The following is a 57,671-nucleotide window of genomic DNA, read 5'->3' as shown; positions in this document are numbered from 1 at the left end:
ACAAAGTATTTAGTCATCTGTAAACATCCAATACGTTCCCAGCGGCTTATCAGTTCTATAAGCAAAAGTATTAAAATGCGCCAATGCTTTTGGATTACCAGTTTCTAATTTTGCATGAATAGCTCCAGCGGTCATATCCGCCAATTGAATCATTGGATTTGTTTTTGAATCAACAAAATTAACCTTGCTTAATGTTCCTGGACATATTTTATTAACTATATTCATCAGGTAATCTGTATCAGGAATAGAAAAAGCGCGAGTATCCTGCCCATCAATATACAAAACACATTCCTTGACCGCCCCAAATGTGTGCGTAAAAAGCTGACGTATCATATAACTTTTTAGTAGCCTAGGATTACTTAATAAATTTTTACTACGAATTTTAGTTTTATCTGCAATAATTACTCGTACGTGATAATTAGCTGATTTCATGCGATCAAAAAACACGTCTTTAAGCTTAGGGTGCGTTTTATTATATTTAAATTCGCGATCATACCTATGAAAGAATTCTCCATTTTGTTCCTCACATCTTGCTGTTTCAATCAACTGCCAAGTATGAGTAATATCTTCACTGGTATCGAAAATACATGCTGCTATCACGACATATCTCGTTGAGCCTCTGTCGTATTTAAACCCAGAGTCACCAGAATCATCTATATAAGCAAACATAAATTAAACTATACAAAATGTACGTGAATTGTAAATTATAAACTTATTAATTAAAAATACCATGCGTAGTTTTAATCGGGTTATCGAACACTTTCATGCTGGTTTTTACGCTCACTGACACTGCTTTTGTGTGTTACGCAAACGCTGCGTAACACTATCTCTAATTGCAATACTTTTATTACTACTGTTATTCATCGAGAATCTCCAAAATATCGTCAACTTGCCGAAGAATACCAAATTTTTTGGCATATTCGCGCAATCTATGTACATTTTTCTTAGGGTTTCTCACATACGCACGCAAAGCCTTACCAAATATCTCTGAATCCTGACGCCTACGATTCCTAACCAAATCGCAGATAGTGCGCTCCATATCATAAACCATCACATAATTACCAATAACCGTACGCACCTGAGTGATACCAATTTTATACCATTCTTTTTTAATTTGATGCACTTCAACATCATTTTTTATGCGCCACGTGTTATATCCCTGACATACCGTAACTTCGTTTATAAACGGCATGCGATCTGTAAGATTATGCAAATACAAGGCAGTTTGGTAAGAACATATGCAAGCTTTATTACGAAGCTGGAAAAAATAAAGTTCATCATAATTATTTGAATTGCTATCGAAATACACGCCGCGCGCAACTCTTTCCAAATCATTATTTTTGACCATGCTAGTTAGATACCAAGAGTCAATTCCTGCGGAAGAAACTTCTTTTGCCGTGATAATACCGTTATTTTTCTTAACAATTCTTTTAATTTCACTAATATTTGTTCTCTTTTTATCCGACTTTACTTTCACCGTCACATACCAACCTATTAAAGAATTATCATTTTAGAGATAATAAACGCTTATAAAAAACTTGCTTTTGTGCTTTATTATTATACAAATAACGCACAATTGCAAGTAAAAAATTGTATACAAAAATTGTATCTAGAGAATTGCAACTGAAGACTTACTAAAGACTTACTAAGACTTACTAAAATCTGCAAATCATATAAGACTTGCATAAAAGCGCTTATAAATCGGCTTCAGAACCAGTCAATTTACTTATTTGCAATACTAGTTAATTAACAAAATATGTAGATTAATTTTTTACACATAGTTCTAAAATACTTACGCTTTGCTGTTATTAGGCAGAGATTTGAGATTTTTCGCAGTGAACGAGATCTTTAGTGCCACTTTTCATCGCGCACGCAGTAACAGCTCAACACTTCGCTGGCGGCGGAAGTCCACTGGACTTCCACTCTGTGCCAGCTCACTCATCGAAGGAGCTTAAAGCGCACTATGCTGCTTTAAGCTCGGTCGATTCGCAGCCCGAATGGTGACTCGTCGAGAGAGCAAGAAAAATTGAAAAATCTCGGTGATTAACCGAAGATTAAAAGACTAAACATGCCAAGAGCTGTCGGAGTTTCTCTTAGAGCAATGTAAAAATCTTGCGATGAGAGATCTTTAGTACCACTTTTCATCGCGTTCGCAGTAACAGCTCAACGCTTCGCTGGCGAGGAAGTCCACTGGACTTCCTCTCTGTGCCAGCTCACTCATCGAAGGAGCTTAAAGTGCACTATGCTGCTTTAAGCTCGGTCGATTCGCAACTCAGCCCCATTGCATAGGAAAATTATGACCTTGTATAAAAATCTTGTACCCCGTAAAAGCGCAATGCACAGGAATTAAAACTATTATTCCGCACCAAAAATTGTCTTAGCAAATCAATACAAACTTAGTACTCAATTTGCCAAAACCATTAAGGATGCTTACTAGTCGTTATTAGTCGCGCGAAATTCTACTTTCAACCCAATCGACTATGTACGGCGCGCATTCCTCAATCTGATTCATGGCAATTTCGAACTCTCGCGGCCCACCATACCACGGATCCGCCAAATCTAAAGTGGACTCGCACCCAGCAGAAGGCTTTGGTAACGAAGGATCAAACGAGCGATACATATGAACGAACGCGCGCTTTTGTACAGGAAGAAGACGCACGAGCGAACGCATATGCGATGCCGTCATTGGCAAAAACAGGTTCGTTTCCGCAATCTCGTCCGCTTCAATTCGATGCGCAAAATGCGATACTGGAAGGTGGTATCCGCGTTTAGTTAATTCCCTTTGCGCGCGGCGATCGATCGGATTCCCATACTCCTCATCGCTGACTCCGCTGGAACGCACGGCAACGACGTCGCTTAATCCCCTAAGCGCAAACTCATTACGTAGCACGATTTCCGCCATTGGAGAGCGGCAAATATTCCCCGTGCAAACGGTCATAACAGTGTATGGATGACGCGCATCTACCTTGATTTTGCTTGATTCTTCAGTCATATTTCCTCGTTTACTTTTGGATTTTTCGTTTACTTTGCGATTCTTGTTTACTGCGCAGGACTATATACCATGAACCGGTATCGTGCAGGATTGCTTTCGCTACCAACTTTCAACGGCGCTTCCTGCCACTCACCTTCGCGCGCAACGCACCATTTTCCAGCATCAACAAGATTCTGAATATCGGGAGCAAACGTATCTGCATCAACTTTTGCGTCGATTTGCGTTACGTAAGCTGCGTCCGCGTGATAATTTGCAAGCATTTCGTGCAAAATTGCAGCCCCGCCAATAACCCAGATTGCACGTCCGTCTTTAGGCGAATCTTGATGAGAATCTAAAGGCGATTCTTTAGTTACATTCTCCTGATTTTCCAGCGCTTCCCTATTTTCCAACCATTCTCGCGCATAATCCAAAGCTGCGTCAATGCTAGTAAAACTGCACGCACCATCCGCCACAAAATCCGGATTTCGCGTAACAACAATATTTTCGCGCCCAGGCAGCGGACGGAATTTCGGCGGCATCGCATCCCACGTGCCTCGACCCATAATCACAGGGCAGCCGATTGTCATCGCCTTAAAATAGCGCAAATCCGGGGAAAGTCGCCACGGCATGCCACCGTTCACACCCATCGCGCCGGACCTTCCGTCAGTTCCGTACGCTTGTCCCCAAATCAGACGCACAGGAAAATTATTCGACATACTAACGCCACTTTCTACTAACGCTATTTTCCACTAATGCATATAAAATCACGCGCAATTCTCGCACAACGCCTCTCGCACAACGACTAACGCAAAACTAAGCAGCGCAAATCACGCAAATCTCACACCGCAACCGGCGCTTTAATCGTCGGATGATGCTTATAATCAACCACTTCAAAATCGCTGTAATCGTAGTCAAAAATCGAATCTGCCTTACGAATCTTAAGCTGCGGATACGGGTATGGTTCGCGCGAAAGCTGCTCGAGCACCTGCTCAACGTGATTGTCGTAAATATGGCAATCGCCGCCCGTCCACACAAACTCGCCCGGCTCAAGACCTGCCTGCTGAGCCATCATCATCGTCAAAAGCGAGTAAGACGCAATGTTAAACGGCACGCCGAGGAACATATCGCAAGAACGCTGGTAAAGCTGGCACGAAAGCTTGCCGTCAGCCACATAGAATTGGAAAAGCGAGTGGCAAGGCGGCAAGGCCATGTTTTCAACTTCCGCAGGATTCCAAGCGCTAACAATCATTCGACGAGAATCTGGATGATTCTTCATAAGGTCCAGCACGTTCGCGATTTGATCGATTGTGCGATTTGGATTTTCAGCGGTAGGCGCCGGCCAACTCCTCCATTGCACGCCGTAAACAGGGCCTAAATCGCCGTTCTCATCCGCCCACTCGTCCCAGATGTGAACGCCATTTTCTTGCAACCAGCGCACATTGCTTGATCCTTTAAGGAACCAAAGCAACTCGTACGCGAGTCCTTTGAAAAACACGGTTTTCGTGGTGATAAGCGGGAAGTATTTGCTAATATCGAAGCGGATTTGCTGACCGAAAAGCGAAATCGTACCTGTGCCTGTGCGATCTGATTTTAGAGTGCCTTCCGTAAGGATTTTTCGCACTAAATCCTCGTAAGGAGTAGGAATATTAGACGCTGGTTTTTGTGGTACGCGCGCGCGAATTGCCGCAAGTTCTTCTTCTGTTAAAGCCATACTGCCATGTTAACAAAGCGATAATAAATTTAAAGAATCGCGCTCGTAAAACTTATGCCTACCGCGCAAAACGCTATCTTCACTTCGACAATCTAGCGTTACGCATCGTAACAGCTCCCCCAACTTTGTTTACTTATCAATCCCATAAGTCCACAAAACCAAGAGCCCTTCCCCGACTTTGTTTACCAACACGCACTCGAAGTAAACAAAACCAAGAACCCTCCCCCAACTTTGTTTACCAACACACCACATAAGTAAACAAAAGTAAGCGCGACGACCTGCTTGAGCGCTGCGATATAGCGCGCGAAGGCAACTCGGAGCGCCGAGCTTGCTCAAAGTTGAAAGTCCAGTGGACTTTCAACGCAAGCGAGGTCTGCCTTCGTCAACAAAAACGAAGGCAGGGTGATTTATTTGATATCACATTGCGAGTTTCGTAAGCGAGCGCGTAATCCGCGCAGAACGCCAACTGCACCAGCGTCCCAAAACAAGCAAAATCAGACACTCGCGCAGAACGACGACTGCATTATCACGACAACCGAAAGCATAGTTACGATCCTTACGATAACATGAAAAATACGATTACAGCAAAGGAGCAAAGCAAAATGTCTAGAAGATTATGCGTGGAGCGCAAAGATGATGGCACATGGGAGGCTTCAAGCGACGACGGCGCGCGATTGTCTTTCGGAAAAGGCGAAGGAATGTTCACGCCCGTTGAACTAATGCAAATAGCGTTAGCAGGATGCACAGCCCTAAGTAGCCAGTACGCAATAGAGCATTCTCTTGGCGAATCCGCCAGCGCACGCGTCGTTGTAAGCGGAAGATACGACCCAGAAGAAGGAACTTACACGCAGTTTAACGAAGATGTTACCGTTGACGCGACTTCTGCCAATCCCCCTCTTAGCGATGAAGCTACTTCTGAACTGAAAGCACGTATGGAACGCCATATAAGCAAAGGTTGCACTGTGAAGCACACTCTTGAATCAGCCGCGCCGGTTCGAGTTATGGTGACTATTCGCAGATAAAGCGTAAAAGCGCCAACCCTAAACCAACAACCCCAAGCCAACAACACCCTAACGCAAACACCACAACAGCCCCAAAACAAACCAACAACACCCAACACATCGCGTGGACTATTCCAAAAAACATAATATACTGTATATGTTGTTTATGTACTGGGAGGAAATTTTGAAAATAGCTATTTTTACGGAAACTTATCCACCATACATAAATGGCGTCGCAACCCAATCGTACATGCTGAAAAAAATGTACGAGGAAATGGGTCACGAAGTATTAGTAGTGACAGTTGGATCCGAAAAGCAGTACAAAACGAAGCTCGTTGATGGAGTTGTTTACGTACCTGGGTTCATGCTTAAAAAGCTTTACAAGTATCGCGTGGCAATACCTATCGGCTATATGCGTAAGAAATTCCCTATTAATTTCAAGCCGGATGTGATTCATATTCAAAACGAGTTTGGCATTGGCGAAATCGGCTTGGAGGTTGCCAAAAAAGAGCATATTCCTGTTATTTATACTCTTCACACGGAATACGATAAGTTCTTGTTCTACATCGGACTTAAGCATTTTACAGAATTCTCTCGCAATATTTCTTCCAAATATTTTATGCGTTTTTCGAAAAATGCCACAATTATTACGAGTATGTCTGCTAAGGCTCAAGCGTATATCGATCGCCAAAAGGTGAATAAAAAGGTTATCGTTTTAAGCAATGCCGTGGAATATAAGAAGTTCTTGCCAACTCCTGAGCGACTTGCTTTTAGAGAAGAGTTCCGTAAAAAATACGAAATTTCAGATTCAACTAAATCTTTTGTGTTTGTTGGCAGAATAGGCGCGGAGAAGAATATTCGCGAGCTTATAGATAACTTTATTTATTGCGATTTTCCTCGGGAAAAAGCACGCTTGTTTGTGATTGGCGGCGGACCGGATTTGGAAGATTTACGCAAACACGTTTCCGAAGAAGGATTTGACGATAGAATTTATCTTCTAGGACCTATTTCGCACACTGAAATTCCGAAGTATTTGCATGCGATGGACTACTACACTACTGCGTCTCTTTCTGAAATGCATTCGCTTTCTATGCTTGAGGCGATGGCTTCTGGATTATTTGCTCTAGTTAAGCACGATAAGCCTAATGAGGATCAAATTATTAGCGGACAGAACGGCTATCAGTGGGATACTCGCGAAGATTTCAAGGCTGTTTTTAGCAAAGTTTTAAATATGAGCGATTCCGAGCAGGCGCAGCTTAAAGCTAATGTTCTTGAGTATTCGAAGAATAATGACTTTAAGACGCAAGCTCAAGAATTAATTAAGATTTATAAGCGCGCGATTGAGATGAATAAAGAACAGCTTGCTGAAAAGAAAGCTAAGCGTGATGCTAGACGAGCACGTTTTATGCTAAAAAAGAGCGACAATAACGAGTAGCGATAGTAACGAGTAGAATTCGAGTAAAAACAAATAAAAGTATCGCGAATATAAAAGAAAATAGCGCTATATAGCTTTATAAATAGCCATAATAGCGCTAAATAGCTTTTAATACATTCGCATCAGCGAGTGCCGTTCACCAATAAGCAAAACTCACTGATAAACAGCACTCACGCGCTTAGAGTAACGCCTAGTGCAGCGGATCGATTGTCTTCTCAATCTCCTTGGCAGCTTCTGCACCAGCTTTCGGCACTTCCACCTCGTGAACTCCGTTAATATCGTCTACAGGAATCGACTTAGTGTTGATAGCAGATTCTTTCGCCGCATCCGATTCGACGTATTTGCGTGGAACAACGTACACAGGCCTGGAGGAATGCTGAAGCAATCCTTGGCTTATAGAACCAAGCAATAGTCCTGTAAATCCGCCACGACCGCGAGATCCCACTACAACAAGGTCATGAGTCAAACTCGCTTGTGTTAAAGCCGTAACTGCAGATCCTGGAACAACGGAGCAATTAATACGCAAATCAGGATTTTTATCCAAAATCGGCTTCACGCGAGACTGCAAATCGTCCATATACGATCCCATAACTGCAGTATCCCCTTCCGCGCCTTGCACGCTAGGAACCGCAGAAATGACGTCTAACTCAGCATTCCAGCTGTACGCCAAATCGGAAGCAATCTCCAAAGCTTTCAAGCCCCACTTAGATTCATCCGACCCGACCGCAATCTTTTCAATCGTATTATTCAAATGAATACGCTGGCCGTCATCGTCAGTATACGGAACTACGACTATTGGGCAATACGCGTATGCAGGAAGCGAAGAGCTAGTAGTGCCGAGCAATCTTTCAGCAAGACCGCCTTTGCCGCGATTTCCAATCACGATAAGCTTATAATTCCTGGAAAGCTCAATAAATACCGAAGAAGGATCGCCTGTAACTATAAGAGTTGTGGCATCCACGCCTTGTTCTTTAGCAACTGCTTTTGCTTTCGAAAGTATTTCTTGAGCATCGCGATGAGCTAAATTGTCGTCTCCTATAGCGGAATATGTTGCGTCAAATGAAACCGCGGCATAGCTTGGCAAGGAGTATGCGCATACGATTTGCAATTGCAATCCAGCGTGTTTAGCGTAATTCGCCGCCCACCAAGCGGCCTTATAGCTTGCATGAGAACCATCGACACCAACAAGAACAGCTTTATCGTTCATAATTCACCCTCCAAACTTCATAGCACAACAGCACCGTTTTGCTTAATTTTATTACTTAGAATAAGAATAGCGCGTTTCTATCTAAGCCGCCATCTCGACACAAAAATATTGGATGCGCGACGACCTGCCTGAGCGCAGCATTGCGCGCGTAAGTAAACAAATTAGGGAAAGGTTCTTTGTTTTGTTTACTTATGTGGTGTGTAAGTAAACAAATTAGGGGCGCGACGACCTGCCTGAGCACTGCGATATAGCGTGCGAAGGCAACTCGGAGCGCCGAGCTTGCTCAGGGTTGAAAGTCCAGTGGACTTTCAACGCAAGCGAGGTCTGCCTGAGTCAGTAAAGACGAAGGCAGGGTGATTTATTTGGTATTGCATTGGGAGTTTCGTAAGCGAGCTAACTAGCGAGCTTCTTCTTGATTTCGTGGACTTAGAGGGTAAATAAGTAAACAAAATCGGGGTAGGGTTCTTGGTTTTGTTTACTTATGGGGCGTGTTGGTAAACAAATTAGGGGAAGGGTTCTTGGTTTTGTTTACTTATGGGGTGTGTAAGTAAACAAATTCGGGGAAAGGTTCTTGGTTTTGTTTACTTAGAGTATACAAAGTCTAGAAAATACGGCGAATAGAATAAGGCGCCGTAAAAACATACCTGATTGGGCTATATTGCGTACCGCCGTTTTGAGCATTAACAACCATTCCATTGCCGACGTAAATCGCCGCATGCTGGCCGTTTGCAATAATATCCCCCGGATGAGCTTCTGCAAGACTTGGAACAGCCCTTCCAACTCCGGCTTGCGCGCCTGAAGTACGCGGAAGACTCACGCCCATCTGACCATAAACATATCCAACGAATCCAGAGCAATCCCAACCAGCAGGAGTGGTTCCTCCCCAAACGTATGGCACTTTGCCAACGAATTGAGCCGCAAAGTTCAACAATCCATCGACTGAATTCTCATTTGGAGGCGTAACTGTAAAGGTTTGATTTGCATCGAAACCTCCACGAGAAGCATCACGGCTAACAGTGGCATTGTAACCATTTTGAGCATCTCTTAAATGCCTGCGAATAAGCTCTTGACGGCGTTCAGCGGCGCTTTTAGTCTGAGGCACATTTAAAGTCTCGATGCCGCCCCATTTTGAGTTAGCGTCCACGTCTGTGTAAACAGCTTCTGTAAACAAATCACGCTTTACGCTTGTAACCTTTGGGAATGAGCGCGTAGCTGTAATAGCAGAATTGTTATTATTTGCAGCAATAGCGGTGATTGGAATCATGGCAAGAGAAAGCGCGCCAGCAACAACCGCGGCGAAAATACGTGAATAGAAGCTATTTTTTACCATCAAACGAAGGATACCACACGCTTTATACATGTTATACATGATTTTTTATAAAGATATTTGGCACGACAAAATACAAAACGAATACACAAAAATCAGGTTATTTCGCAAAAACCAGCAACAGTCAAACTTACCAGCAACGAATAAGCAACAGATAAATTTATCAGCAACAGCTAAACTTATCAGTAATGAATAAACTTAAAATTCTTAAGATCCTTAGCTGCAAACTTGCGCGAAATAGTACGCCCGTTTAATTCAACACTGCATTCGGAAGTCTCAATAGAACCATCAGGGTTAATTTTTTCAACAATCGCCACGTGACCATACACAATATTGGAGCCGGCCTGGCCAGGGGCAAATACCATAATATCGCCCTTATGACGAGCGGAATTATCAACCCAATACCCAAGTCGACTTGCCGAATAAGCCCACATAGCACCATCGCCCATGCGCGAGCCAACCGGCAAACCTAATTGGTGACGACGGATATAAACCCACCACGTGCATTGACTGAACTCATAAGCATTTCCAACGTCTCCGCTTTCATGATTAGGATTAAAACCTTTAGGCAATTTGCCTGCATCATCATCCATAAACAAAGCGACTTGCGGATTACGCGCAATAGAGCGAGACAACTCAGAAACATCAAAATCGTCTGTAGAATCAAGATTCCACTTGGATTGGTGTGAGGATGCCGTAGAAAGACTTTCGACGGCGACTGCATGCTTGTCGGCATTAGAATTCGGATTTTGATAATTATTATTCAACGCCGAACGATCATAAGAACGCGAAACTGCAACAGGATCCGAATATTTACTCGCATTTGCATTCGAAGCATTCGAAGCATTTTCAGCGTTGTTCTCATATGTCGAATTTAAAGCTTGCGATTTTGCGAAAGAGCTATATGACGAATCGTTGGCGTACATAATAGCAACAACAGAAGCAAACATCGCGGCTACGGTCGCAGAAACCACTAGTCTTTTATGACGAACAGAAGCAAGATGAGCTAAACGAATTTCTCGACGAGTAAGCGGAAAAGCGCCCTGAATTTCACTAGCTACAGAACTAGCTAAAGCACCAACAGCACTACCACCAACAGAACTACCAGCTACAGAGCCAACAGCAGAACGTGACTTTCCATGAGAGCCAGTACTAGTGGCAAAAAGCGACAACAGCGAATCATTTTGCCGTTTAGCTTTCTTAGCACCGTGCGCAGCATGTCTCATAGACCAACCACTCCTGACAATCCGTTAAAAACTAGGAACTGTAAAGGCGTAAAAACACCATATACGAATCTCTCCAATATGCAAGAATACAACGTGCCTCGGATGACTATACACGCCTGATTTTATAGGCAAAAACATAAGACTTTGGCACGATGTATCATGATTTTCATGAAGATTGCACCTATTATTAATCCAGATGCGCGCAAAGATACACCGAAAGCTTTACGCGTAGATTTGCGGAAGGCATTTTCTGTAGGTACGATTATCTGGCTTGTTTTATCTATTTTGACTGCAATTTTCACTTTTTTAAATATCTGCGGATTGTTCACAGCGCTTATTTGCTTTACGGGATTTCTAGTGGGCATAGCTTTGCTTATTTGGGAGCATTTCGACAGATGGGATTATCGCCGCTTAGGAAAATAACCCACAAGCACAACCCCACCAAGCAAACATAGCATCACGAACACAGCAACACATAAAAGCAACACAAGCACAGCAACACATAAAAGCAGCACAAGCGCAGCAGCACAAACACAGCATCACAAATGTGTAAAAAACGTAAATATTTTCATTATTCTGAAAAATATCGCATTTTCTAAAAATATTGTGCAAAAATAATAAGTATGCCTCTTGAAGCCACGATAATACTCATGGTGATTGTATTTGTACTTGTATGTGCTCCGTTCGTCATCATGATTATTTCGCGTGCCTTAAAACGGCATCATATGAGCGAAACAGTGTCAGCACGAACAGGCGATTGCGTCCATTACGCATTTATATTAAATCCTTCTAAACCGCAAGCTGAACAATACAGAGCGACCATTAAAGAGTATTGCAAATCGCATAAATTACAATACGAAATCATCGACACCTTGCTAAATAAAGACGGCAGAGCGTGCGCATTAGAAGCGCTTAAACACGGCGCAGATGTTGTCGTGGCAGTTGGCGGAGATGGCACTGTTAGAACGGTAGCGAGCGCTATGTCTGGCACCGAACACGCAATGGGCATAATCCCAATTGGTACAGGTAATTTGTTCGCAAGGAATATGGGTATACCTGTTGATAACGCTGATGCAGCTCTTGCTGTTGCTACTTCGCATGGATCGCAGCGCGTAGATATGGGGCGCGTAACTATTTTGGATAAGCCTTATGAAGATCACGGTCACGCGTTCCTAATTATTGCAGGCATGGGATTTGACGCATTGATGATTGACGACACAAATCCTAAATTAAAGAAAAATATAAGCTGGCTGGCATATTTCGAATCTGGTATTAGACATCTTTTCGCGCCAAAATATCACGCTAAAATAATTTTTACTCAGGAAGATAATTCTAAGCGCGTTATAAACGATGTCACTTTCCGTACTTTTATGACTGGCAATTGCGGCCAAATACCTATGTTTTCGCTTATGCCTGAAGCTAATTATCACGATGGACTTCTTGATTTTGAGATTATTGACACAACTGGCGGAATAATTGGATGGGCAAATTTGTTTGGTGATGTTATTCATCAAACTGTTACAGGTAAAGCTCAGCAAAGTCCTCTTTCAACTAATTCAATGATTGATCAATCGCAAGGATTGTCTGCAGAAGTATTTCTAACGCGTCAGGCTCCAGTACAAGCGGATGGAGATATTTTGGGATACACTAAGCATGTGCGTTTCACCGTTGAAAAACAAGCATTATGCGTTCGCGTTCCTGAAAGTTTAGAGTCTTCTTTGACTCAAAATACCACCGACTTACGTTAAAATACCACCACCGTGGCAAAATAAAAAATTATGGTAGCAAAAAATGCGGGAATGCCCGCCACCCCAGAAGATCTAGTCGACGTCGACGCTTTGGTTGGCGCTTACTATGATGAAGTTCCAAATTCCAACATTCCAGAACAGCGCGTGATTTTCGGCACGTCCGGTCACCGTGGTTCTGCTTTGAAAACTTCGTTTAACGAAGCTCATATTGTGGCTATTACGCAAGCTATTGCTGAATATCGCAAGAAAGCTGGCGTAACTGGCCCTCTTTATATTGGTCGCGATACGCACGCTCTTTCTGAGCCTGCTCAAAAAACCGCTATTGAGGTTTTGGTTGCTAACGGAGTTCACGTTCGCGTGGATTCTCGCGGCGATTTCGTGCCAACTCCTGTTGTTTCTCAGGCTATTTTGACTCATAATCGCGCAGCCGACGGCACTCAGCGTTTTAGCGGCGATGGCTTGGCTGATGGTATTGTCGTCACTCCTTCGCACAATCCTCCAACCGACGGTGGTTTTAAGTACGATCCTGTAACAGGCGGTCCTGCACCTGCAGAAGTAACTAATGCTATTGCAAACCGCGCAAATGAATTGCTCGACAATTACAAGTCAGTTAAGCGCGTGCCTTTCGAGGAAGCAATCAAGTCTGATTTGGTTGAAGGTTTCGATTATCGCGAACACTACGTTAGCGATTTGGCAAACGTTATTGACTTCGATGTGATTCGCTCTAGCGGCGTGCGTTTGGGAATTGACCCACTCGGCGGCGCAAGCGTAAACTACTGGCCACTTATGAACGAAAAGTATGGCCTGAACATTGGCGTTGTGCGTCCAGAAGTTGACCCAACTTGGCGATTCATGACTATTGACCACGATGGCAAGATTCGTATGGATCCAAGCTCCCCTTACGCAATGAAGGGCTTAGTTGATCAGCTTAACGCTGGCGCCTGGGATAAGTACGATTTGGTTGGCGGCACCGATCCAGATGCTGACCGTCACGGTATTGTGTGCCCGAACTGGGGCGTTATGAACCCGAACCACTACATTGCAGTGTGCGTGGAGTACTTGTTCGGCGGCGCTCGCCGGGATTGGCCAAAGAATACTGCTATTGGTAAGACGCTTGTGTCTTCTTCTTTGATTGACCGCGTGGCTGCTTCTATTAACGCAAAGCTTGTGGAAGTTCCTGTTGGTTTCAAGTGGTTCGTTGACCCTCTCTTTAGCGGCGAAGTTGCTTTCGGCGGCGAGGAAAGCTCCGGCATGAGCTTCTTGCGCAAGGATGGCCGCGTGTGGACCACCGATAAGGATGGTTTGATTCCTGATTTGCTCGCTGCGGAAATTACTGCGAAGACTGGTAAGAACCCTGCTCAGCTTCATCAGGATCAGGTTGCTCGCTTTGGCGAAAGCTGGTATAAGCGTGTCGACACGCCGACAACTCTTGAGCAAAAGCAGAAGTTTGCAGCTTTGAGTGGTGACGACGTTGAAGCAACTAAACTTGCTGGCGAGGATATTACTGCAAAGCTCACTGAAGCCCCTGGAAATGGCGCGAAAATTGGCGGTTTGAAGGTGACGACTAAGAACAATTGGTTCGCTGCTCGCCCATCTGGTACCGAAAATATTTACAAGGTTTACGCTGAGTCATTCGTTTCTCCAGAAGCACTTGACAAGGTTCTTGAGGAAGCTACTGCCGTAGTTGACAAGGCTTTGTTGTAGAATGTAAGCGTATACGTCAAAAACGTTACAACAACGTGTCAAAATGTATAAAACTTGCGTTAAGATGAGAAATCATTTTAGCGCAAGTTTTATTTTTACGCTCTGAAATCTGTTTAATCTGTATTTTGCTGTGTATTTGGCTATATTTGGCTGATTGACGATATTTTTGAGAATTAACCCGTATTCCGTCACACTTAAGCTATTAGCGCCGTTTGACTATCTCACTGCAAAATAAAGCACGCACATACTACTAAAAATACGTGCGTGCCATAAAACTGGGCAAAAAGCCCTAGCGCAGAACACAAACTGCACCAGTGTCTCAAAACCACCAAAATGAGACACTAACGCAGAAAGCGTACTGCGCGAGTGTCCCAAAACAAGCAAAATCAGACACTAACGCAGAACACAAACTGCGAGAGTGTCCGAAGAATAGCCAGCGAGCGCAAAAGGTGACTTACATACCACTCAATTAACGCTCGCTTATTCGTTACAGCCGGAGCCGCTTGAACATTAACTTGAGTTTGAAGAGCAGATTGCCGTTTCGAAGCGCTTCAGCCGAAGCATCGCAGTGCTTGCTGTCGGTTAGCGCGCCAAATCCGTTGCCGCTAAGCACTGATCCAAGCCATCCGCGCCTTCCGAATGCGCCGGATGCCAAGAACAGCGCAAACAGCACGCCGAACATGAAGCTGAACCATATTGCAGCCTGACCGCCGCTGTAAGGCAGCGCAACCGGACGCACCAAGTATCCGAAGCTGAAGTATCCGACTAAGTGACCCTTACCGTTGTTATCACCAAAGCCGTCGCTCTCATTATCGGACTTATCTTTTGCACGTCCGTACAAAGCGTACTCAACTCCGTCACCGTCAGTCTTTAGCTGCTTGAACGCCGAAGCATCTATGGAGCCATTGCTCATTATCGACTTGCAAGTGCCAAAATCAGTTGAACCTCCAGCCTTATTGACTTTGCATGCGTACAAGCTAAGGTCACTGAGTCTAGAGAAGCTATCGTAGTCGTCGTGAACATCCGCAAACAGAGTCTTTCCACTCTCCTTGCTTTCCGACTTCGAAACTTTTCCGTCCTTGTCGTATTCCACAGGATTACCCTCAACCGTGAGCTTAGAGTAGTCCTTCTCATCCATTGCTACAACGTAAGGATTATTAGCATCTGTGTGCCCACTTAGAAGCGATCCTGCAGTTGCAGCAACAGTTGGCTTAACGTTATCAACAGGCACTAGATACACAGGCATTACGAATTCGTAATTGGCATCGTTATTCCAGCCGCCTTCTTTGCCTCGCGTTTTATGAGTATCTCCAACCCAACTATCACCGTATGTCATAATAACTGACAAACGATCACTTGGATTTTCGAAAATCTTATGACCGATTAACCTCTTATCAATCGCGCCAGACCTACCCCATGCGCCAATATTAGCAAAATCAGTAAGCGAAAGACCAGTATTACTACTTTCAGACGTTACGCCAGAGCTATTAGGAATAGGATATGAACCGCCGCCACCGACCTTTGGAATCATATCTATGACGTTTACGTACCAAGTTTCTGCAGCAGCAGAGCCACCATTGTCGTTACTAGCGCCGTTAGCGCCAGACCTATGGTCTTCAGACGGATCATACGTATAGAAATGATTAGTCCCATCAAAGCTGAAGCCGTTTCGGTTATGCTCACCATCGACCTTATCGCTACCTTTTACTTCCGGCAGCAAAGATGGCTGGCAATCAGCAAACGACCAGTCACTTCCATCAACATACTTTCCACACTCATTTGCTGGATGCAAAGCATCGTTACGCTTAAGCTTCAACGCAGATTGCAAATCATTAAGGCTAAATTGTTTCTTAGTTGAAGCATTGTATAGATACAGAAGAGACTTCTTATCATTCGAAAGAATGAATCCTGGATCATCCGGACGATCCTTTACACGCAGAGCTTTATCACCCTTAGTTTCATCGAAGCTAGCAGGCGCATCAGCTAAGTAGTCTGCAGCACCCTTACTATCGCCACCATGCTCGCTATCGACGTTTTCAGGCGCGCGCAATCGTACAAATCGCGTAATCTTATTTTCTTGCGGATTTGGAACGAGCACGCGGCTTCTCCAGCCTCTAGTCAGAACAGCAACGTCTTGCTTATTTCCTACTTGGCGGCCATCATAATTAGGCAGATGCAAAGGCTTATGGTCATTGTCCATAGCACTATAGTCATACTGCCTGAACGTCACCATAGTTCTACCAGGTCCAAGCCTTGGATCCTCATTCGTAACGATTTCACTATCGCTTGGAAGCCAAATTCCCTTCCTTGGATCATTTGCAAAGTTGTTTTCGCTACGCAAATCCATTCGTATTGCGCGCTCCTCGTGACCGCTTAGCAACATTGGGTGTATTTGCACTATTTGACGCTTCATCGTAACGTCGAAGTACACGCAGTCAGACGGCTTAAGTTGACCTTCCCAATCGCTTGCCCTCGAGTAATCCGGACGGCATACTTCGCTAGGCTTTTCTTTTGCGTAAGCCATTGGCAGCACGTCAAGAGTATCTTCTGAACTAGCGTCGTCTCTATAAGAGTTTTTATCTTTTGCAGCACGGCCTTTTGCATTTTTATCTTTTGCAGCACGCGTACTTCCACGGTTTCCGCCGTTTCTTGCAGTCTTGTTTCCGTCTCTATTACCCGAGTCATCGGCAAGATCTTCAGGGCTTCTAACACCAGGCATACTACTCCATGGACCAACATCCTTGCGATCACGCGCTCGAACAACGCTTCCTGGAGCTAAGAAACCGCTAGGGAATGTTAGAACACCTTTCAATCCTTTATCAGTGCTAACATTTTCAAGCTTCACATCATCCGGCTTGGAAGTACCAGGGCAGACTTCCCAATGACCATTTTTTATCAATCCTTTACGTTCTATCCAGCAGATGGAAATTGTTTTGCCAATGCTGTTTTCTACGTCAGGCTCATTCTGGTTTCCACTAGATGCATTAAATCCATAAACAGCATTAGAAGCAGCTTGCTTAGCTTTTTCAAGCTCCGAAGCAGGGTGATAGTAAACTACCATTTTGGTCGCATGAAAACCTGCTGTAACTACAACCTTATAGTCGCGGTTTTGTGAGTTATTATTAAGCCATTTATCTTCTTTTGCAACCTCATCTGTTTCACCATCATACGCAACAACGGATGGCTTAATAACATTTTCCCACGTCGCCTTGAAGCATCCAACAACAGTTCTTTCACTTTGCTTTCCAGCACTATCCGTAGTTTCAGCATACATTGTAAATACAGTTTGCTTATCTTTGCTTGGATTTTGCAAATCCGTACTTCTGTATTTTTCAACAAACCTTCTAATAAGATGTTTATTCGTAACGCCATTACTAACAAACTTCACCATTGGGCTAGAAGTTTTACCGTCAGGATAATGAATGTCGTTCGCTTTAATATACACATTCAGATTATTAAGCAGCACTTTACTGTTTATACTATCCGGATACAAAGTAACCTTTATTCCATCTTTTTTATATGGTTTACCTTTACCCTGTTCGTATACATTGAAATCATCGTCTAACTTTAACGCTGAAGGCAAATTCATTGTGGCATTATCAGCTTCATACCAAGCTTTAGTGTCACCTGCATAAGCTTTCTTATCCAAGAAAACAAGATTATCGTTATTTACAGTGCAGTTATTCACATCACCATTAACCATGCATTTTCCGTGAATATCCCATGGATTACCATTACTATCAATACTCTTCGCACTAATAGTTGGCTTCTCACTATCAACCGGCATAAACCACACGTTTATTACGTTCGTTGTGTTATCTGGCGTCTTACCAGGTTCACGAAGCAAAAGATCGTTCGTAACCTGACCATTATTCACATAAAGTTGCGCATGCGTGAACGGCCTGTTATTTGCGTATCCCTCAGGCTTTGAAGTACCTTCACCGTACGCGTCGTAGTCGTTCATAGTGTCGACATCAATGTTCTTAGTTATAACGTCGCCAATATTTTCGCCATCCGCTTGACCGTTCAGATATTCACCGCCAGGCATAAGGAAGTCCTTGTGAATAGCATATTCACTAACATACTTATCTTCACCAGCATGTTGACTACCCTTATTTTCAATAAGCCTATCTGTAATATGTACTTCACTTCCGTTCTTCATATTTACAGAAGCATTGTAATCAAATGAAGAATCCTTCATAATAAATTCATTAGGCGTATACTTAACTAAATTAAGCTTATTTCGCCACTGGCACTTACCTTTTTGCGCAACATGAGTATCAGCATTCATAGATGCGGCACATGTATTGTCGCGCACAGCGTAATTTATTCCACCACCATCGACTGCCTTAGGGTATTCTCCACCCCACGCATCAAATTGCCTATTATCCGCCGCGCTCATAGGAGTTAGAGAAGGCTGTGGATTATTTTCATCTTTCGTATTGATACTAGGCGTACCTTTTACAAGCTTTAGCACATCCTGAAGGTTTAACGCCTTACCATTGCCGCCCTTGCGGTATGAGTTTATGTTCCACTTGTACACAAAGTATTGCGTGCCATACTTCTGATTTCCATACAAGCCATTTTGCGGCCCGTCAAATCCAGGATCGTTTCGCCCATCAACACTCTTCTTGTTGTTATCTACTAATCCCCACGTATAGTCCTTACGCATATCAACGAAGCGCGTCACCTTATGCTCAATCGGGTTAAGCGTAGTCTCGTCATCAGCTTCCAACTTATTGAAAACAAGCTTCTTTTCTGCATACTTCTTTTCGGCAATTTTTCCTAGCTGACCAATACCAGTAACGCCACCTAAGCACAGCTTCCACTGCTGCTCCCTCTCCACCGCGCATGAGTATTGAGGCTTATCTTCACCATAAGCATACTTTGCTGTAGTTTTTGCAGGATTAAAGCCATTGTCGTACTGATCGTAAGTATCGTACTTATTTTCACCCTTAACGCCAATTTCTTCCTTGCGGTAGCCGAAGATTCGCTCGTTCCGCTTATCGTGCCTCATCCAAGAAAGCATTGCCACGATTTCGTTATTATTAAGCTCAAACGGGTTCACTTGCACTAAGCCGTTTGGCCACGCAATATCGAGCGGAAGCGGGTCTGATTCTTCGTGATCCTGAGTTTGGCTTGGATCAATTGTCTTCCAAAGTTTATTTTGACGCCGATCTGGATCATTTTCTGGCACAGAGTAAGTGTCTACGTAAATTCTGGAACCAATTTCCGCAAAGTATTCTGGAATCGTAATATTTCCAGTTACAGGATCAAAAGTAATTTCACATTTATCGTCGCCGTTAGCAGTGCAACCCTTGATATACTTTCCAAGATTTGCTGTAATAATGCGCTTACTGTATTCTTCAACCCAGTTTCTACCAGAACGATCTTCGCCTTCAGCACTGCGATCCTGATCCTTAGATTCTCCTGACTTATCTTCAGAATCTTTAGCATCTTCAGAATTCTTGGTGTCCTTGTTATCGGACTTCTTGCTACCGTTACTGCCTTTATTATCTTTACTTGCGCCACCGTTTTCTGCAGTATTAGCAGCATCACTCTGCTTGTTACCATCACTTACTTCAGGTTTTCGTACTTCAGATTTTTGCGTATTGTCCTTCTTAGAAGAATCACCTTCGTTTAGCACAGCAAGCTTTACACTACCACGCCTTCCCGGAACATTGCGCTTCTTAGCGTTCTTCTTAGAACTCTTCTTAGATGTCTTATTCTTAGCATTCTTCTTAGTCGCTTTAGAAATCTTCAAAGAAGCAGGCTTGTTACTAGTTTGCGGCTTATTATTTTGCGGCTTATTAGCTTGCTCATCCTGCTTACCGTGCTGCTCCTGCTTATCTTGCTGATTTTGGGTAGAGTTCTCCCCTGGTTTGGCATTATCAGTTTTTTCGCTATCAGCTTTAGCTTTGTTGTCAACTTTCGCCTTGCCGTCAGCAGTCTTATCGTCAGCCGCCTTGCCATCAGCTTTATCCTTATCGCCAGCTTTAGATTTATCTTTATCCTTGCCATCAGCCGACTTGCCATCAGCTGCCTTATCGTCAGACGCATCTCTGTCCTCTAAAGCAGCTCTATCCTCAGCAGACCTATCCCCTGCAGCTCTAGACCCATCCGGGCTTGCAGCATCATTATTGTGGTTATAAGTATTAACCTGATGCCAACGATCAGCCTTACTATTACCGTCTCGCTGAATAACAATGCCGTAGCAGCTGCCATCACTTGGGCAAATTGTATCGTAGTTGTGCTCATTGCCAGGCTTTTCCTTACCTCGCGCCCAAATTCTAACCATAATCGAGCGCACGCGCTTATCTTCATCCCAAGGATTCACGCGCCCAACATAATGTCCATTCGGCTTCTTATCCCACCAAACGTTTGGCAAACCATAGCCAGGAGATACAATAATCAGCCTAAGTTTCTTTATTACGGAATTACCTGCAGCATCCCAACCGTGGAATATCAAATCATGTACACCGTTATTTCTACTCTTATCTTCCGCTAATACTGTAGGAGAACCATCATCTTCAGAATTACCGCTGTTAATAACCCATCCAACTTGATCCGTTTGATTATCAAGCTCGCCATTTTTATGAATGAACTGATTGTAGCTTATTGTCCTAAAATCGCCGCAACCGAGGGTATCGCAATTATTCTTATTGCTACGCGGAGTGGTAATCATATCGAAATCATTGCGCACAACGACTTTTTTATTATCAAAGAATCTCTTATTTTTATTGTTAGTAAAGTATTCAGTAGCTTCCTTAGGCTTCACGCCAAGCAAAATCCTCTTATCGTCATGACCCTTAACCCAGAACTTAATTTTGCTATTAACAGGAATCTTCAAACCATCAGCTGGAACGTCAACAGGATTTCCATTATTCACGCTCACTTTTACATCCAACGTTGGCTTCTCGTAATCAACATACGGGAATACAACAGGTATAACAGTAGTCGAATTATCCCAGAACGTAATCTTTACGTACTTTACAAACACGTAATTTGGCAAAACTTTAGGATCCTTGCCATCCTGCAACTGAGCACTATACTTGTTGCGCATCCAAGTTCTGTAAATACGCTTGATTTTAGCCAAGACTTTGTCATGCAAGTCTTGCTTTACAGGATCTCCAGGCTTCAACTCCTTACCGTCATCACTTGTCTTAGGAGCATCGCTTACAAACCAAACATTACGCTTAGTAGCATTTTGCGCTTTAGGCCAGCATTCAGGCATGCTGTCTTCACGATTCTCACCAAGAGCTGCACGGTCGTCATTCACAGCAGAATTATCGTCGCTATCTACAGACCTAAATGAAATAGAAGACCTAGATTGACCGTTAATTTTATCCTTGTACTCATCAAGAATCTTAGAGTGGCCGCAAGGATTTACAACACTGACAATAGGCACTTTGGCAGCAACGCTTAAATCAGCATCTTGAAGAGTATTCGAGCGAGGCTCATCACCCCACTTATCCGTCCACTCAGCTTTGTAAACAGCAAGATTCTTAAGAGGAGTATTAGAATCTCCATCCGGATTAACAGTCAAATAGTTAGCATCAAGCGGATAAGGGTTTGTATTAGCGCCCTTCTTCTGCCTTATGGAACCATACCTATTTCTTGAACCATACTCAGTCAGATTAACAGGCAGGAACAAGTTAGGATCGAAAGCCATTACCTGCTTATACAAGTCAGAACGCTTACCAACAAAATTCACGAACCCAGCATTATTATCACGATCATCAATAATAAGAGGATTAGGAAGCGGCTGATCGTAAGAATAATACTTAGGAGTCTTGTTATTTTCGTCATATTCCTCAGTTTGCAAAGGCTTAAACACATCCGCTTGCGTAATAATCCTATACCACAAATCCTGAGTTTCGCTCATGTGATACGTTCTATCGTTATATCTAAGCTCAAGCTTGTGTCTACCAGGCTCTGAATCCTTCGTAGTATGGTCGTTCATACCAGGATTACGGAACCACTGATTACCTCGAGCATAGCCGTTATTCGGGGAATAATAATCAGGCAATAAGCGTATATCTTGATCCTCGTTCATAAGATTTGAGTATCCCAAAGGCTTATTTACTATTCCAAGTAACACACTAGAGAATGAAATATGCCTATTAGTAAGATAATTACCGCTGTCACTGTTGTACGGACCCAAACCAGTACCCTTAAGGAAGTGGTATCTAGGAGCCTGAATATCCATAATTCGCGGCGCACCATACCACTGCTGATGCATGATAGTGTACATGTAAAGGTTAGCGTCACGTCCAAAATTAGTCATGGAGTATTTACCGGCTTTAGTAATACCGAACGGATCATTAGCACCATAAAAGCCGCTACTCATATCTCTATGACCGAAGTAAGATCCTGCAGCGTAGAAGAATGAAAAGTTTTCGCAACCTGTTCCATCTCCCTTGTTAGCAGTGCAATATGAGTTTTCTTTATTCGTAGAAGTTGTAGTAGTGAAGTGAATCTTGTAAGTATAAGCAATCTCACCAGATTTAATATTGTTCACAAAACCAAACACGCGCTGCGTGTCATCTTTTATAGACCAATAAAGATTTTGTACGAGAGCAACATAAGCAGGGCTATAGCCTCTGTTATAGCTTCCTTCAACTTTAGGAACAACTCTAAGATCGCCTTCATCCAAAGCAGCATAGCTACTAGACTTAATGCAGTCCAAACCTTGACCACCATCACGGCACTTACCAAAATCCCTACTATTCAAATCAGTAGTTGTCATAGCGGATGGAAGGAGCCTAGAATAATTGCCGTTCTGACTGTCGTTGTCGCCTTTCATCTTTCCCCAAGCTGCGGTAAGATCATCACCCGGAGCAAAATCGCTACTCTTCACTTCCTTACTGCACAAACCGTTAGGATTATCCCAAGAGAAGGAGCAAGTTTCGCGAGGAGGCTTATAATTATCAAGATTTCCGCCATGATTTTTCTTGTACTGATTCTGCTTATACAAAGCAGTATCTTCCCTACCGCTGTAAAGAACTCGCTGAATATACTGCCTTCCGCCTTCGCTACCTTTGTCTAGAATCTGACCTTTTGGAATCGTAAAGTAATTAAAAGCACCACCAGCGCCCTGAGTACGACCGCCAGCGTTAAAAATAATATCCCACACGAATCCGCCGCCGGAAAGCTTAGGCGTGCGCTTTACAAACACAAAGTCTGCAGTGTCGTCAACAGGCACGTTCATTCTATCGACGCCGGAACCCTTATGGTTAAATGCCATATTGCGGAAGCGGCCCATAATAAAAGTGCCCTTAGGGTACGGAGTGAAGTAAGTTGCGCCGTAATGATCCGTGCCGGAAGGATCTTCAGGCACAGGACCGTTCTCGTAGTGGCCACGAGGTCTCGTTGCTGCACCAATAAATGGGTCGCCGGAATCCAAGTTGTATCCAAGACTATTAACATCCAAATCGTGACCGTTCGTGGCTCGCAAACCAGCGCCGTCGCCGTCAGTAGTAATGCATGCGCCTAAAGCGTAATCCTTGTTGCACCCAGGGTGATACACTTCGTAAGATTCGCGAGCTGAGTAATTCTTAGCTTCGCGGTTTTGCGCTTTTGCTTGGGCTTCTTCTGCAGCGCGCTCAAAAAGTGACGATCTTGATTGGGAGCCGTACAGGGAGGCTAAGCCTGATGATGAGCCGAATGGGGAGGCTGCGCCTCCTGAGTAAGATGATTCTGCGCCATTACCTGAGCCATTACCTAAGCTATTGCCTAGCAAAGAGCTATTGCCTAGCAAAGAGCTATTGCCTAAGCCATTGACTAAGCCTAAGCCTAATGGAGAGCCTGCTCCTGCACCAAAGCCGTTGCCCGCGCCGTTGCCCGCGCCATTGTCTAGCTGAGAAGAATTGATATATCGTTGTAATGAATTTGAATCTAAATTATTTGATCCGTTTGCGGATGGATTGCCGGAAGTAGCCGAAGTTCCGTTGCCGTTAGAGTTGCCGGAATTAGCGGAATTGTTGGCATTACCGGATTTCTTTGAAGTATTATTTGCAGTACTATTTGCAGTATTAGCAGAAGATGCAGTATTAGTAGAAGTATTAGATGCAGATTCGTGCGAATTTGTCCCCGTTGCATTAGTTTCTGCTGCTTGCGCAGTATAAGTAGTGATGCACATCGGCAGCCACATCGCCACCGAAATCAGGCAAATAAGAATAGTTTTAGCAATATTTTGGGCATATTTATATGAATAGACGAAAATGTTTCGCAAAATCGTCAAAATACTGCTCATAATTCCACTTAAACTCTTCATTATAATCATTTTATTGTGCACCCCAATGCACATATTCGTACGCGCGACGACCTGCTTGAGCACTGCGATATAGCGTGCGAAAGCAACTCGGAGCGTGAGCTTGCTCAGACGGAAAGTCCAGTGGACTTTCCGTGCAAGCTCAGCCGAACGGCGATTAGCCGTGAGGACAGCGCTTCGCTTTTATATTGCTCGACCAAGCAATTCTTATCCCACACTACCAATAAACCGATAGTGTTCTCTAGAGCGCTCCGGATTTATTTGAAGCGCTGGACTATCAAACCTCCCGGATTTGCCGAAGTGTTAACACACAAACTTGGCCGGTAAGTCTGGCTAAAAGTCAGCGCTTACAAGCCAAGTTTGCGCAAATCCACAAAACTATTCAAAACATCGTATTAATAATTCGAGTATTGAATAATTCAGTATCGAATAATTCGAAGCATTCAGCTTCCCGACTATTCGGCTTCTTGCTCCTTGCGACGCTTCATCACAATGTAGAAGAACGTGCCAGCGATGCCAACAATGCCGCAAACCGTCAAAATCACCAAGCCGCGAGCACCAGTCATAGGCAAGTTGCCGAGGATTTTGTCGAGTTCAGTAGCCTGGGAATTAACGATCTCGTGAGCGTTATCAGTATTACCTGTTGTTGCCTGAGCTTCGGTTTCTACTTTAACCTCGTAGCAGTGAGGTTTTTCATCCTTCTTGAAGCCGGCAGGAGCCTTGGTCTCAACAACGCAGTAGATCTTGGAAGCAACATCATTAGTTCCAATGAACAAGTCTGCAGTCGTTACACCCGCATTATCAGTTGCCGCAAGCTTAATAGCGTTGGCATCGTCCTTGCCTTTATCAAGCTTTCCTTCGATAGTTTCCTTAGTTACGTTCTCACCTGAAACATCAGTAAGCTTTGTACCTTCTGTAACTGGATAAACAGTGAACTCTGCACCCTTTAATGGCTTCTTGCCTTTCTCTTTAGTATCAGCATCATTAACCTTGGTGATCTTCAAGGTAGCAAAATGCGAAGTGCCGTGAGGATTACTATCGCATGGATTATCTGCAGTTGGGACACATGGGTTGTTTTCGTCACCATCACCAATCTTGCTGTCGTCAATCCAGCCAGTAATAAAGTTAGAGAAGTTCTTGGTTCCCTTAGTAACCTTAGTGTTTAAAGTGACCTTCAAAACGTAAGTATTGGTGCCGAAATCTTTGGAGATCTCTTCCAATCTCGAAGCAGAAAGGTTAAACGTTACCTTCGCAGGAGCCGACTCAGTCTTTTCTGTTGATGTAACCGTGTAGTCAGTAGTTACAGCAAGCGGTACATCAGTTGCTTCAGCAGTAGCAGACGTCTTTGCTTTCTTAACGAGCGTAACGTCAGATACGTCTTTATACGTCAAACCCTTAGGAAGAGCATCGATGAATCCAATCTTCTTATAAGCTTTATTGTCAGAAGGAGGCGTCAAAGGAATAGAAATATCCCACGGAATAACAGTGCTACCATCTTTATCAACATAAAGCTTGGTTGGAGTCTTTGGCGTTTTAGTAGGAACGTCGTCACTTGTATCATTCTTTGGATACACATCAACGTTGTACAACCATTCCCATGAAGTAGGAGTCTTGTGAGGCAAAGGCGTTGTGATGAAGAACGGATCAACCTTACCAGTAACAGTTACAGACTTCCAATTGTTTTTTTCATCCTTAATTTGAGCACCTTTTGTGTCAGTTTCTTCAACGTAGTAAAGCGATTCGTCAAGATTTTCAAACTTTGCGGAACCATCTTCACCAGTTGTTTTAGTATCTGTACAATTATCAACCAATTTGAATTTAGGAGAATTGCCTTCTAAGAATGAAGCAGCCTTCTTAGTAGAAGGGTCGAGATTCTGAATATCTTTGATTTTCTCCCAGCCTTCAGCCTTAGACAAATCAATCTTCTTGTCATCTTCAGCAATGCCTGTTGCAAGCTCGACCCTGCAAACCTTGAACACAACGCCCTTAACTGGCTTCTTACCGAAAAGCAGATCGCCTTTATTGGCAAAAGGTTTCACAGAGCCATCAGATTTAGTAGAAGTTGCAGGACCTTGGTACTTGTGAATGATTATAGAAGTTTTTTTATTAGAATCAATGTTTGCAGTATTTGCACTGTCGGCATTATTTTCACCATTAGCCCATGCGATGGATCCGGCGATGCAGCAGGTGCCAAGTGTACATGCAGCGGCTATGAGTGCTACCGCGCGCTTTAATGAATTTGGTTTTGTACCCATAATTCCTCGATTGTAAAATTGTAATCTCTTGCGAGATTTATTCCTGTTAATTTCAATGATCATAAAACATCGCCAACGTAATAACATCTTCCATTCATTGCAAATGTTCACTGTTGTTAGTTGTATAATCATTTGTTATAAGGCTAAACGCACACACTTAACCTTATTTATACTAAATAGACTACTTCGACGCTAGACAAATTTGCGTTTCAAAACACCAACAAAAGCTTGTTAATACTAGCAAATTGATACCCCCCCCCCCAGGTTTGTCAATAATACCAACGTTTTCTGGGCCTGTACTAAAAATATAACAAAAAAATTTTTCATTTTTAATACAAATAACTCCCCCCTTGCCCCCATACTTATTGCGTTAATTGCCCCCATACTTATTGCGTCAATTCGCTTGCGTTTCCAACGCGAGTTTCGTGCGCGCGAACAAGCGAGCTTCCCCCCCCCCGATTTTGTTTACCAACACACCCCAAAAGTAAACAAAATAAAGAACCCTACCCCGATTTTGTTTACCTACACACCCTAAAAGTAAACAAAACCAAGAAGAAGCTCGCTAGTTAGCTCGCTTACGAAACTCCCAATGCAATACCAAATAAATCACCCTGCCTTCGTCTTTACTGACTCAGGCAGACCTCGCTTGCGTTGAAAGTCCACTGGACTTTCAACCCTGAGCAAGCTCGGCCTCCGAGTTGCCTTCGCACGCTATATCGCAGTGCTCAGGCAGGTCGTCACGCCCCTAATTTGTTTACTTACACGCACTCTAAGTACACAAAACCAAGAACCCTCCCCCGAATTTGTTTACTTACACACCCAATAAGTAAACAAAACCAAGAACACCTCCCCGAATTTGTTTACCAACACGCACTATAAGCGCGACGACCTGCTTTGCTATTAATTAGGCAGAGATTTAAGATTTTTCGCCCACGTATTTTCTTATGTGTGCATTACCAGGTAGTAGTGAGGGATAAGGATTGCTTGGTCGAGCAATATAAGAGTGGAGCGATTCTAAACAGACTTTCGCATAATCCAATCCTATTGGGAATCAAAACTTAACTAAGAATCCAAGCACTAGTAGCACAAGCATAAAAACCACGTACCTCACGAGAGCGTAACGTCTATCCTCACGGCTAATTGCCGCTCGGCTGAGCTTGCTCAAAGTTGAAAGCACAGTACGCTTTCAACGCAAGCGAGGTCTGCCTTCGTTTCTACTAACGAAGGCAGTGTGATTTATTGGGTATTGCATTGCGAGTTTCGTAAGCGCGCAAATGCTGTACTCTAATTTGCAGCAATTAAAAAGACAATAGATTTTCGATTCTACCGCCTTACTTAAAAGCAGAACCATACAAATATAACTATCTAAATCACATACAATTGTCTAATCCGTTAAGCGTGTATTAAATTTTCAAATTCTTATTATTTAACATTCCAGCAAACATTGTATGATACATATCCTTCGATGATTCTTCTATTCGGGTAATACTCGATATTTTATTTCCCGCATCCTTTGATGACGCTCCACAAAGATAAAAGGCTTCATTTTCTGCCCCAAAGTCTAGTGCAATATATCTATCGTGGTATTTTTTATCGGATACCTTCAGATTCAGGTCTATGTTAGTATAATCTTTTCTAAAATCATCTAAAATATTTTTTGTAAGCATATCTTTATTTCTTACATTATCGCTAAAAATTATGATTTGTACGTTATCTCTTGCAGCCCTTAAAAGTTCCAAAGTTTTAAGACCTATATAATTATCTATAACATAAATGCTTTTCTTTGCCGACTTATATATTTTTGTATAGGCAACATCCGCTTCTATCTTATCTCCATTCAGCAAAAGAAAATGCTTGTAGGTGTTACTATCTATAAAATTATCCATTACATTTTTCAAATCTTCTTTTGTTGCCAATGTGCTAATTTTATCGTTTATATTTGCTATTTCTTTTGAATGCTGCATTATATCATTTGTATTTTGACTTGTTTGCAATGACAGTTGCGTCATTTCTTTTGAGCTAAGAAAGTCTCTATTTTCAACAATAAAGTCTTTCATCTGCTTAAACATTCGTATTAAGGCCTTACTTTGCTTAACTGCCAGTTCTCCCCTTAATACAGTCATAAGCATATAGATGCCCTGTTCTGTAAAAGCATATGGCTTGTATTTAATGTTACTGCCTCTGCCTTGCCTTTTGTCCAAGGTCGCAAAATGCGACCTTGAAAGTTCATATACTTCTTCATCGTTCAAGGTACCAAAATGGCACCTTGAAAGTTCATATACTTCTTCATCGGTTAATTGGAACATAAAATCGTCATCGAATTTTTCAATATTCCTTTTAAAAAAAAAATAGTGAAGTTCCAATAAAGCTACTGCTAAAATAGGTGCACATAGAAAATAGAAAAGGTACATGGCACAATGTTCTAAATAAAGAAAAATCGAGGGGGGAATAAACATGACAGTAGAGAAAAATACAACAAGTGAAAATAACCAGCAAGGAAATATGCTTATTTACCAAGCTGAAGACGGCAAAACAAAAATAAACGTGAGATTTGTTGACGAAACAGTGTGGCTTACGCAGCAACAAATGGTCACGCTTTTCCAGACATCTCGCACTAACATTGTTGAGCATATTAAGCATATATATGAAGAGAACGAGCTAGACGAAAATTCAACCTGTCGGAATTTCCGACAAGTTCGTTTGGAAGGCACACGGCAAGTCACGCGACAAATACCGCATTACAATCTCGACATGATTATTTCGCTTGGATATCGCGTAAAATCAAAGATCGCAACCAATTTTCGCCGTTGGGCAACAGAACGCCTCAAAGAGTACATTATTAAAGGCTTTACCATGGATGACGAGCGACTGAAAGAACTCGGAGGAGGTGATTATTGGAAGGAACTTTTAGAACGAATTCGCAACATTCGCTCTTCTGAAAAGGCCATGTATCGTCAAGTGCTTGATTTGTACGCAACTAGTGTGGATTATGATCCGAAAAGTCAAGAATCAGTAGCGTTCTTTAAGATTGTGCAAAATAAGCTACACTATGCTGCTCATGGGCATACAGCGGCCGAAGTGATTTATGAGCGAGCGGATGCAGACAAGCCATTTATGGGACTTACTACATTTTCTGGGGATTTTCCAGCCGCTAGAGATATTGGTATTGCTAAAAATTATCTAAAAGAAGACGAACTAAAAGTTCTTAATCGTATTGTTTCTGGATATTTTGATTTTGCGGAAATACAAGCGATCCGCCATAATCCTATGCATATGAGCGATTACGTGAAATGCTTAGACAACATACTTTCTGCTACAGGGGAACAGATTTTATTAGATAATGGCAAAATTAGTCACAAGCAAGCACTTGAAAAAGCAACCGCGGAATATAAGCGTTTTATTGTCAACAACCTTTCACCAGTTGAAGAATCTTATCTCGCTACAATAAAGAATCTTGAACAAACCGCTAAAACCGCTGCAACCGTCAAAACCGCTGCAGAAAACGATACAAAACACAAAAATGGTAAGTAGCGACTTGAAAAACGCTGGAATAGCGTCGAAAATTGCGGAAATCTAGTTGACACCTTCGCAAACCATTGCAATTCCGCCTTTCTTCCCAAAATCGACAATTTTTATTTTAGCAAATTACCCCAAAATCGGCAATTTTTATTACCGTAATTTACCCCAAAATCGATATTTTTACTACTTAATCACGCTGTAAGCAAAATCTGACACTGACGCAGAAAAATTGGTACATATCAGGTACCTAAGTAAACAAAACCAAGAACACTCCCCCGAATTTGTTTACTTACACACCACATAAGTAAACAAAACCAAGAACCCTCCCCCGAATTTGTTTACCAACACGCCCAATAAGTCCACAAAATCAAGAAGAAGCTCGCTAGTTAGCTCGCTTACGAAACTCCCAATGCAATACCAAATAAATCACCCTGCCTTCGTATTTACTGACTCAGGCAGACCTCGCTTGCGTTGAAAGTCCACTGGACTTTCAACCCTGAGCAAGCTCGGCGCTCCGAGTTGCCTTCGCACGCTATATCGCAGTGCTCAGGCAGGTCGTCGCGCCCCTAATTTGTTTACTTATGCTCGCACTCGCATACCACTACATGGTACTTTTGTCAACCAAAATAAAGGTATGTGGACAGAACATAACTTCTGACCACATTAACCAAAATCTCTTGCACATAGTAAAAGATAAAAATAACATCATCATCATGAAATATTCAAAAACACTTTCAGACATTTTAGAAGCAGAAAATCAAGGCTCATGCTTTATGGCCTCGAATACACTATCGCGTAAAACACTGCGCAAACACTTAGAATCACGCTATCTAATTGAACCTTACTATGGATTATATGCAAGACGCGAACACTGGGAAAACCTCTGGCACAATGAAAAAGTACGTCATATAGCTACATCTCTTACACAGAAAATACAAATAAAAGAATGGAAATTTACCGGAGAAACTGCCGCAGCACTATTAGGACTCGACGTAGTTGAAGAATACAGCAATCAGTCAAAGAAGATAAACATATACGTATCATGCCCATACGCAGATAAACATACTGAATCAACAAATCAGAAAGATGCAATAAAACTAGCGAAACGTCAACTTAAGCGCATTCATCTTCCAGATATTATTGAAGATGACAATGGAATCAGGCTAGAAGACTGCCATAAAAAGTACAACGACGCAAAATTGACAGCTACTAGCCGAGCGTATACGGCATCGAATGACAGCATAATGCCACTAAAAACTTCAGAATTCGGACATGTTAAAGATCAAAAAGAAAACGCAATAAATCATGTTGCCAGTATTTACAACACTCTATTTGTTGAAGCTTGGACAAATACATTTAAAACTGCACTACCAACCTTCGACTCAGCAGCTCGAAATGGCATGGATCTTAAGAAAATTTACAACACTTGTATCGAATTTTACAAATTTGCGAGATACCAACAAAGCGCTCAATCCTTCTACAATAACGAGTATTTTAAAAAATCTCAAAACCCTTATTTTGCAAACATTGATGAAAATGACATTTTTGCACGACTGCGTATTCTTTGCGACTTTGCGTCATCAAAAAGCGAAAATGCCGGAGAATCTTTGGCTAGAGCTGCGATGATTGAACTAGGATTCGTTAAACCATATTTACAATATGAATTCCCAAATAACAACAATCCAGATTGGCCAATTCGCGCTGATTTTGCATGGAAAGTTAATGGAAATCTAATAGTTGGAGAATTAGATGGCACCGATAAGTATTTAATTGCATGCGGGAAAAATTCAGATAATTTTATTGATGACAATGCTAACTTAAACAAAAATCTTATATATGATCGCGATTCTGTTAGGCGAGAACGTGATAGAGAACGACATATATACGATTGCGGCGCAAGTAATATTGTGCGATTTGATTTCGCAGATGTTATAAATCCTAAAAGCCTGGAGCAAAAACTGTTATCTGCAGGCGTTCCAAAAGTGCATGTGTAAAAAAAAATATTAGAATATGCACATGTCAACACGCGCTATAAGCGCGACGACCTGCCTGAGCACTGCGATATAGCGTGCGAAGGCAACTCGAAGCGCCGAGCTTGCTTAAAGTTGAAAGCACAGCGCGCTTTCAACGCAAGCGAGGTCTGCCTTCGTTCCTACTAACGAAGGCAGTGTGATTTATTCGGTATTGCATTGCGAGTTTCGTAAGCGAGCAAACAAACAAGCTTTCCCCAATTTTGTTTACCAACACACCCAATAAGTAAACAAAACCGAGAACACATCCCCGATTTTGTTTACCAACACACCCAATAAGTAAACAAAACCGAGAACACTACCCCGATTTTGTTTACCAACACACCCCAAAAGTAAACAAAACCAAAAAGACCCCGCGAGCAAAAGCCCACGAGGTCTTTTCAATAAAAGCCTTAGCTAATATTTTCAGTTTTCAGTTCTCAACTTTCAACTTTCAGCTTTCAACTTTCATCTTTCATTCAGAAAATCAGAAAGTCCGAAAGTCAGAAAATCCGAAAATCAAGAAATTAGAAAATACTAGGCAAGAATCTTGGTTACACGACCGGAACCAACGGTACGGCCACCTTCACGAACTGCGAAGGTCAAGCCCTCTTCCATAGCGATTGGCTGAATCAACTCAACAGTGAAGGTTGCGTGATCGCCAGGCTGAACCATCTCAACGCCTTCTGGCAAGGTGATAACGCCAGTAACGTCGGTGGTGCGGAAGTAGAACTGTGGACGGTAGTTGGAGAAGAACGGCGAGTGACGGCCACCTTCGTCCTTGGTCAAGACGTAAACTTCGCCTTCGAACTTGGTGTGTGGGGTCACAGAACCTGGAGCAGCCACAACCTGACCACGCTCAACGTCGGTACGGTTGATACCACGGAGAAGAAGACCGGTGTTATCGCCAGCTTCGGCCTCATCCATCTGCTTGTGGAAGGTCTCGATGGAGGTAACGGTGGTGGTCTGAGTTGGACGCAAACCAACGATTTCAACTGGGGTGTTGATTGGGAGCTTACCGCGCTCAACACGACCGGTGACAACGGTACCACGACCGGAGATGGTGAACACATCTTCGATTGGCATCAAGAATGGCTTATCAAGATCGTGAACTGGAGTTGGAACGTACTCATCAACAGCCTTCATGAGCTCCTTGACGGTCTCAACCCACTTCTCGTGATCTGGAGCTTCATCATGCAAAGCACCGTAAGCAGAGGTGCGGATGACTGGGCAGTCGCGATCGAAGCCGTTTTCTTCGAGGAGGTCACGAACCTCTTCTTCAACGAGATCGATAAGCTCTGGATCGTCAACCATATCGCACTTGTTCAAAGCAACGAGAATCTTCGGGACACCGACCTGCTTAGCAAGCAACACGTGCTCGCGAGTCTGAGCCATAGGACCATCGGTAGCAGCGACAACGAGGATTGCGCCATCCATCTGAGCAGCACCGGTGATCATGTTCTTAACGTAATCAGCGTGGCCTGGAGCATCCACGTGAGCATAGTGGCGTTCAGCCGTCTGATACTCAATGTGTGCGATGTTGATGGTAATACCGCGTTCCTTCTCTTCTGGAGCGGCATCAATCTGATCGAAGTCGTACTGTGGGTTCAAATCAGGATATTCGCCATGCAGCACCTTAGAAATAGCTGCGGTCAAGGTAGTCTTACCGTGATCAACGTGGCCAATGGTACCAATGTTAACATGCGGCTTAGTACGCTCGTACTTTTCCTTTGCCATGTGTTTGTCCTCCTGGACGTCTAGTAGTTTGCCTCACAATCTTATGTGAAGCATCTCGCTACATATTTACTGGGTTTCTGGGTTAGGTGCCACTTCGGTGCCAGAACCCAGTCAACTTAGAAATTCTAGCGTTGACCGGGGACAGAAAACACCGAAGTAGCGTGCGCTTTATTCGCCGCGCTGAGCCTTAATAATCTCGTCCGAAACGGCCTTCGGGACCTCCGCGTAAGAGTCCATCTGCATGGTGAACATTGCGCGGCCCTGAGTCTTGGAACGAAGATCGCCAATGTAGCCGAACATTTCGCTCAGCGGTACCTTGGCATCGATAACTTTCACGCCAGTGGCATCAGTCATAGACTGGATGTTACCGCGACGAGAGTTCAAATCGCCCATAACGTCGCCCATGTACTCTTCTGGAGTACGGACTTCGACGGCCATAATTGGTTCGAGAATTACCGGATTAGCCTTAGGAGCAGCTTCCTTGAAGCACATGGAACCTGCAATCTTGAAGGCCATTTCCGAAGAATCGACATCGTGGGTCTGACCGTCGGTGACGGTTGCCTTTACGCCCACAACTGGGAAGCCAGCCAAAACGCCGGATTCCATAGCTTCCTGCACGCCTGCATCGATTGAAGGAATGAATTCCTTGGTGATGTGGCCGCCGGTAACTTCGTTGACGAACTGGTAAGTTTCGCCGGATTCTGTGTCGAGAGGTTCGAAGTTCATCAAAACCTTTGCGAACTGACCAGAACCACCGGTCTGCTTCTTGTGAGTGTATTCCTGGTTCATAACAGCCTTACGAATCGTCTCACGGTAAGCAACCTGTGGCTTACCAACGTTCGCTTCGACCTTGAACTCACGACGCATACGATCAACGATAATGTCAAGCTGAAGCTCGCCCATACCGGAAATCAAAGTCTGACCGGATTCCTCATCAGTCTTAACCTGGAATGTAGGATCCTCATCAGAAAGCTTAGCCAAAGCCAAGCTCATCTTTTCCTGATCAGCCTTCGTCTTTGGCTCCACAGCAACCTCGATAACAGGATCTGGGAATGTCATGGATTCCAAAGAAATTGGGTTCTTTTCGTCGCACAAAGTATCACCAGTGCTGACGTTCTTCAAACCAACGAAGGTGTAGATGTTACCAGCTTCAGCTGAATCTACAGGATTTTCCTTATCGGCATGCATCTGGAAGATCTTACCAACGCGTTCCTTCTTGGACTTCGTGGAATCGTACACGGAATCGCCTGGCTTTACTTCGCCAGAGTAAACGCGCACAAACACGAGCTTTCCATAGAATGGATGGGTTGAAATCTTGAAGACCAAAGCTGCGAATGGATCAGTATTAACTGGCTTACGGTCAATTTCAACGGATTCGTCGCCTGGCTTGAAGCCCTTAATAGATGGAACATCTTCTGGGCTTGGGAGGAAGTCGACAACAGCATCCAGCATTGGCTGAACACCCTTATCCTTGAATGCAGAACCGCAAGTTACTGGGAAGGCCTTGCGCTCAATGGTAAGCTTACGGATACCAGCGCGCATTTCTTCTTCAGTAAGTTCGCCGGTTTCGAGATACTTCTCAACCAGCTCATCGTCAGCTTCAGCAACCTGATCCATAAGCTCAGCACGATACTGTTCTGCACGCTCCTGCAAATCTGCAGGAATGTCAACGGTGTCATAGTGAGCACCCATATCGTCCTTAACGTCATTCCAGACGTAAGCCTTCATACGAATCAAGTCAACAACGCCAAGGAAGTCGTTTTCAGCACCGATTGGAAGCTGAATAACAAGTGGCGTTGCGCCAAGCTTTTCCTTGATTGTCTTGACGGAGTAATAGAAGTCAGCGCCAAGCTTATCCATCTTGTTGATGAAGCAGATACGTGGGACGCTGTACTTATCAGCCTGACGCCATACGGTTTCAGACTGAGGCTCCACGCCTTCCTTACCATCAAAAACAGCAACAGCACCATCAAGAACGCGCAAAGAACGCTCCACCTCAGCGGTGAAGTCGACGTGTCCTGGTGTATCGATGATGTTGATCTGGTAACGATCATCAGTGTCATGGGTTTGACGCTTCCAGAAGCAGGTAGTTGCTGCGGACTGAATAGTAATACCGCGTTCCTGCTCCTGTGCCATGAAGTCCATGGTTGAAGCACCATCGTGCGTTTCACCGATCTTATAGTTCTTACCGGTGTAGTACAAAATACGCTCGGTGGTGGTAGTCTTACCAGCATCAATGTGAGCCATGATGCCGATGTTACGAACCATATTCAGGTCGTTAAGCACATCTTGTGCCATAATTTTTTCCTTAGCTCTTTACGATACCTAATATCTTGTGGATTACCAGCGATAATGAGCGAAGGCCTTGTTGGCCTCTGCCATCTTATGGGTATCTTCGCGACGCTTCACAGAAGCACCCAAGCCATTGGAGGCATCGAGGATTTCGTTAGCCAAACGCTCAGCCATTGTCTTCTCACGACGTGCGCGGGAGAAGTCGGTAAGCCAGCGGAGGGACAAAGTGTTTGCACGGGCAGGCTTAACTTCAACTGGAACCTGGTAGGTTGCGCCACCGACGCGGCGGGAACGAACCTCAAGGCTTGGTCGAATGTTATCAAGAGCACGCTTCAAAACAGAAACTGGCTCCTGCTCGGTCTTTGCCTTCACCTGCTCGAGAGCGGTGTAGACGATGTTTTCTGCGATGGACTTCTTACCATCGAGAAGGATTTTGTTAATCAACTGAGCCACGACGGTCGAGCCGTAGATTGGATCAGGAAGCAACTGATGCTTTTTTGCAGGTCCTTTACGTGACATGTTTTACTTCGCCTTCTTTGCTCCATACAGGGAACGACCCTGCTTGCGGTCCTTGACACCCTGGGTATCTAATGCGCCACGCACGATGTGGTAACGCACACCTGGGAGATCCTTCACACGGCCACCACGCACGAGCACGATGGAGTGCTCCTGCAAGTTATGACCTTCGCCTGGAATATAGGCGGTTACTTCAATACCCGAGCTGAGGCGCACACGAGCAACCTTACGAAGCGCGGAATTTGGCTTCTTAGGAGTGGTGGTGTACACACGGGTGCACACGCCACGACGCAACGGGCTACCTTTCAAGGCCAAAGTCTTTGACTTCTTTGGCTTGGCCTGACGTCCCTTACGGACGAGTTGTTCAATCGTAGGCAACTTAAGTTCTCCGATTCATTGATATCTTCTATTTGGTGAAACCGCCACACTGCAGCACACCTTAACGCATGAATCGGTTAAGAAGTAAAAGCCACAGTCCACCGGCCCGATGGCCCTCGCGCCTCCAGCCACACATTACTGCGCGCTATCTTCAGCACTTGGGATATCCCAACACGCACGCCTATAACATAAGGCACGCCGTTGGCACACACGAATTACTATTATACAACAAGCTAAGACAAAAAATCCGATACCAAAACAGAGAGAAAAATCCGAAACAAAAAATCTAAGACAAAATCCGAAACAAAAACCGAGAGCAAAAAATACGATACAACTTAGTCCCAGCATCACTTAAGTATCGGCCGCGTTGGAGCAGAAACATCCAACTGTGTTTTGTTGCCAATCTTACTTGGATCGTTAATGATTTTCTCTACAATCGCATTTTTCAATTTCAAATCAGATGAATCTCCCCAAACAATAACTCTGCCAGGAGTACCTAATTGAGTTTTTACAGAATCCTGAGTTTGCGCGCTGACTTTAGTTATTTTCGCTCTTAAAGACTCAGACATCGAGCTAACTACTTTTATTGCTTCTAAAACAGCTCTAGTATTCAAGCCCTTATTCACATCATTAACTTCTATAACCGGTATGCCCTGAATCGAAGCGTTCGTGACCACGTTCAGCACACGCCCTTTAACGTCAACAGCTGTTAAACTTCCGTTATATTTGGTTTTCAGCATTGCAGCTGGCCTTTGAGAAATAACAGTAATTTTTAGGCTTTTTGGAAATTCTTTTTTGACTTTTGCTTCTGTAACACCAGGTATATCATTCAACTGGTTAGTAACGTCCTGCGAGGATACCAAGAATAAGGATTTGTTGATTTGACCTGAAGCAATATCTGAAATTCGTTTTTCGCTCACCCATTCATTGGCCCCAGAAATGCTGATATTTTCTTTTTCTAACCGGAAAACTTGGGATAAAAATAGCAGCCATACTAAAGACGATATTACTACAAGCGCAATCAATACGTATAAAACTCTGATTGCAATTGTGCGAACTTTTACAGAAGTGCGTTCTTTTTTACGATCTTTAAAGTCAATAACTTTCGGACGAGAAACTACGCCTAATGGGCTGATAGTTCCAGAAAGTATTTTGGATGCAAAATCCGCAACAGCTAATTTTCTTGCATCTACAAAAGCCGAAAATTGGGATGCGCTAGAAGAGTATGAATTTTCGCTTTTAGAGGAATTAGACTTTGAAGCAGAATTAGACGAATTGGAAGCAGACCTAGCAGACTTAGAGGCAGACTTTGAGACAGAACTAGAAGAATTATACGAATCAGCCCCAGAATTCGCAGCCCCAGAATTCGCAGCCCCAGAATCCACAATCCCAGAATCCACAATCCCAGAATCTTTATTAGAAGTCCATAAACTACTTTTAGATACCCTAACTCTAGGTTTTACAGGCGTATCAAATTCTTTTCCAGCAGCATTAGAAACAGTTCTGCGAATCGAAGACTTACGTTTTCGCGAATTGTCATCATTAGATTTGCCAAATATCGTACGCGACATACCATACCTACGTATCTTTAGTGTTATTACAAGACTTACTTAATCTTACATAAAACCTTACATAAAACCTTACATAAACCCTACATAAGAACTACACAAGACCTTACACAAGCCATAATTTTTCTATTCTAAACTCAAGCTTTTAAGCATAACAGATGTCATATTAGTAATACTTCCTGCTCCAACAGTAAAAAGAACATCGCCAGACTTAGCGCGATTACTCAAAATCTCAGCAGCCTCATTCATATCTTCTACAGCTTCGATGCGAGTTTTCAAACCGTCTTCATGAGAAGCATTAACAATCGTATCGGCATGAATATCTGGGAAATCCTCTTGCTTTTCGCGCGCAGGGAAAATTCCAGTAACAATAACGTCATCCGCAAAACTTAAAGCGTAAGCAAATTCGTGAGCAAACGAACGCGTGCGAGAGAACAAATGCGGCTGGAATAATACTCTAATATTAGAATCAGGGTACCTTCTACGAGCGGCCTTAAGTAAAGCTTCAATTTCAGTAGGATGATGCGCATAATCGTCTACTACAGTAACGTTATTAACACATCCGCGAATATCAAATCGTCTAGAAGCACCAAGGAAATCCGAGGCACCTTTGGCGGCAAGATCAGGATCTAAGCCCAATAGTATTGCCGCAATAATAGCAGCAGAAGCGTTACGAGCATTATGCAATCCTGGAATCATTAAACTCACAGGCAAAACTCGCCCACTATAGCCAGCAATCTTTGCCGGCAATTTCAATGAAAATACTTCTTTACCGCTACCAGCTTTCTCATCTTCATGCTCAATTCCAGCAAACAAAACAGAATCAGAAACGCGCTTACTTACTTCATTAGGCCAATTTTTTGCCAATCCGTAAACAATAGTCTTAGAAAGCAAAGATTCAGGCAACAGCTCCAATACCATGCGAGCGCCTTCATCGTCAGCACACAAAACTATATGATTTTCAGCGTTAGAAAGATGTTTTACGAAAGCTGCACGATAATTTTCAGCATTCCCATAATGATCTAAATGATCTGCTTCAACATTTGTGACGATAGAAATATAAGGGTGATATTTTTCAAAGCTACCGTCAGATTCATCAGCTTCAGCTACCATTACAGATCCAGATCCAGCATGCCCCCCATCCAATACAGCACCATTATCTGCTTGAATCGATCCGCCAATAGCATAACTTGGGTCAGCTAACTCCCCCACGCCTTGAGTTGTAAGAATATGCGACAGCAATGAGCTAGTGGTTGTTTTACCATGCGCTCCAGCTACAGTAACTCCGCGCTTTTCTCTTAGAAGCAAAGATAAAATATCGCTTCTGTGAACTATTTTCACGCCTTTATTGAAAGCTTCAACAATCTCGGGATTAGTAGGCTTAATCGCGCTCGAATAGACAATTACGTCTGCGTCATGAACGTGTGAAGCCGACTGACCTATATAAATTTTTACTCCCAAATCGCGAAAATGCTTAGTATGATCGTTTTCTTCACGATCGCAGCCGCTTACTTCCACACCATCTTCATGAAGCATTTGTGCAAGAACGCTCATTCCGGATCCGCCGATTCCGATGAAATGAACACGCCCTAAGGAAGATATAGTTTGATTGGAATCGAAAGCTTCACGCACAGGATCCATGGAATTTGCACGCACTGTATCTACAGAATCCACAGCATTCCCATTCATAAAATCCCCAGCATCCCCAGCATCCCCATTAGCAGGATTACCAGAATTTTCGCACGCAGGATTACCACTTGCAATTTCGCTCATAATTATTTTCTTCCTTCTTCAACTATTTCAAGAATTCTCTGTGCCATAACGTCTGCAGCATTACGAATGCCATATCTCCACGATTTATCGCTCATATCTTCTAAGCGCTTCTTATCGCTTAACAACTTCACGCCTTCAGTTCTTAGCCATTTATCCGTAAAATCGGAATCTTCTACCATAACAGCACCAGAAGCATTAACAACAGGTTGTGCGTTAAAGCGCTGCTCGCCATTACCAATAGGCAAAGGAACGTATATTGCAGGCAATCCAAGAGCCGAAATTTCTGCCACGGTACCAGCACCAGCGCGGCAAATAACTAAATCAGCACACGCAAAAGCCCAATCGATTCGCTCTAAATATTCCGCTATATGATAATCCCCAAGACCTGCATGTTCAGGCTTAATATCATTAATATTCGAAGAACTAGAATGCACGGATACTAACGCTCTAACTGATTCCGCTTTTCCTCGGCCCGTTAGATGTATGATTTGTGCAACTTTAAGTAGATCATCGGACGCAGATGCAACAGCGCGATTAATACTTGCAGCACCGAGAGAACCACCAGTAACAAGTATTATTGGACGATAAGGATCTAATCCCAAATGCGAAGCACCTTCTACGCGCGCAGCATAACAATCAGCAGAACGTTCAATGCACAATTGCGAAATCGCCGGACGCAAAGGCAAACCAACTCTTTCAACACTAACGCCAGACTTTGTTCTAAGTCCAGTTGACTCATAAACTGATCCAACCATAGCAGCCCATTTAGAGCCTAATTTATTTGCCATACCAGCTCTTGCGTTTTGCTCGTGAACAACAATAGGAATATTCTGCGCATGCGCTTGAACATAAACCGGAGCTGAAGCATATCCTCCAAAACCAACAACAACGTCAGCTTTGCGAGAAATTAAAATATCACGCACTTTTTTGCGCTCGCGTAACCACTTAAATGGGAAATTGATAATATCCATATTCAGCTTACGCGGGAAAGGTACTTTTTCTATAACATCAAGCTCATATCCAGCTTTAGGAACTAAATCTTTTTCCAAGCCGACAGCAGTGCCTATAACGCTAATTAAAGCATCTTCATCACGCTCTTTTATGGCATCTGCTACTGCTAATAGCGGATTTACGTGCCCTGCAGTTCCGCCTCCTGCTAGAACTATATGCGCATGCGATTTAATACTTGCTACCATTGATACCCCTAATCCACATTGAAACACAATGGAAATATCACAAAACTTCCTAATATTTTACACTAGATTTCCAAATAAATCTCTCATTAGATTTTTCTAAATCACATTAGATTTTTCTAAATCTCATACTAAATCTTTAATTTAATGTAATCCTTTTTTATTTAGACCATCCGCATTTAGACCATCCGCATTCAACCCATCAGCATTCAACCCATCCGCATTTGGACCGTCCGCTATTGAGCTAAATGCATGTGTGCTAAAAGTGCCATCGACTGAACTATCAGATATAAGCGTGCGCAAATTTGCTCGTATTAGCGCATCCGCAACTCCAGCTGCAGCCAAACACATAACAAGCGATGATCCACCTGCAGACACAAACGGCATAGGAACACCCATAACAGGCAATAATTGCACAACAACAAGAATGTTCACCAAACCCTGACCAACAATCCAAGCCGCAATGCACACAAGAACCATAGAAATAAATCTACTGCGCGATTTTATAGCGGAAACAATCAAACACCATCCAATAACAACATAAAGCGCAATAACAATAGAGGCACCTAAGAATCCCATTTCTTCACCAATAATTGCAAAAATAAAATCATTATGCGCGTAAGGCAAATAATTCCATTTTTCACGAGAATTACCAATACCTACTCCTAGAAATCCTCCAGAAGCCATAGCGTATTGAGCGTGTATTGATTGGAAGCAAACTCCGCGAATATCTTTAGCATCGCAACCATAAAGAGTAGCAAAAATTCTTCGCATACGATTCTGGCTTGTTACAACCATTAACAGCACGCCAAGCGCAGCTAATAAAGTAATTGTTAAAAGACCTTTTATAGGGAATCCGCCAATAAAGAAAGATATAAATGCTATAAAAATTACGATAAGCGCAGTACCAAGATCCTTACCAGCAACAATAAGCAAAAGCGGTACTGCAAGACTTGAAAGAACCGGCCAATAAGCTTTAAAACCAATATGTTTATAACGCTTTGCAGCAGCAATTAATACCATCGGCAGCCAGATACACAAAGCAAGTTTAGTGATTTCTGCTGGCTGTAAAGTAATAGGTCCAATCTTAATCCAACCAGCATTACCATTAACTTCGTGCCTTAAACCTGGCATCCAAGTCAAAGCTTGCATTACAACAGCAACTATGTATATAACGCCTACTTTTTTCTTATAAAAATTAGGCGGCATACAAGCTAAAACAATATACGCTACGAATCCAATAATGCAAAAACGGCCTTGCATTAAGCCCTGTGCCCAAGGTGAAAGATTATTACTAATTAACGTCACAGACGAACTAGAAATAACCATAAAAACGCCGAATACTGAAAGAACAGCTATAGATAAACGCAGGCCATACAAGCACCATACCGGATTAAAAATACTGCGCACACCGATATATTTACTAAAAGCTGACTTTCGCGGTTTTTTATAAGTTTTATCGGATTTGCTAGTTTTATCGGATTTATAAGTTTTATCGGATTTATAAGTTTTATTATCTTTGCTATTGGTTTTATTAGATTTATTTTTGCCTAATCCAATATTGTTGCCGATGTCATTCCCAATATTATTTCCAATATTCTCAATATTGTTTTTAACATTCTTAGCAGCGCTACTAACATTCTTACCAACATTCCTAGCAACACCACTAACACCACGCTTCAAAGCGTTCAAAATATTAGATAACTTGTTGCTAGACATGATTTTGTACCCATCGTTGAGCTTCCTTAGCAAAACGATTACCGCGGTCTGCATAAGAAATAAATTGATCCATTGAAGCACAGGCAGGAGCCATAAGCACAACATCGCCCGCCTTAGCGTAGCTAGCAGCAGCTTCCACAGCGTTGTGCATAACATTCTCACCTAGTGATGCACTAGAAGCAATTACAGGATTATTTTCAATAGTTTTAAGCAAAGAATCATCTATTTTTTCATAAGAGCATACAGAGGATCCGTCCGGAGAAACTATTGAAACAGGAATATCAGCATCTGAAGCATGCAAAGCTTCAATAATAGGACGTTGATCTGTGCCAATAACAACAACGGCTTTAATAATATCTTTTTGAGAAGAAACTAAATCTTCAAAATGAGCACCTTTTGCTAATCCACCAGCAATCCAAACAACCGATTTTTTAGCAAAACTTGACAACGAAGCAGCAGCAGCATGCGCATTAGTAGCCTTAGAATCATCCACAAAACGAATACTATGTTCAAAAAGTCCATCTTGAGATTCAAAAGTTGCAACTGTTTGAATCCTATGCCCTCCAGGAGCAAATTCGCATAACGCTTGAACTGCTTCACTAAGGTCTACATTTAATCCAAGAGTTAAAGCTAATGCAGTTAAAGCATCAGCTAATAGATGCGGATAAATCGTGCCGTCTGGCTCGCATAAATGCTTTAAATCTTTGACGAGAACAATCTTGTTAGCTTCGCCTATTTCTTTACCAGAAATTCCACTTCTATCTACAATCCATCCGTTTTCAACGCCAATTTCTCCACTTTTAGGAGAATCCAAAGTAAAACCTACAAGCTTGCAACCATTTCCAACTTTGGCTTCATGAGCTAAAGCTGTAACTCTAGAATCTTGAGCATTATAAACTAGCGCTTTTTTTACGCGATTAAAAACTTTAGATTTATCTTTGGCATACGCATCCATGCCACCATGCCAATCTAAATGATCAGCAGCAATATTAGTAATCGCCGCACAATCAAGACTTAAAGAATCTGTGAAATGCAATTGGAATGAGCTTAGCTCAACGCATAATGCATCATGATTTTTTTCTAAAGCTGCATGAGATACAGATTGACCAATATTTCCAACCGCAGGAGCGTTCAAACCGCATGCGCAAAGCATAGAAGACGTCATTTCTGTAGTAGACGTTTTTCCATTAGTACCAGTAATACCAACCCATAATGCAGGAGAATTAGTTTTTTGTGAGTTTACGCGAATACGCCAAGCAAGCTCAACTTCGCTCATTACAGGAATATTACGTTTTGCAGCTTCTTGCAAAAATGGCGTACGAGGATTAAAAACTGGAGACGTTACTACAGCATCGATATCCGACCAATTAATTTCATTAAAATTATGCAAATCTGCGTCAGGCTTATTTTCATCCACACTAATAGGAGTTGCACCTATTGCACGCAAAACTTCAACGGCACCACGGCCTGAAACACCTAAACCAGCAACAAGAACTTTATGGAATTGGAATTCACTACGACAATCTTTAGAAACGCCTTCCATATTCGCCATCCTTAAATTACTTTAAATTAATAACATACTTTTAAAGATTTTGATTAAATCAACAATCCTGTACGTCCAGCCCAATCCGCATAGAATAACATCAATGCAGAAAGCACGAACATAAGCTCAATCATCCAGAAACGAACAACGACTTTAGTTTCCGTCCAACCAGCAAGTTCAAAGTGATGATGAATTGGAGCCATTTTAAATACTCGCTTATGAGTTAACTTAAAGCATCCAACTTGTATAACATCGCTCATTGTTTCTATAACGAATAAACCGCCTAAAAGTACTGCTAAAAATTCTGTATGAGTTGCGATTGATAGCGCGGCAAATAATCCGCCTAAAGCTAAGGAACCGGTGTCGCCCATAAATACTTGAGCAGGATTTGAATTAAACCAAAGGAATCCGAAGCATGCAACTCCTGCGCAAACAGCAATAATAGTTAAGTCAAGAGGATCTGAAACAGCATAAGAGAATCCAGGCCTTACTCCGCCTCTAACATGGTATGATTCCCAAAAAGCTACAAGAGCGTATCCAGTAAAAGCAATCATTGAAGATCCGGAAGCTAAACCGTCCAAACCATCAGTCAAATTCACAGCATTTGACCATGCTGCCATAAGGAAATTAACCCAAATAATAAATACGATTGTTCCTATTACACTTCCAAAAATAGAAAAACTAAAGAATGGTTTTTCTATAAAACTCATGCCCATTTGAGCACTTGGGAATCCTGAAGGAGTTGGAAGCAAAAGAGCTAGCAAAGCATATAAACTTGCGAAAATAATCTGACCAGTGAGTTTAGCGCCTACCGAAAGACCCAAATTCTGCTTTTTACGAACTTTTGCGAAATCATCTATAAATCCAAGCAAGCCCATTGAAAGCATGGCAAATAATACAAGAACTGCAGACCACGAAGGAGCACGATTAACAGAAATATAACGATATAGCGCTGAAGCAGCCCACCCAGCAACAACAGACAGATTTATAACAACACCGCCCATTGTTGGAGTTCCACGCTTAAGTTTATGCGATTGTGGACCATCTTGACGAATATATTGCCCGTAATGCAAATGGTTAACTAAGCGAATCAAAAGAGGAGTGCCAATGATTGTTACTAACAATGACACTACGATTCCCACTATAAGAGCAATCAACGCTTAACCTCCATTTGTTCACAGGCTTTGCAATCCTCAACCTTAGTTTTCTCAGGCAGAGATTGCAAAGAATCCCACTTTTCAGCCAACGCACTCAAACCAGATGCATGAGATCCTTTTAATAACACTACACTACGCGAATGTTGCGCAACAAGCGACCAAACTGTTTCATCGGCTTCACTCACATCATGCGCATAAAATACTTCTACTTTTGAAGAATTTTCTGGAAGATTATCGCAAGCTTTTTTAGCACCTTCATAGATATATTTTGCTAAATTATCTAAATCTTTAGAAGTACTAGACCCAACTGCAATTACAGCATCAAGATTGTGCTCAATAGCGTATTCTCCTATATTTTCGTGGAGAATATTTTCATCTTTTCCAAGCTCTAACATGGAACCAAGAACAGCAATTCTGAAAATCTCTGTATCGTGATTGCAACTATTCTCATAAGCGTATAATCCGTTAATACCTGCCTTCATTGAATCAGGGTTGGCATTAAAAGAATCGTCAATAAGAGTAAAAGATTGATTATTTTTGCAAACAGTTGAAATTTGCATACGATGGGGGCTTATATGAGAAATATTCTTCAATACGCTAGCTATGCTGCTCCACTGCATGCCAAAATATCTGGCTACGTTTGCTGCAGCAAGAGCGTTCATAATATTATGCTCACCTTGGATTGAAAGATGAATATTTTGGCTAGATTCATGCGATTTAGATTCACTAACGCCAGATTCACTAGACTCAGATTCACTAACGCCAGATTCACTTGCATTAAACTCTTTAAATACAGCTGAAGCACAACCGTATTCGTCTAAATTCACATCTTCAGCAATAATGCAATACTGTGATTTTTTATTTTTAATTCCAAACCAACGTATTTTATCTTCATCAGCTAAAGATTGCATAGCAGCTACACGACTATCATCCGCATTCAAAACAGCCACACCGTGAGGAACTAAGCCTTGTACAATCTCACTTTTTGCTTGTGCTATTTTTTCTACAGAGCCAAATTCGCCCAAGTGAGCAACTCCAACTTTTAAGACGATAGCAATATCAGGAGGAGCGATATTAGTTAAATATGCGATTTCTCCAACATGATTAGCTCCCATTTCAGCAACTAAAAATCGTGTATTTTCGCCAACACGTAAGGCGGTTAAAGGAAGACCTATTTCATTATTAAATGATCCAACAGGCGCAACTGTTTCACCTAAAGTTGAAAGCAAAGCGTGAAGCATATCTTTAGTAGTAGTTTTTCCGACTGATCCAGTTACACCAACTATGCTGAACTCAGAATCACATTCTCTACGACGCTCAATATTATGTTTTGCAAGCAATCCTAAAGCCTTTACTGAATCTTCAACAACAATCTGAGCAAAGTTAGGATCCACATCCGGCACAACATGTTCTACAATCGCTGCAACAGCCCCAGATTTTGCAGCTTTGTTCACATAATCATGACCATCTACGCGTTCTCCGCGAAAAGCTACGAATAATGAGCCTTCATGAACTTCTCTTGAATCGCTACATGTAGCAATTGCAAAAACTTGATCACAATCATACGCGTTGTCGACATTAACAACACCGTGCACCGCTTGAGCGATTTCACTTATGCTCATGCGCATCATTTCAGCATAAGATTCGCTCTTATCAGTGCCTTTGCAGCAAGCCATCAATCCTCCTAATAACGTTAGCTATCGTAAGCTTAGCTATCGCAAGTTTAGCAATCGTAACTTTAGCCATCGTAACGCAACAAAATTTCAACTTATTAATTTCCAACTTTCACAAGCATAATCAATGCAATTCATGCGACACACGAAGAGCACTTTTAATTGTTCCACGTCTAACTCCTGCAGCCAATACCATTGCTATTGAAAGTGATAAATGACGCTGCAAATCTTTAGTTCCAATTTGATCATCTAATTGAGCTAATTCGTCAGATTCCTTGCTTCTAGTTATGCAATAAGAACGTTCACGGCAATAAAAACCATAGCGTTGTTGCAAAGAATAGAAGCTTACAACAGGCTTTACATCAACTTTCTTTATTAGAACTTCATCATCCTTGCCGTTTAACAACTCATTTTTATCATTCACATTTTCTGAAGAAGAAATATTAGAATGTGAATCTTCAGGAGGAGTTGGGATTTCTAAAGGATTTTTAGGCACTATAGAAACCTTACGCTTTTCTTCACTTTCAACACCCAAAACATCTATATTCACAGATTGCAATGCATCTTTTTGCAATGTTGCACTATTCAAAGCAATAACAACCGCAGCAGCACCATCTTCCACGCAAACAGACAAATTATGCTGTAAATCAGCAATACCAAGCGGATACTCTAAAGCTAAATCACGCTGCAGCGACGAAGATCCTGCTGCGCTAATAATGCCAATAGGATTTCCAAGCATATGGAGGAAATCTGCTAAGCGTATAACGTTAGCATATATATCATCGTCATCATCACCAGCTACAGCAAACGTAGCAACACACGATGAAGGATCGTTATTAATATCGCATGCGAGTTTTCCGAAAGCAACAGGATTTGGTGAAGAAACTAATAGCGGCAAACCAATATTATTAGCTTCAGATCTCAATTCTGGAGGAACTAAAGCAGCATACGCTCCAGCATCACGAGCAGCCTCTAATTGACGACGATCAACATGAGAAGTCGGAGCAAATAAAGACCCAGGACGTACTTTGCGTACATCGTCAGCAAAAGAAGTCACAGTAACATCAGTAGCAAACGACGGCACTACTTCAAAACCATAGTTCTCAGCTGCATAGCCTAAAGTCACTCTCGTTCTTGAAAATTCATCAACAGCATTCATATTTATACTCGCATTTATAAATAACACTCACCACTTAACAGGAATAGCATTAGATCGACGAGTAGACGCTGGAATTTCATACTTTTGCATTAAGAATCCAGCAATAGACTTAAGTACTGGACCTGCAGTATAAACGCCGAACGTCCCTTCAGGATCTCTAAATACTACTGTTATGGCAAATCGAGGATTATCTGCAGGAATAATTCCAGCGCAGTCAGCAACAATAGAAGTAAGGCTCCTACCTGCTCCACCAGCTACTTCTGCAGTACCACTCTTAGCAGCGATACGATATCCATCAACAGACACAAATTTATTATAGAACTCAGCAGTGCTTTCCATTGCATTAAGCATTTGCGCAGCTACTTTTTCATCTAAAACGCGCGTTCCTTCTGGCCTCTTATGCTCACTAACATTGCCGTTAGGATCAATCACAGACTTAATAATAGACTGCTTAAGCCTTACGCCTTTATTAGCAATAGTTGCGATAGCGTTAGTAACTTGCAAAGCGTTAGTTGCATATCCCTGACCGAACAAAACAGTATTCTGCTTACGAATATCCCAAGATTGAACGCTTGGCAACATACCACGGGATTCGCCTTGCAAATTCAAACCAGTATATTGTCCAATACCAAATCTTGAAAGGAATTCATAACGCTTATTGTTTGGATACTTTTCTCCAGCAAGAATCATGCCGACGTTAGAAGATTGCTGCAAAATTCCAGCTAAAGTTAAACGTTCAACACCGTGAGCGTGAGAATCGTGGAATTGCTGATTATTTACATTAATGCTTCCAGGAACAGAGAATTTATCGTCGAGCTTTCTAGCTCCAGATTGAACCATTCCGGCCATTGCAAAAACTTTTCCAACAGAACCAGGCTCGAAAGTTTGGCTAACAGCGCGAGAAACAACGCGCTTAGCATTTACAGTACCTGCATCAATATTATCTGTATCTTCTATAGCAAGAATTTCGCCTGTATGAATATCTTGAACAACTGCAATTCCCCAAGCAGCCTTGTACCTCTTCTTGCCATCCATCAAAGCTTTTTTAACATACCAATCGACATCGCTATCAATCGTAAGCTTAATGTCATTGCCATTAACAGCAGGCTTCGTTTCTAGAACAGTTCCTGGAATGCGCTGAGCACCAGTGCTATTACCCTGATAGCTTTGATATCCATCAACACCAGTCAATTGCTTATCTTGAGTTAATTCAAGACCAGCAACGCCAATATCACCCTTACGACCTTTAGTATCCTTAATATCTGTTTCACTAATATCGGAAACTGCGCCTATAAGAGAGCCTAAAATATGACCGCTTGAATACACGCGCTCGCTACTTTTTTCTGCATAAATGCAGCCAGACAAATTTAAATTGTCGATTTTACGCTTGTCTTCAGGAGTTACATTGCGCTTAATAAGCATATAGCGACCAGTACCGGCTAATTTTCCGCCGATTTCCATAGAAGACATATGCAAAATTGGAGCAAGCAAACGAGCAACTGCTACAGCACCAGTGCCTTCAACAGGCTTTCCATCAATAGAATGGCAATTACCTTTAGTTTGAGCATTGCAAGGAGTAGGTTTAAACGCTTGAGCATTCAAAGGATCACCAATTATGTTGTATCGCTCAACACTTTGTGCCAAAACTGCTCCATTAGCGTCGAGGATTCGACCGCGACGGGCCAATATAGGGCGAACTCTACTACGCTCTTCCTGTGCAGCTTCAGCAGTTGAACGTGCATTCACGATTTGCGTAGAACTAAGCTTAATTATTGCTCCTGCAGCGAGGAACACAAAAAGTACCATAATTACCATGCATTTACGAGTAAATACACTATAGCGAGATAGGAAATTCTTAATAGCTTTAAGCATTATCGTTTCTCCTGTTTTGCTGGTTGTTGCTGCTTAGTATTTGATGATGAAGTTTTATTTGAAGTTTTGTCGTTCTTGGATTTGGACTTTTCGTTCTTGGCCTTAGATTTATCAGTCTTGGACTTGTCGTTCTTAGGCTTATTTTCCTTAGGCTTAGATTCCTTAGGCTTAGATTTAGTCTTGTCATTCTTTGACTTTGACTTATCGCCCTTGGATTTATCAACCTTGGACTTATCACCCTTAGATTTATCGTCCTTAGACTTTGACTTAGTCTTATCGCCCTTTTTCGCATAATCACTAAGATCAATTGCAATAGTGTCTTTAGGAGGAATCATGCCCATTTTTTGAGCTCTAACAGGCAATTGCGCTTCTAACGAATCCAATTTTGTCTGCTTGTCCTCAACTGATTGACGAAGTTCAACTATATGTTCCTGAACTTGCGCTTGAGCAAAAGAAATCTCAGTCATGCGAGTACGAATTAACAAAGAAATTGTTAATGTTGTAACAAAGAAAACAACAATAATAACTATGTTAAAAAGCGGAACCATACTCCTATTGCTCCAAGCAATAACCCTATTAAAGTGATCTAAAATAGAAGCTTTGCTATTCTCAAAACGAGAATGAGATTGACTTGCTGAGCTTGAGTAATCACTGCGATTGCGCGCATCTTTTTCAGACGAACGACCTGCAGGAGCAGAAGAAGCAGAGGAGGACATTCGTGGCAAACGATTCTTTAGTGCTGAGAATTTCACCATTTATCTACCTCCTTTGCTTCGATTAGCGCGATTAGAAGCAGACTTTCCATCGAAAGATAAGAGACCAGAAGCCTCATTTTCTAAGCGCTTAATCCAACGATCAGGTAATTCACGTTGCAACTCAACAGCACGCAAACGAACAGATGAAGAACGAGTATTACGAGCTATTTCCTCATAAGAAGCTTTCATAGCTCCGCGAGTTAAAGAAGCAAAGAACGGCTGAGCGTCAGGCGGAATAACAGGCATATTATCTGGAACATCAACTGTTAAACCCTGATTCATAAAGCGCTTAACAGTAATATCTTCCAAAGAATGATAAGATTCAACAACAATTCGACCATTCTTACGAAGATTCAAAGTCAATTGAGGCAAAGTGCGAGCAAGCTTATCCAATTCGCCATTCACTTCAATTCTTAAAGCTTGGAATACGCGTTTAGCTGGATTTCCTGGAGCACGATGAGCCTTTGGAATAACGCTATCTACTAAATCAACAAGCTGACTAGAAGTAGTTAAAGGATTAGCATCGCGAGTTGCAACGATTTTTCTAGCAATAGGAGCAGCAAAACGTTCTTCTCCATAATCGCGGAAAATCTTCACAAGGCTATCAACATCGTAATTAGCTAAAATAGTTGCGGCAGTTGTTGCTTGAGATACATCCATTCGCATATCAAGAACAGTGTCGTGAGAGTATGAAAAACCGCGATCTGTTTCGTCGATTTGCAAACTTGATAATCCAAGATCCATAAAAGCAGCATCAATATAGTCGATGTTATTCGCGCGCAAAACATCGCTTACTTCATCAAATGCTGCGTGAGCTGGAATAAAGCGATTTTCAAGACCCTCATTGCGCATACGCTCAGTAGCTAATGAAAGAGCTTCTGCATCTCTATCAATACCGATAAGGGTTGCGGCAGGAGCAGCTTTCAAGAAGGCTGTTGCATGACCAGCAAGACCAAGAGTGCAATCAACAACTACAGCACCTTCATGATTCAATGCTGGAGCAACAAGATCAACACATTCTTGTAATAAAACCGGCTCGTGAATAGTGGTAAGATCAGTCATCACATCACCACCGGCAATACGTCATCTGCAATATCTGAATACCCTTGTTCACGATCTGCAAGATACTCGTTCCAAGCAGTCTTATTCCAAATCTCAGCACGCGTACCAACGCCAATAACAACAATTTCGTCGCCAAGATTTGCATACTCGCGAAGCATTGGAGGAACAACAATTCGACCCTGCTTATCTGGCTCTTGATCAACAGCTCCAGAAAGGAATACGCGCAAATAATCACGAGCTGATTTATTGCTCATTGAAGTGCGCTGAATCTGAGCTGTAATACGCTGGAATTCTTGCATTGGAAGCACGTAAACACAACGCTCTTGGCCTTTAGCCATCACAAAACCAGTTCCCAATTGAGCACGGAATTTAGCTGGTAATGCAACACGACCCTTACCGTCAATTTTTGGCGTATAAGTTCCTAAAAGTACAGGAGAAATCGCTTGTTGCGCCATCTGTTGTGGCATTTGTTGTGTAATCTGCGGCATTTGCAACGGCATCTGCGGAGTTTGTGGCACTTGCTGCGTAGATTGCTGAGGCATTTGCGGCACTTGAGAAGGCTGCACAACATAAGGCTGAGCAAATTGCTGAGGCTGATTTCCTGGAGCGTAATACATATAAGAAGGATCAGAAGGCAAAGGAGTGGTAAAAGCCTGCTGAGGAACTTGTTGCGAATAGTATTGCGCTGAAGGAATTGAATAGCCTTGAGAATAAGCTACATAGCTTTGATTATTGGCACGATTATTGGATTCACTCTGCTCTTGATTAGGCAGTGGCATCTGCTTTTGCTGAGCATCACGAACGGCATCAGACATATTTTCAGAGGAAGAATTGGCATTATTCTGCGGTTCTTTACGATTTGCATTACGTACCATACTTCCACCTCCTTAAATAATATGCGCTATGCCACGTGCACAATGCTCACCATTCTACTCCACCCTTCACCTAAAATCCCCACTTTTTGTAAAAAAATACATTTTTTTGGGAGGATTTACCACTATTAATATGAACAAAAATGGAATCACGCTATTAGAAGATGAAATTCCTATATAAAATGAATAAAAATCATAAAAATTTGCAAAAATATCATTAGATTTTATTCATTAAACAAAAAATTAAGAATTAACAAATAGCAAGAAATTTACAAAAAAACGACACCCGCATATAGCGAATGTCGTTTTTACTTAAAACAAATAATATCTAAATATTTAAATTATTATTTCAGGACATTGGATGAGCGCTTTTAATCGTCACAGACATCTGACGACCATTAGGCGTGAAATAAGTCACTGTATCTCCCGTATGAGCGCCCATAATAGCAGCGCCGATTGGAGACTCAGGGCTTACAACATCATACTCAGTAGCAACAGCAATATCGCGAGAGCCAACTACATAAGTCATCTCAGTTCCAGCTAATTCAAGAACCACTAACGAGCCATTGCCAACAAGTCCATCCTCTGGAGCTTCAAGAATTTTCGCATTACGAAGCTTAACAATAAGCTCATTAATACGACCTTCATTCTTGCCTTGCTCTTCACGAGCAGCCTGATAACCACCGTTTTCAGACAAATCACCTTCAGCACGAGCTGCAGCAATACGCTCAGTGATTTCTTCGCGATATTTTCCTTCGCGATAATTCAACTCTTCCTTCAACTTGTCATACGCTTCTTGCGTTAACAAAATCGTCTTTTCTTCTTCCATAGCAATCTCCTAACTCAACTCTCACGCAATTTCAGCGAGTAGAAATAATATCAATAACGAATACGAGCGTAGCGCCGCCAGGAATTCCAGCCTGAGGTACACCATAATCTCCGTATCCGCACTCAGGAGGAATAGAAACAAGTAAACGCGAACCAACATTATGGCCAGGAACAGTACGATCCCAACCTTGAATTACTTGACCGACTCCAATACCAAAACTTGCAGGGGTATGACGAGCAAAACTGGAATCAAACGGCTTATCAGAACCCCACACAACACCATGATAATTTACAGTCACAGTGTCTCCAGCACGAACAAGAGGACCATTGCCCTCAACCAGTTCAACAATCTTAAGCCCAGCCGGCGGCTCAGACGTTGGGAACGTCACCGTTGGCGTAGTACCAAATTCTGCAAGTACTTCTGGCATATCCTGTACCATTTTGCCTCCTTTATGAACTTCTATCAAAATCATTAAAAGCTATTAACAACAGTAAATTATACAATTGCATAGTTTTTGTAGCGTGTTTTAGATTAGCACCCAATTGTTACGTTTGCTAGACTATTGCGCAAGATTTAATAAGATACTACTTCATGCATAAACATCTAACACTCTACTACGTTTACAGCCAAGCCACCTTTTGAAGTTTCACGATATTTCGACATCATATCGTGACCAGTTTCCTTCATTGTTTTAATAGCTTTATCAAGGCTTACAATATGAGATCCATCTCCCAGCATAGCCATTCTTACTGCATTAATTGCAGTATTAGCAGCCATAGCATTACGTTCTATACATGGGATTTGCACTAATCCGCCTACAGGATCACAAGTTAAACCTAAGTGGTGCTCAATTCCAATTTCAGCAGCATTTTCTACTTGTTCAGGAGTTCCACCTAAAACTTCACATAATCCTGCTGCAGCCATAGAACATGCTGAACCAACTTCACCTTGGCAACCAACTTCCGCTCCAGAAATAGAAGCATTGCGTTTAAACAGATACCCTACAGCACCTGCAGCTAACAAAAATCGCACAATGCCATCTTCATCAGAAGAATCAACGAATCTCCAATAGTATTGCAAAACTGCTGGTATTATTCCAGCGGAACCATTTGTAGGAGCAGTTACAATCCTACCTCCGCCGGCATTTTCCTCACTAACTGCGAGCGCAAAAAGATTAACCCAAGCAGAATCTGAACTTTCTAAAGCTAAATCAACTCTCCTGCGATTACTCTTAAGCATATCCGAATTTGCAGCAAGTCTTTCATACATATGCGGAGCGCGCCTTGGAACATCTAATCCGCCTGGCAAAATCGGCTGCTTTGAATTACAACCATTTTCCACGCATTTGCTCATTACATTCCAAACATGTAATAAGTAATTCCTCACATAATTCGAATCGCCTTCATGTAAAGCTAACTCATTTTGCCATACGACATCGCTTATAGACATATGTTCTTTACGGCAAATTCTTATAAGCTCATCGCAAGAAGTGAAAGGATACGGAACTGTAGAATCTTTAGTTTTATTATCTTCGCTACTAGTATCAGTGCTATCTTTGCCGTTATTTTCTACGCTATCTTTGCCGCTATTCTCTGCGCTATCTTCAGTTTTATTACTTTCGTCCTGCTCGGTAACGCGATCGTGCAATCCAATCATTGCATCGTCGGCAAAGCCTTGACGTATAAATCCGCCACCAATCGAATACCATACTTGTTCATCAACTAAATTCCCATCCGAATCTTTCGCAATAAATCGCATACCATTTGGATGAGAAACCATACGCTTCCATTTTTCAAAAATAACGTCTTCATCGTAATCAAAAGAAATCGTATGCTCATGAGCAAGAGTTAAAGTACCTGTTTTTTTACAATCCTCACGAATAGTCATCATATGTTCTGTATCAACATCATCTGGAAGATTACCTTCAAGACCAGCTACACAAGCGCGATCTGTACCGTGACCTAAACCAGTAAGCGATAACGAACCATAAAGAGTAACAGTTATATGATTAACTTTAGATAATATGCCTTTATCTTTAAGTGACTTAACAAAAGCATAAGCAGCACGCATAGGTCCCACTGTATGAGAAGAACTAGGACCAACCCCAACAGAAAACATTTCTAAAATACTGAACACATTTCTATTGTAAACATAAATCTAACGCGTTCCGACACACTTCTACATATTTTGATGTATTTTCGTGTATTTAAATATGCTTTCCTTAGATTATTTGCTTATTTGCTTATTTACCTTTATTATCTAAAGATTTCAAATCAATCAATTTTGAACTAATCAAATTAGATACTAATAAGCACAAAACCCATAAAACTATTGCGCAAATAATTGCAACAAGCATAAATACAAGCTCTATGCCATGCGTAGGTATATGCAATTCAAAGAATCGTGATGTAAATGGTATAAAAGCGCCTACAATCCCAGCAATAGTGAAACATAAGACCATAATTCCACGCCATGAGAATATTGGTTTTGAAACACGAGATAACACTAAAATACTTATTACAAAAACAATTACAGCGCATATACTAGGCATTGCCTCAGAATTTCTTATTACGTTAGCATCTGTAACTTTTACACCCAAAACGCTTGGAGCAATTACAGAAGCAGCGAGCACAGATAAAGCTATTGCCAAACCACTTGGAATAGCAAAACGTACTACTCGCTTTAAGAATCCAGGCATATAACGACGCGTATTAGGTGCCAGAGCTAGCAAAAACGCTGGAATTCCAATAGTTAACGAGCCAATATAAGTAATATGACGAGGCAAATAAGGGAATTTCAATCCCAGCAATACGACTCCTGCAGAAATCAGTGCTGAATATACAGTTTTAACTAAGAATAATCCTGCTACGCGTTCCATATTTGCCATAACTTGTCGCCCACGAGCTACAACATCCGGCATGTGAGAAAATTGAGAATCCACTAGAACTACTTGCGCTACAGCTTTAGCAGCAGGAGCCGCATTACCCATAGCAACACCAAGATCCGCTTCTTTTAACGCAAGAGTATCGTTAACTCCATCGCCAGTCATGGCAACAATATGACCTTGAGAATGCAATGCTTGAACAATCGCTTTCTTTTGATCTGGAAGAACACGACCAAGAACATCTACATTATCTAAAACTTTAGCTAATTCATTAATATCACTTGGAAGCTCTCGAGCATCCAT

At 42.3% G+C, this 57,671-nt stretch carries 38 protein-coding genes and 1 pseudogene (1 of these 39 only partly in view); 8 read left to right on the top strand and 31 right to left on the bottom strand.

Annotation, left to right across the window (positions count from 1 at the left end; translation table 11 throughout):
• Window positions 1-9 precede the first annotated feature (9 nt).
• Entirely contained in the window at window positions 10-669 is a 660-nt protein-coding gene (locus BFS05_RS05070) for a DUF3800 domain-containing protein (RefSeq protein WP_103084897.1), read from the bottom strand.
• 187 nt (window positions 670-856) lie between these two features.
• Entirely contained in the window at window positions 857-1,483 is a 627-nt protein-coding gene (locus BFS05_RS05065; RefSeq protein ID WP_103084896.1) for a type IV toxin-antitoxin system AbiEi family antitoxin domain-containing protein, read from the bottom strand.
• A gap of 368 nt (window positions 1,484-1,851) precedes the next feature.
• Between BFS05_RS05065 and BFS05_RS06830 the strand changes: the two genes are divergently transcribed.
• Entirely contained in the window at window positions 1,852-2,004 is a 153-nt protein-coding gene (locus tag BFS05_RS06830; RefSeq protein WP_180978611.1) for a hypothetical protein, read from the top strand.
• 439 nt (window positions 2,005-2,443) lie between these two features.
• On the opposite strand, the gene BFS05_RS05060 is transcribed toward BFS05_RS06830, so the two are convergent.
• The 3 genes from BFS05_RS05060 to BFS05_RS05050 all read right to left on the bottom strand — a co-directional run bounded on the left by BFS05_RS05060 (window position 2,444) and on the right by BFS05_RS05050 (window position 4,682).
• Window positions 2,444-2,992 (bottom strand): low molecular weight protein-tyrosine-phosphatase, encoded by a 549-nt coding sequence (locus BFS05_RS05060; protein WP_103084895.1) that lies wholly within the window; start codon window positions 2,990-2,992, stop codon window positions 2,444-2,446.
• A 47-nt stretch (window positions 2,993-3,039) separates the two neighbouring features.
• Window positions 3,040-3,687 (bottom strand): dihydrofolate reductase, encoded by a 648-nt coding sequence (locus BFS05_RS05055; protein ID WP_103084894.1) that lies wholly within the window; start codon window positions 3,685-3,687, stop codon window positions 3,040-3,042.
• 122 nt (window positions 3,688-3,809) lie between these two features.
• Window positions 3,810-4,682, bottom strand: a complete 873-nt coding sequence (locus tag BFS05_RS05050) for a thymidylate synthase (RefSeq protein ID WP_103084893.1) — start codon at window positions 4,680-4,682, stop codon at window positions 3,810-3,812.
• A 602-nt stretch (window positions 4,683-5,284) separates the two neighbouring features.
• On the opposite strand from BFS05_RS05050, the gene BFS05_RS05045 reads away from it, so the two are divergent.
• Both BFS05_RS05045 and BFS05_RS05040 read left to right on the top strand, forming a co-directional pair.
• Window positions 5,285-5,704 (top strand): OsmC family protein, encoded by a 420-nt coding sequence (locus BFS05_RS05045; RefSeq protein WP_103084892.1) that lies wholly within the window; start codon window positions 5,285-5,287, stop codon window positions 5,702-5,704.
• 163 nt (window positions 5,705-5,867) lie between these two features.
• The gene (locus BFS05_RS05040; RefSeq protein ID WP_103084912.1) at window positions 5,868-7,118 is read left to right on the top strand and encodes a glycosyltransferase; all 1,251 of its coding nucleotides are present in this window, start codon (window positions 5,868-5,870) and stop codon (window positions 7,116-7,118) included.
• A 190-nt stretch (window positions 7,119-7,308) separates the two neighbouring features.
• On the opposite strand, the gene BFS05_RS05035 is transcribed toward BFS05_RS05040, so the two are convergent.
• The 3 genes from BFS05_RS05035 to BFS05_RS05025 all read right to left on the bottom strand — a co-directional run bounded on the left by BFS05_RS05035 (window position 7,309) and on the right by BFS05_RS05025 (window position 10,878).
• The gene (locus tag BFS05_RS05035; protein ID WP_180978613.1) at window positions 7,309-8,328 is read right to left on the bottom strand and encodes a universal stress protein; all 1,020 of its coding nucleotides are present in this window, start codon (window positions 8,326-8,328) and stop codon (window positions 7,309-7,311) included.
• A 598-nt stretch (window positions 8,329-8,926) separates the two neighbouring features.
• A complete protein-coding gene (locus BFS05_RS05030; RefSeq protein ID WP_103084890.1) occupies window positions 8,927-9,655 on the bottom strand; it encodes a C40 family peptidase in 729 nt (242 codons plus the stop codon).
• A gap of 179 nt (window positions 9,656-9,834) precedes the next feature.
• Window positions 9,835-10,878: a CHAP domain-containing protein gene (locus tag BFS05_RS05025; RefSeq protein WP_103084889.1), complete on the bottom strand. Its 1,044-nt coding sequence runs from the start codon at window positions 10,876-10,878 to the stop codon at window positions 9,835-9,837.
• 168 nt (window positions 10,879-11,046) lie between these two features.
• Here BFS05_RS05025 and BFS05_RS05020 point away from each other — a divergent pair, with 168 nt between their 5' ends.
• From BFS05_RS05020 to pgm, 3 genes are all read left to right on the top strand, one after another.
• The gene (locus tag BFS05_RS05020) at window positions 11,047-11,301 is read left to right on the top strand and encodes a DUF2530 domain-containing protein (protein WP_103084911.1); all 255 of its coding nucleotides are present in this window, start codon (window positions 11,047-11,049) and stop codon (window positions 11,299-11,301) included.
• A gap of 200 nt (window positions 11,302-11,501) precedes the next feature.
• On the top strand, window positions 11,502-12,626 hold the full coding sequence (locus BFS05_RS05015) for a diacylglycerol/lipid kinase family protein (RefSeq protein WP_374703770.1): 1,125 nt from the start codon (window positions 11,502-11,504) through the stop codon (window positions 12,624-12,626).
• Between the two features lie 30 nt (window positions 12,627-12,656).
• On the top strand, window positions 12,657-14,330 hold the full coding sequence (gene pgm, locus BFS05_RS05010) for a phosphoglucomutase (alpha-D-glucose-1,6-bisphosphate-dependent) (RefSeq protein WP_103084887.1): 1,674 nt from the start codon (window positions 12,657-12,659) through the stop codon (window positions 14,328-14,330).
• Between the two features lie 487 nt (window positions 14,331-14,817).
• Here pgm and BFS05_RS05005 read toward each other — a convergent pair whose 3' ends face one another.
• The 3 genes and pseudogenes from BFS05_RS05005 to BFS05_RS04990 form a co-directional block, all read right to left on the bottom strand.
• A complete protein-coding gene (locus BFS05_RS05005) occupies window positions 14,818-24,615 on the bottom strand; it encodes a putative sodium/potassium/calcium exchanger (RefSeq protein WP_374703769.1) in 9,798 nt (3,265 codons plus the stop codon).
• Between the two features lie 443 nt (window positions 24,616-25,058).
• Window positions 25,059-26,858, bottom strand: coding sequence for a SpaH/EbpB family LPXTG-anchored major pilin (locus BFS05_RS04995; protein ID WP_103084885.1), 1,800 nt, complete (start codon window positions 26,856-26,858; stop codon window positions 25,059-25,061).
• 1,403 nt (window positions 26,859-28,261) lie between these two features.
• A pseudogene (locus BFS05_RS04990) lies at window positions 28,262-29,197 on the bottom strand (ORF6N domain-containing protein); the annotation flags it as partial.
• 115 nt (window positions 29,198-29,312) lie between these two features.
• On the opposite strand from BFS05_RS04990, the gene BFS05_RS04985 reads away from it, so the two are divergent.
• Together BFS05_RS04985 and BFS05_RS04980 are read left to right on the top strand one after the other, a co-directional pair.
• Window positions 29,313-30,389 (top strand): virulence RhuM family protein, encoded by a 1,077-nt coding sequence (locus tag BFS05_RS04985; protein WP_103084884.1) that lies wholly within the window; start codon window positions 29,313-29,315, stop codon window positions 30,387-30,389.
• 593 nt (window positions 30,390-30,982) lie between these two features.
• Window positions 30,983-32,371, top strand: coding sequence for a hypothetical protein (locus BFS05_RS04980; RefSeq protein ID WP_258004261.1), 1,389 nt, complete (start codon window positions 30,983-30,985; stop codon window positions 32,369-32,371).
• Between the two features lie 552 nt (window positions 32,372-32,923).
• On the opposite strand, the gene tuf is transcribed toward BFS05_RS04980, so the two are convergent.
• The 20 genes from tuf to BFS05_RS04880 form a co-directional block, all read right to left on the bottom strand.
• A complete protein-coding gene (gene tuf / locus BFS05_RS04975) occupies window positions 32,924-34,123 on the bottom strand; it encodes an elongation factor Tu (RefSeq protein ID WP_103084883.1) in 1,200 nt (399 codons plus the stop codon).
• 168 nt (window positions 34,124-34,291) lie between these two features.
• Window positions 34,292-36,421: an elongation factor G gene (gene fusA, locus BFS05_RS04970; RefSeq protein ID WP_103084882.1), complete on the bottom strand. Its 2,130-nt coding sequence runs from the start codon at window positions 36,419-36,421 to the stop codon at window positions 34,292-34,294.
• 42 nt (window positions 36,422-36,463) lie between these two features.
• Entirely contained in the window at window positions 36,464-36,934 is a 471-nt protein-coding gene (gene rpsG / locus BFS05_RS04965) for a 30S ribosomal protein S7 (protein WP_075523050.1), read from the bottom strand.
• A gap of 3 nt (window positions 36,935-36,937) precedes the next feature.
• Complete coding sequence (rpsL, locus tag BFS05_RS04960) at window positions 36,938-37,309, bottom strand: 30S ribosomal protein S12 (protein ID WP_003813881.1); 372 nt, start codon at window positions 37,307-37,309, stop codon at window positions 36,938-36,940.
• A gap of 347 nt (window positions 37,310-37,656) precedes the next feature.
• Window positions 37,657-38,880 carry a cell division protein FtsQ/DivIB gene (locus BFS05_RS04955; protein WP_219726418.1) on the bottom strand — a complete coding sequence of 408 codons (1,224 nt, stop codon included), beginning with the start codon at window positions 38,878-38,880 and terminating at the stop codon, window positions 37,657-37,659.
• 123 nt (window positions 38,881-39,003) lie between these two features.
• Window positions 39,004-40,566, bottom strand: coding sequence for a UDP-N-acetylmuramate--L-alanine ligase (murC, locus tag BFS05_RS04950; protein WP_103084907.1), 1,563 nt, complete (start codon window positions 40,564-40,566; stop codon window positions 39,004-39,006).
• An 86-nt stretch (window positions 40,567-40,652) separates the two neighbouring features.
• Window positions 40,653-41,846 carry a UDP-N-acetylglucosamine--N-acetylmuramyl-(pentapeptide) pyrophosphoryl-undecaprenol N-acetylglucosamine transferase gene (locus BFS05_RS04945; RefSeq protein WP_103084881.1) on the bottom strand — a complete coding sequence of 398 codons (1,194 nt, stop codon included), beginning with the start codon at window positions 41,844-41,846 and terminating at the stop codon, window positions 40,653-40,655.
• A 141-nt stretch (window positions 41,847-41,987) separates the two neighbouring features.
• Complete coding sequence (locus BFS05_RS04940) at window positions 41,988-43,403, bottom strand: peptidoglycan glycosyltransferase FtsW (protein ID WP_374703771.1); 1,416 nt, start codon at window positions 43,401-43,403, stop codon at window positions 41,988-41,990.
• A gap of 151 nt (window positions 43,404-43,554) precedes the next feature.
• The gene (gene murD, locus BFS05_RS04935) at window positions 43,555-45,105 is read right to left on the bottom strand and encodes a UDP-N-acetylmuramoyl-L-alanine--D-glutamate ligase (protein ID WP_103084879.1); all 1,551 of its coding nucleotides are present in this window, start codon (window positions 45,103-45,105) and stop codon (window positions 43,555-43,557) included.
• Between the two features lie 53 nt (window positions 45,106-45,158).
• Entirely contained in the window at window positions 45,159-46,262 is a 1,104-nt protein-coding gene (mraY, locus tag BFS05_RS04930; RefSeq protein WP_103084878.1) for a phospho-N-acetylmuramoyl-pentapeptide-transferase, read from the bottom strand.
• Complete coding sequence (locus tag BFS05_RS04925; RefSeq protein ID WP_103084877.1) at window positions 46,259-47,938, bottom strand: UDP-N-acetylmuramoyl-tripeptide--D-alanyl-D-alanine ligase; 1,680 nt, start codon at window positions 47,936-47,938, stop codon at window positions 46,259-46,261. The genes mraY and BFS05_RS04925 overlap by 4 nt, the downstream gene beginning before the upstream one ends.
• 121 nt (window positions 47,939-48,059) lie before the next feature.
• Window positions 48,060-49,094 (bottom strand): UDP-N-acetylmuramyl peptide synthase, encoded by a 1,035-nt coding sequence (locus BFS05_RS04920; protein ID WP_103084876.1) that lies wholly within the window; start codon window positions 49,092-49,094, stop codon window positions 48,060-48,062.
• A 27-nt stretch (window positions 49,095-49,121) separates the two neighbouring features.
• Window positions 49,122-50,966 carry a peptidoglycan D,D-transpeptidase FtsI family protein gene (locus tag BFS05_RS04915; RefSeq protein WP_103084875.1) on the bottom strand — a complete coding sequence of 615 codons (1,845 nt, stop codon included), beginning with the start codon at window positions 50,964-50,966 and terminating at the stop codon, window positions 49,122-49,124.
• A complete protein-coding gene (locus BFS05_RS04910) occupies window positions 50,966-51,721 on the bottom strand; it encodes a hypothetical protein (RefSeq protein WP_180978610.1) in 756 nt (251 codons plus the stop codon). Before BFS05_RS04910 ends, BFS05_RS04915 begins: the two co-directional genes overlap by 1 nt.
• Window positions 51,722-52,783, bottom strand: coding sequence for a 16S rRNA (cytosine(1402)-N(4))-methyltransferase RsmH (rsmH, locus tag BFS05_RS04905; protein ID WP_103084874.1), 1,062 nt, complete (start codon window positions 52,781-52,783; stop codon window positions 51,722-51,724). It abuts the gene before it with no gap.
• Complete coding sequence (mraZ, locus tag BFS05_RS04900; RefSeq protein ID WP_103084873.1) at window positions 52,783-53,658, bottom strand: division/cell wall cluster transcriptional repressor MraZ; 876 nt, start codon at window positions 53,656-53,658, stop codon at window positions 52,783-52,785. The genes rsmH and mraZ overlap by 1 nt, the downstream gene beginning before the upstream one ends.
• Before the next feature lie 346 nt (window positions 53,659-54,004).
• Window positions 54,005-54,484 (bottom strand): GreA/GreB family elongation factor, encoded by a 480-nt coding sequence (locus BFS05_RS04895; protein ID WP_103084872.1) that lies wholly within the window; start codon window positions 54,482-54,484, stop codon window positions 54,005-54,007.
• Window positions 54,485-54,515: 31 nt separating this feature from the next.
• Window positions 54,516-54,923, bottom strand: a complete 408-nt coding sequence (locus BFS05_RS04890) for an FKBP-type peptidyl-prolyl cis-trans isomerase (RefSeq protein WP_103084871.1) — start codon at window positions 54,921-54,923, stop codon at window positions 54,516-54,518.
• 164 nt (window positions 54,924-55,087) lie between these two features.
• The gene (locus tag BFS05_RS04885) at window positions 55,088-56,602 is read right to left on the bottom strand and encodes an L-serine ammonia-lyase (protein WP_103084906.1); all 1,515 of its coding nucleotides are present in this window, start codon (window positions 56,600-56,602) and stop codon (window positions 55,088-55,090) included.
• Window positions 56,603-56,726: 124 nt separating this feature from the next.
• A protein-coding gene (locus BFS05_RS04880) for an HAD-IC family P-type ATPase (protein ID WP_258004262.1) crosses the window boundary here: on the bottom strand, window positions 56,727-57,671 show its end. Its footprint extends 1,671 nt past the window's final position; the window shows 945 of its 2,616 coding nt (coding positions 1,672-2,616); its start codon lies beyond the right edge, outside the window; its stop codon occupies window positions 56,727-56,729.

The sequence above is a fragment of the Gardnerella coleohominis genome (assembly GCF_002896555.1).
GTDB classification, from domain to species: domain Bacteria; phylum Actinomycetota; class Actinomycetes; order Actinomycetales; family Bifidobacteriaceae; genus Bifidobacterium; species Bifidobacterium vaginale_F.
Note: the sequence above shows the minus strand (reverse complement) of the source record. Positions and strands in the feature narration are given on the sequence as shown.

Bases quoted from the DNA above. Each gene is read 5' to 3' on its own strand.
- BFS05_RS04955 (WP_219726418.1), bottom strand. From the start codon at position 38,880: ATGTCGCGTACGATATTTGGCAAATCTAATGATGACAATTCGCGAAAA.
- murD (WP_103084879.1), bottom strand. From the start codon at position 45,105: ATGGAAGGCGTTTCTAAAGATTGTCGTAGTGAATTCCAATTCCATAAA.
- BFS05_RS05020 (WP_103084911.1), top strand. From the start codon at position 11,047: ATGAAGATTGCACCTATTATTAATCCAGATGCGCGCAAAGATACACCG.
- BFS05_RS05025 (WP_103084889.1), bottom strand. From the start codon at position 10,878: ATGAGACATGCTGCGCACGGTGCTAAGAAAGCTAAACGGCAAAATGAT.
- BFS05_RS04920 (WP_103084876.1), bottom strand. From the start codon at position 49,094: ATGAATGCTGTTGATGAATTTTCAAGAACGAGAGTGACTTTAGGCTAT.
- BFS05_RS05005 (WP_374703769.1), bottom strand. From the start codon at position 24,615: ATGATTATAATGAAGAGTTTAAGTGGAATTATGAGCAGTATTTTGACG.
- BFS05_RS04890 (WP_103084871.1), bottom strand. From the start codon at position 54,923: ATGGTACAGGATATGCCAGAAGTACTTGCAGAATTTGGTACTACGCCA.
- mraZ (WP_103084873.1), bottom strand. From the start codon at position 53,658: ATGGTACGTAATGCAAATCGTAAAGAACCGCAGAATAATGCCAATTCT.
- fusA (WP_103084882.1), bottom strand. From the start codon at position 36,421: ATGGCACAAGATGTGCTTAACGACCTGAATATGGTTCGTAACATCGGC.
- BFS05_RS05070 (WP_103084897.1), bottom strand. From the start codon at position 669: ATGTTTGCTTATATAGATGATTCTGGTGACTCTGGGTTTAAATACGAC.
- BFS05_RS05045 (WP_103084892.1), top strand. From the start codon at position 5,285: ATGTCTAGAAGATTATGCGTGGAGCGCAAAGATGATGGCACATGGGAG.
- BFS05_RS05030 (WP_103084890.1), bottom strand. From the start codon at position 9,655: ATGGTAAAAAATAGCTTCTATTCACGTATTTTCGCCGCGGTTGTTGCT.
- rsmH (WP_103084874.1), bottom strand. From the start codon at position 52,783: ATGACTGATCTTACCACTATTCACGAGCCGGTTTTATTACAAGAATGT.
- BFS05_RS04915 (WP_103084875.1), bottom strand. From the start codon at position 50,966: ATGCTTAAAGCTATTAAGAATTTCCTATCTCGCTATAGTGTATTTACT.
- BFS05_RS04980 (WP_258004261.1), top strand. From the start codon at position 30,983: ATGGTACTTTTGTCAACCAAAATAAAGGTATGTGGACAGAACATAACT.
- BFS05_RS05050 (WP_103084893.1), bottom strand. From the start codon at position 4,682: ATGGCTTTAACAGAAGAAGAACTTGCGGCAATTCGCGCGCGCGTACCA.
- BFS05_RS04985 (WP_103084884.1), top strand. From the start codon at position 29,313: ATGACAGTAGAGAAAAATACAACAAGTGAAAATAACCAGCAAGGAAAT.
- BFS05_RS05060 (WP_103084895.1), bottom strand. From the start codon at position 2,992: ATGACTGAAGAATCAAGCAAAATCAAGGTAGATGCGCGTCATCCATAC.
- tuf (WP_103084883.1), bottom strand. From the start codon at position 34,123: ATGGCAAAGGAAAAGTACGAGCGTACTAAGCCGCATGTTAACATTGGT.
- BFS05_RS04895 (WP_103084872.1), bottom strand. From the start codon at position 54,484: ATGGAAGAAGAAAAGACGATTTTGTTAACGCAAGAAGCGTATGACAAG.
- BFS05_RS05015 (WP_374703770.1), top strand. From the start codon at position 11,502: ATGCCTCTTGAAGCCACGATAATACTCATGGTGATTGTATTTGTACTT.
- BFS05_RS04910 (WP_180978610.1), bottom strand. From the start codon at position 51,721: ATGGTGAAATTCTCAGCACTAAAGAATCGTTTGCCACGAATGTCCTCC.
- BFS05_RS04885 (WP_103084906.1), bottom strand. From the start codon at position 56,602: ATGTTTTCTGTTGGGGTTGGTCCTAGTTCTTCTCATACAGTGGGACCT.
- pgm (WP_103084887.1), top strand. From the start codon at position 12,657: ATGGTAGCAAAAAATGCGGGAATGCCCGCCACCCCAGAAGATCTAGTC.
- BFS05_RS04995 (WP_103084885.1), bottom strand. From the start codon at position 26,858: ATGGGTACAAAACCAAATTCATTAAAGCGCGCGGTAGCACTCATAGCC.
- murC (WP_103084907.1), bottom strand. From the start codon at position 40,566: ATGAATGGGAATGCTGTGGATTCTGTAGATACAGTGCGTGCAAATTCC.
- BFS05_RS04925 (WP_103084877.1), bottom strand. From the start codon at position 47,938: ATGGCTTGCTGCAAAGGCACTGATAAGAGCGAATCTTATGCTGAAATG.
- BFS05_RS05055 (WP_103084894.1), bottom strand. From the start codon at position 3,687: ATGTCGAATAATTTTCCTGTGCGTCTGATTTGGGGACAAGCGTACGGA.
- BFS05_RS04945 (WP_103084881.1), bottom strand. From the start codon at position 41,846: ATGGTAGCAAGTATTAAATCGCATGCGCATATAGTTCTAGCAGGAGGC.
- rpsG (WP_075523050.1), bottom strand. From the start codon at position 36,934: ATGTCACGTAAAGGACCTGCAAAAAAGCATCAGTTGCTTCCTGATCCA.